This window comes from Streptomyces sp. NPDC029041 (assembly GCF_040637515.1).
Lineage (GTDB): Bacteria > Actinomycetota > Actinomycetes > Streptomycetales > Streptomycetaceae > Streptomyces.
The window spans coordinates 448,842-505,694 of the sequence record NZ_JBEZWO010000005.1 but is presented as its reverse complement, the minus strand read 5'-3'; the positions used below and the strand labels follow the sequence as shown (position 1 = coordinate 505,694).

Annotated in this window: 51 protein-coding genes and 1 tRNA gene (1 of these 52 cut by a window edge); 26 read left to right on the top strand and 26 right to left on the bottom strand. The window is 71.5% G+C overall.

Annotated elements, in window-relative coordinates; translation table 11 throughout:
* A protein-coding gene (locus AB0F04_RS15680) for an SUKH-4 family immunity protein (protein ID WP_362041725.1) crosses the window boundary here: on the bottom strand, nt 1-1,697 show its 5' portion. The gene continues 1,351 nt to the left of window position 1, outside the view; 1,697 of the gene's 3,048 nt are visible here — the first part of the coding sequence; its start codon is at nt 1,695-1,697; the stop codon falls past the left edge of the window.
* Between the two features lie 8 nt (nt 1,698-1,705).
* Nucleotides 1,706-2,710: an SMI1/KNR4 family protein gene (locus AB0F04_RS15675; RefSeq protein WP_362041722.1), complete on the bottom strand. Its 1,005-nt coding sequence runs from the start codon at nt 2,708-2,710 to the stop codon at nt 1,706-1,708.
* 377 nt (nt 2,711-3,087) lie between these two features.
* On the opposite strand from AB0F04_RS15675, the gene AB0F04_RS15670 reads away from it, so the two are divergent.
* Both AB0F04_RS15670 and AB0F04_RS15665 read left to right on the top strand, forming a co-directional pair.
* Nucleotides 3,088-3,699: a YwqJ-related putative deaminase gene (locus tag AB0F04_RS15670; protein WP_362041720.1), complete on the top strand. Its 612-nt coding sequence runs from the start codon at nt 3,088-3,090 to the stop codon at nt 3,697-3,699.
* Nucleotides 3,700-3,789: 90 nt separating this feature from the next.
* Nucleotides 3,790-4,284 (top strand): SUKH-3 domain-containing protein, encoded by a 495-nt coding sequence (locus AB0F04_RS15665; RefSeq protein WP_362041718.1) that lies wholly within the window; start codon nt 3,790-3,792, stop codon nt 4,282-4,284.
* Between the two features lie 27 nt (nt 4,285-4,311).
* Here AB0F04_RS15665 and AB0F04_RS15660 read toward each other — a convergent pair whose 3' ends face one another.
* Nucleotides 4,312-5,640: a histidine kinase gene (locus tag AB0F04_RS15660; RefSeq protein ID WP_362041716.1), complete on the bottom strand. Its 1,329-nt coding sequence runs from the start codon at nt 5,638-5,640 to the stop codon at nt 4,312-4,314.
* 168 nt (nt 5,641-5,808) lie between these two features.
* On the opposite strand from AB0F04_RS15660, the gene AB0F04_RS15655 reads away from it, so the two are divergent.
* The 8 genes from AB0F04_RS15655 to AB0F04_RS15620 all read left to right on the top strand — a co-directional run bounded on the left by AB0F04_RS15655 (nt 5,809) and on the right by AB0F04_RS15620 (nt 12,342).
* On the top strand, nt 5,809-6,669 hold the full coding sequence (locus AB0F04_RS15655) for a hypothetical protein (RefSeq protein ID WP_362041714.1): 861 nt from the start codon (nt 5,809-5,811) through the stop codon (nt 6,667-6,669).
* 22 nt (nt 6,670-6,691) lie between these two features.
* A tRNA-Gln gene (locus tag AB0F04_RS15650) sits at nt 6,692-6,762 on the top strand.
* 134 nt (nt 6,763-6,896) lie between these two features.
* Entirely contained in the window at nt 6,897-8,345 is a 1,449-nt protein-coding gene (gene glmU, locus AB0F04_RS15645; RefSeq protein WP_362041712.1) for a bifunctional UDP-N-acetylglucosamine diphosphorylase/glucosamine-1-phosphate N-acetyltransferase GlmU, read from the top strand.
* Nucleotides 8,346-8,480: 135 nt separating this feature from the next.
* Nucleotides 8,481-9,461, top strand: a complete 981-nt coding sequence (locus AB0F04_RS15640) for a ribose-phosphate diphosphokinase (RefSeq protein WP_033312075.1) — start codon at nt 8,481-8,483, stop codon at nt 9,459-9,461.
* A gap of 197 nt (nt 9,462-9,658) precedes the next feature.
* Nucleotides 9,659-10,255: a 50S ribosomal protein L25/general stress protein Ctc gene (locus AB0F04_RS15635; protein ID WP_362041709.1), complete on the top strand. Its 597-nt coding sequence runs from the start codon at nt 9,659-9,661 to the stop codon at nt 10,253-10,255.
* Between the two features lie 75 nt (nt 10,256-10,330).
* The gene (pth, locus tag AB0F04_RS15630) at nt 10,331-10,933 is read left to right on the top strand and encodes an aminoacyl-tRNA hydrolase (RefSeq protein WP_362041706.1); all 603 of its coding nucleotides are present in this window, start codon (nt 10,331-10,333) and stop codon (nt 10,931-10,933) included.
* 42 nt (nt 10,934-10,975) lie between these two features.
* A complete protein-coding gene (locus AB0F04_RS15625) occupies nt 10,976-11,479 on the top strand; it encodes a hypothetical protein (protein ID WP_362041703.1) in 504 nt (167 codons plus the stop codon).
* A gap of 152 nt (nt 11,480-11,631) precedes the next feature.
* Nucleotides 11,632-12,342, top strand: a complete 711-nt coding sequence (locus tag AB0F04_RS15620) for an LPXTG cell wall anchor domain-containing protein (protein ID WP_362041700.1) — start codon at nt 11,632-11,634, stop codon at nt 12,340-12,342.
* Nucleotides 12,343-12,406: 64 nt separating this feature from the next.
* Here AB0F04_RS15620 and ppc read toward each other — a convergent pair whose 3' ends face one another.
* A complete protein-coding gene (ppc, locus tag AB0F04_RS15615; RefSeq protein WP_362041697.1) occupies nt 12,407-15,139 on the bottom strand; it encodes a phosphoenolpyruvate carboxylase in 2,733 nt (910 codons plus the stop codon).
* A gap of 297 nt (nt 15,140-15,436) precedes the next feature.
* Here ppc and AB0F04_RS15610 point away from each other — a divergent pair, with 297 nt between their 5' ends.
* The gene (locus AB0F04_RS15610; RefSeq protein ID WP_362041694.1) at nt 15,437-16,450 is read left to right on the top strand and encodes an acyl-CoA desaturase; all 1,014 of its coding nucleotides are present in this window, start codon (nt 15,437-15,439) and stop codon (nt 16,448-16,450) included.
* Entirely contained in the window at nt 16,447-17,124 is a 678-nt protein-coding gene (locus AB0F04_RS15605; RefSeq protein ID WP_053675827.1) for a TetR/AcrR family transcriptional regulator, read from the top strand. Before AB0F04_RS15610 ends, AB0F04_RS15605 begins: the two co-directional genes overlap by 4 nt.
* Here AB0F04_RS15605 and AB0F04_RS15600 read toward each other — a convergent pair.
* The gene (locus AB0F04_RS15600) at nt 17,121-17,480 is read right to left on the bottom strand and encodes a VOC family protein (protein WP_362041692.1); all 360 of its coding nucleotides are present in this window, start codon (nt 17,478-17,480) and stop codon (nt 17,121-17,123) included. The two genes, AB0F04_RS15605 and AB0F04_RS15600, sit on opposite strands and share 4 nt — an antisense overlap.
* Nucleotides 17,477-18,298, bottom strand: coding sequence for a trans-aconitate 2-methyltransferase (locus tag AB0F04_RS15595; RefSeq protein ID WP_362041690.1), 822 nt, complete (start codon nt 18,296-18,298; stop codon nt 17,477-17,479). The genes AB0F04_RS15600 and AB0F04_RS15595 overlap by 4 nt, the downstream gene beginning before the upstream one ends.
* A 128-nt stretch (nt 18,299-18,426) precedes the next feature.
* Between AB0F04_RS15595 and tamR the strand changes: the two genes are divergently transcribed.
* Complete coding sequence (gene tamR / locus AB0F04_RS15590) at nt 18,427-18,924, top strand: MarR family transcriptional regulator TamR (RefSeq protein WP_362041687.1); 498 nt, start codon at nt 18,427-18,429, stop codon at nt 18,922-18,924.
* On the opposite strand, the gene AB0F04_RS15585 is transcribed toward tamR, so the two are convergent.
* Nucleotides 18,883-19,650 carry a response regulator transcription factor gene (locus AB0F04_RS15585; RefSeq protein WP_362041684.1) on the bottom strand — a complete coding sequence of 256 codons (768 nt, stop codon included), beginning with the start codon at nt 19,648-19,650 and terminating at the stop codon, nt 18,883-18,885. The genes tamR and AB0F04_RS15585 overlap by 42 nt on opposite strands.
* A 309-nt stretch (nt 19,651-19,959) precedes the next feature.
* On the opposite strand from AB0F04_RS15585, the gene AB0F04_RS15580 reads away from it, so the two are divergent.
* Nucleotides 19,960-20,415: a GNAT family N-acetyltransferase gene (locus AB0F04_RS15580; protein WP_362041682.1), complete on the top strand. Its 456-nt coding sequence runs from the start codon at nt 19,960-19,962 to the stop codon at nt 20,413-20,415.
* A 253-nt stretch (nt 20,416-20,668) separates the two neighbouring features.
* On the opposite strand, the gene galK is transcribed toward AB0F04_RS15580, so the two are convergent.
* The 3 genes from galK to galT are packed head-to-tail and all read right to left on the bottom strand — an operon-like array spanning nt 20,669 to nt 23,849.
* Nucleotides 20,669-21,823 (bottom strand): galactokinase, encoded by a 1,155-nt coding sequence (gene galK / locus AB0F04_RS15575; protein ID WP_362041679.1) that lies wholly within the window; start codon nt 21,821-21,823, stop codon nt 20,669-20,671.
* The gene (gene galE, locus AB0F04_RS15570; protein WP_362041677.1) at nt 21,823-22,791 is read right to left on the bottom strand and encodes a UDP-glucose 4-epimerase GalE; all 969 of its coding nucleotides are present in this window, start codon (nt 22,789-22,791) and stop codon (nt 21,823-21,825) included. The genes galK and galE overlap by 1 nt, the downstream gene beginning before the upstream one ends.
* On the bottom strand, nt 22,788-23,849 hold the full coding sequence (galT, locus tag AB0F04_RS15565) for a galactose-1-phosphate uridylyltransferase (protein WP_362041674.1): 1,062 nt from the start codon (nt 23,847-23,849) through the stop codon (nt 22,788-22,790). Before galT ends, galE begins: the two co-directional genes overlap by 4 nt.
* A gap of 164 nt (nt 23,850-24,013) precedes the next feature.
* Here galT and AB0F04_RS15560 point away from each other — a divergent pair, with 164 nt between their 5' ends.
* Nucleotides 24,014-25,693: a sodium:solute symporter family protein gene (locus AB0F04_RS15560; RefSeq protein WP_362041671.1), complete on the top strand. Its 1,680-nt coding sequence runs from the start codon at nt 24,014-24,016 to the stop codon at nt 25,691-25,693.
* A 30-nt stretch (nt 25,694-25,723) separates the two neighbouring features.
* Entirely contained in the window at nt 25,724-26,041 is a 318-nt protein-coding gene (locus tag AB0F04_RS15555) for a hypothetical protein (protein ID WP_362041669.1), read from the top strand.
* A 315-nt stretch (nt 26,042-26,356) separates the two neighbouring features.
* Here AB0F04_RS15555 and AB0F04_RS15550 read toward each other — a convergent pair whose 3' ends face one another.
* The 11 genes from AB0F04_RS15550 to rsmI all read right to left on the bottom strand — a co-directional run bounded on the left by AB0F04_RS15550 (nt 26,357) and on the right by rsmI (nt 40,560).
* Nucleotides 26,357-27,037 (bottom strand): response regulator transcription factor, encoded by a 681-nt coding sequence (locus AB0F04_RS15550; protein WP_362041667.1) that lies wholly within the window; start codon nt 27,035-27,037, stop codon nt 26,357-26,359.
* A 226-nt stretch (nt 27,038-27,263) separates the two neighbouring features.
* On the bottom strand, nt 27,264-29,210 hold the full coding sequence (locus tag AB0F04_RS15545) for a PQQ-binding-like beta-propeller repeat protein (protein WP_362041664.1): 1,947 nt from the start codon (nt 29,208-29,210) through the stop codon (nt 27,264-27,266).
* A 59-nt stretch (nt 29,211-29,269) separates the two neighbouring features.
* A complete protein-coding gene (locus tag AB0F04_RS15540; protein ID WP_362041661.1) occupies nt 29,270-31,120 on the bottom strand; it encodes a PQQ-binding-like beta-propeller repeat protein in 1,851 nt (616 codons plus the stop codon).
* Nucleotides 31,121-31,311: 191 nt separating this feature from the next.
* Nucleotides 31,312-33,120 carry an ABC-F family ATP-binding cassette domain-containing protein gene (locus AB0F04_RS15535; RefSeq protein WP_362041658.1) on the bottom strand — a complete coding sequence of 603 codons (1,809 nt, stop codon included), beginning with the start codon at nt 33,118-33,120 and terminating at the stop codon, nt 31,312-31,314.
* A gap of 70 nt (nt 33,121-33,190) precedes the next feature.
* On the bottom strand, nt 33,191-34,456 hold the full coding sequence (locus tag AB0F04_RS15530) for a HEAT repeat domain-containing protein (protein WP_362041655.1): 1,266 nt from the start codon (nt 34,454-34,456) through the stop codon (nt 33,191-33,193).
* A 156-nt stretch (nt 34,457-34,612) separates the two neighbouring features.
* The gene (locus AB0F04_RS15525) at nt 34,613-35,515 is read right to left on the bottom strand and encodes a 4-(cytidine 5'-diphospho)-2-C-methyl-D-erythritol kinase (protein ID WP_362041652.1); all 903 of its coding nucleotides are present in this window, start codon (nt 35,513-35,515) and stop codon (nt 34,613-34,615) included.
* Complete coding sequence (gene rsmA, locus AB0F04_RS15520) at nt 35,512-36,402, bottom strand: 16S rRNA (adenine(1518)-N(6)/adenine(1519)-N(6))-dimethyltransferase RsmA (RefSeq protein ID WP_362041649.1); 891 nt, start codon at nt 36,400-36,402, stop codon at nt 35,512-35,514. The genes AB0F04_RS15525 and rsmA overlap by 4 nt, the downstream gene beginning before the upstream one ends.
* 31 nt (nt 36,403-36,433) lie before the next feature.
* Nucleotides 36,434-37,882 (bottom strand): ubiquitin-like domain-containing protein, encoded by a 1,449-nt coding sequence (locus AB0F04_RS15515; protein WP_362041647.1) that lies wholly within the window; start codon nt 37,880-37,882, stop codon nt 36,434-36,436.
* A gap of 131 nt (nt 37,883-38,013) precedes the next feature.
* Nucleotides 38,014-38,904 (bottom strand): TatD family hydrolase, encoded by an 891-nt coding sequence (locus tag AB0F04_RS15510; RefSeq protein WP_362041644.1) that lies wholly within the window; start codon nt 38,902-38,904, stop codon nt 38,014-38,016.
* Between the two features lie 78 nt (nt 38,905-38,982).
* Nucleotides 38,983-39,411 (bottom strand): hypothetical protein, encoded by a 429-nt coding sequence (locus AB0F04_RS15505; RefSeq protein ID WP_362041641.1) that lies wholly within the window; start codon nt 39,409-39,411, stop codon nt 38,983-38,985.
* Between the two features lie 300 nt (nt 39,412-39,711).
* Complete coding sequence (gene rsmI / locus AB0F04_RS15500) at nt 39,712-40,560, bottom strand: 16S rRNA (cytidine(1402)-2'-O)-methyltransferase (protein ID WP_362041638.1); 849 nt, start codon at nt 40,558-40,560, stop codon at nt 39,712-39,714.
* Between the two features lie 125 nt (nt 40,561-40,685).
* Here rsmI and AB0F04_RS15495 point away from each other — a divergent pair, with 125 nt between their 5' ends.
* From AB0F04_RS15495 to AB0F04_RS15485, 3 genes are all read left to right on the top strand, one after another.
* A complete protein-coding gene (locus AB0F04_RS15495) occupies nt 40,686-42,434 on the top strand; it encodes a phospholipid carrier-dependent glycosyltransferase (RefSeq protein WP_362041635.1) in 1,749 nt (582 codons plus the stop codon).
* A gap of 129 nt (nt 42,435-42,563) precedes the next feature.
* Nucleotides 42,564-44,198 carry a penicillin-binding transpeptidase domain-containing protein gene (locus AB0F04_RS15490; protein ID WP_362041632.1) on the top strand — a complete coding sequence of 545 codons (1,635 nt, stop codon included), beginning with the start codon at nt 42,564-42,566 and terminating at the stop codon, nt 44,196-44,198.
* Between the two features lie 103 nt (nt 44,199-44,301).
* Nucleotides 44,302-45,969 (top strand): penicillin-binding transpeptidase domain-containing protein, encoded by a 1,668-nt coding sequence (locus AB0F04_RS15485; RefSeq protein ID WP_362041629.1) that lies wholly within the window; start codon nt 44,302-44,304, stop codon nt 45,967-45,969.
* Nucleotides 45,970-46,008: 39 nt separating this feature from the next.
* On the opposite strand, the gene AB0F04_RS15480 is transcribed toward AB0F04_RS15485, so the two are convergent.
* Nucleotides 46,009-46,374: an SsgA family sporulation/cell division regulator gene (locus AB0F04_RS15480; RefSeq protein ID WP_362041627.1), complete on the bottom strand. Its 366-nt coding sequence runs from the start codon at nt 46,372-46,374 to the stop codon at nt 46,009-46,011.
* Nucleotides 46,375-46,543: 169 nt separating this feature from the next.
* Between AB0F04_RS15480 and AB0F04_RS15475 the strand changes: the two genes are divergently transcribed.
* From AB0F04_RS15475 to AB0F04_RS15450, 6 genes are all read left to right on the top strand, one after another.
* A complete protein-coding gene (locus AB0F04_RS15475; RefSeq protein WP_362041624.1) occupies nt 46,544-47,602 on the top strand; it encodes an energy-coupling factor ABC transporter permease in 1,059 nt (352 codons plus the stop codon).
* Between the two features lies 1 nt (nt 47,603).
* Nucleotides 47,604-48,365 carry a cobalt ECF transporter T component CbiQ gene (gene cbiQ / locus AB0F04_RS15470; protein WP_362041621.1) on the top strand — a complete coding sequence of 254 codons (762 nt, stop codon included), beginning with the start codon at nt 47,604-47,606 and terminating at the stop codon, nt 48,363-48,365.
* Nucleotides 48,353-49,120: an ABC transporter ATP-binding protein gene (locus AB0F04_RS15465; protein WP_362041618.1), complete on the top strand. Its 768-nt coding sequence runs from the start codon at nt 48,353-48,355 to the stop codon at nt 49,118-49,120. Before cbiQ ends, AB0F04_RS15465 begins: the two co-directional genes overlap by 13 nt.
* 10 nt (nt 49,121-49,130) lie before the next feature.
* Nucleotides 49,131-49,592 (top strand): MarR family transcriptional regulator, encoded by a 462-nt coding sequence (locus AB0F04_RS15460; protein WP_362041615.1) that lies wholly within the window; start codon nt 49,131-49,133, stop codon nt 49,590-49,592.
* A gap of 102 nt (nt 49,593-49,694) precedes the next feature.
* Nucleotides 49,695-50,141: an organic hydroperoxide resistance protein gene (locus tag AB0F04_RS15455; RefSeq protein ID WP_362041612.1), complete on the top strand. Its 447-nt coding sequence runs from the start codon at nt 49,695-49,697 to the stop codon at nt 50,139-50,141.
* Nucleotides 50,142-50,184: 43 nt separating this feature from the next.
* A complete protein-coding gene (locus tag AB0F04_RS15450) occupies nt 50,185-51,348 on the top strand; it encodes a serine hydrolase domain-containing protein (protein ID WP_362041610.1) in 1,164 nt (387 codons plus the stop codon).
* Between the two features lie 6 nt (nt 51,349-51,354).
* Here AB0F04_RS15450 and AB0F04_RS15445 read toward each other — a convergent pair whose 3' ends face one another.
* From AB0F04_RS15445 to AB0F04_RS15430, 4 genes are all read right to left on the bottom strand, one after another.
* The gene (locus AB0F04_RS15445; protein WP_362041608.1) at nt 51,355-51,630 is read right to left on the bottom strand and encodes a DUF1876 domain-containing protein; all 276 of its coding nucleotides are present in this window, start codon (nt 51,628-51,630) and stop codon (nt 51,355-51,357) included.
* 72 nt (nt 51,631-51,702) lie between these two features.
* The gene (locus tag AB0F04_RS15440) at nt 51,703-52,548 is read right to left on the bottom strand and encodes an EamA family transporter (RefSeq protein WP_362041606.1); all 846 of its coding nucleotides are present in this window, start codon (nt 52,546-52,548) and stop codon (nt 51,703-51,705) included.
* Complete coding sequence (locus AB0F04_RS15435) at nt 52,545-53,060, bottom strand: YbaK/EbsC family protein (RefSeq protein WP_362041604.1); 516 nt, start codon at nt 53,058-53,060, stop codon at nt 52,545-52,547. The genes AB0F04_RS15440 and AB0F04_RS15435 overlap by 4 nt, the downstream gene beginning before the upstream one ends.
* 85 nt (nt 53,061-53,145) lie before the next feature.
* Nucleotides 53,146-53,748, bottom strand: a complete 603-nt coding sequence (locus AB0F04_RS15430) for a TetR/AcrR family transcriptional regulator (RefSeq protein ID WP_362041602.1) — start codon at nt 53,746-53,748, stop codon at nt 53,146-53,148.
* A gap of 167 nt (nt 53,749-53,915) precedes the next feature.
* Between AB0F04_RS15430 and AB0F04_RS15425 the strand changes: the two genes are divergently transcribed.
* A partial coding sequence (locus AB0F04_RS15425; RefSeq protein WP_362041600.1) for a PDZ domain-containing protein occupies nt 53,916-56,853 on the top strand: 2,938 nt, incomplete at its 3' end.

Below are 56,853 nucleotides of genomic sequence, written 5' to 3'. Positions count from 1 at the left end.
GCGGGAGCTCCCGGCGGCCCCGGCGGCTGCGGGGGCCGCGGCGCCCCCGGGCCCATCCGGCCGGGATCGGCGAGCATCGTGGCGGCGTGGTGGACACCACCGGGCGGCGTACCGCCCGGGGCGCCGGGAGGCTGCGGCGCGCCCGGAGGGCCGGGCTGGTGCGGCGTGCCGGGAGCGCCGGGAGAGCCCGGGCCCGCCTGCGGAACACCAGGGGCCCCGGGCGGCGGCATCGGCACGCCCGCACCCGAAGAGTCCCCGGGGCCGCCCGGACCGTCGGGCCCGAGCGCCGACACCATCTGCGTGGGGACGTACCCGCCCGCGGGAGTGCCCGACGCCCCGGGCCCCGACGGCGGCGGCGTACCGCCCCGCTGAGCACCGGGCGCACCCGGAGCGCCCGGAGGGGGCGGAGTGGACGGACCCGAAGTCCGGCGCCCGGGCGGCGGAGCCGCCTTGCTGGTCGCGGCGTCGGCGATGTCCCCGGCATGGGCAGCGGCCCCCGGCCCGGCCAGCGGCTGCGGCACACCGGCGGGAGCAGGACCGGCAGCACCGGCCCCACCCGTGGCGCCCGCGGCCCCCTGCGGATACCCGTACATGGCCCCGCCCGGCGCGGCGGCCGGCGGCGGCGTACTCGGGTGCGGCGGCACACTCCCGTGCGGCGGCGCGCTGACCGGCTGCTGCGGATACCCGTACGGCTGTCCGCCCTGCACGGGCGGAGGAGTGCTGCCCTGCGGCACGCCGCCGGGCTGCGTCCCCGGCATCCCCGGAGCATCCGCCGGCGCCGCCGGACGGCCGTACCCCGGGCCACCGGGCGCGGGCGCCGCTCCCTGCGCGTTCGGGTCGTCGACCGCCGGTGACAGCGCCGTCGGCGGAAGCTGACTGCCGCCCGCCATCAGCGTCGTCCTGGCCTCGGGTGTCGTCGAAGGCGGCGGAGTGTCGCTGTCCGCCTCGCTCAGCGGCGGCGCGAAAACCGTCGCCGGCAGCGGCACGGAACGGTCGTCCCCCGCGTCCGCGGTGGTGTCCGTACCGGCCCAGGGCGTCGCCCCCTCCGGCACACCCGGCGCCGCCGGAGCCCCGGGAGCACCCGCGTCCGCCCCGGAGTCCTCGCCCCCGGCCGCCGGCCACGACGCACCACTCCCCGGCGCGGCGGGCACGCCCTGCGGGGGAGTCCCCGAGCCCCCGGTCGCGCCCCCGCCGACCGCCGAACCAGACCCGGAACCGGCGTCGGCAGCGGACCCGGAACCCGACTCCCCGGCAGCAGAAGCCGCCCGAGCCCCGGCCCGCTCAGCCCCCTCACCCGCGCCCGCACCCCGCCGGTCCGGAATCCCCAGCTTGTCCGCCGCGTCCTGCAGCCACTCCGGCGGAGTCAGCAGGAACGACGTCTGGTTCAGATCCACCCGCGCCGCGGGCGCCGCCGAAGCCGGCTCGTCCACCGCGTCCGGACGGCCGTACTCCTCCTCGTACCGGCGGATCACCTCACCCACCGGCAGCCCGGGCCACAACGTCGCCTCACCGCTGTCCCGTGCGATCACCAGCCGCTGCGCACCGCCGTCCGACCGCGGCCCGTCCGCCCGGTCCTCGGCCCACACCACGAACCCGAGGTCGAACTCCCGCACCCGCACCTCACGATGCTGATACGACGGCACATCCCCGTTGATCCACTCTTCGGCGCGCTCCTGCGCCTGCGCGAAGGTCACCATCGCCGACCTCACTCCCCCACAGCCGAGGACGACACCGCGCCCACCGGCACCACACGCGCGAACCCGCCGTCCACCATCAGGTTCGCCACCGTCTCCAACTCCGGCGGATCGCCCGCCAGCCGCGACAGGAAGACGTCGAAGTCGTCCCCGCACGGCAGCAACAACCGCTCCACCCGCTCCGCCGGCGGCACCGAGGGATCCACGTCCCGCGCGTCGTCGTACGCGCAGAACCACACCGAACCGATCCGCGCGCCCTTCACCTTCACGGCCAGCAACCCGCCCTGGACGAACGCGATCCCCAGATAGTCCTTGGTCAGATGGTCACGCAGACACTTGTTGACGTACACCAGGTCATTGACCGCCGCCTCGTCGCGCACCGTGAAGAACGGCTGGTCCACCAGCAGCCCCAACTCCGCGTCCAGCGCGGCACCCACCGGCGCACAACCACCCGCAGCCTTCAGAAACGACCGGTACGCACCCGGCAGCCGATAGCCCAGGTCCTCCTCGACGCCCTGCACCTGCGACTCCGTCACCGCCACACCCGACTTCGGCAGCCCGAAGTGCGCCGGACGCGTCTCCTGCAACGGCCGCGTGCCCCGCTTGGCATGGTCGACGCCCGACGTCGCCACACCCCCGTGATGCCGCAGCAGCGCCTTCACCTCGACCGGAACCAGCTCCAGCCGCCGCGTGCCCACCACGTGATGCCACGTCCAGCCGTGCGGCGTCGCCACCGCCGGCACCGTGTCCCACAACTCGTGCCCGGACGCCGACAACGCCGTGTTCGCCGACACGTAGTCCGTCAGCCGCAACTCGTCGACACCGAAACCCTCCGGCGGCTCCGCGATCTCCGCGGCCGCCCGCGCGTAAGCCGAGAAGTCGGGGTAACCGCGCTCGTCGACCCGTACCCCTCTCGGGTGACGGGCCGCCCGGACCGGATCCGGGAAATGCACGACCTGCCCGGCGTAGGCCGCGTTCGGCGGCGCGGCTTGCTGCCCGAGCCGACCTGTCGTCATGGCGGTTGCCCCCTGCGGCACTCTGTACGACCCGTATTGACCACCCTCGGTGCACTACGACCCGTATCGACTGTCACGTCTGCTGTCTCGACTTCTCTGCACTTCACCGCACGCGCCGACCTGAAGGATCCCCCTCCGGTTCACGGCATCGATCTCCGAACGGATCACCGCATCGCCCGCGGTGCCGACAGCCTATGCGGTACGACGACACCGGTCACCGGCACCGGTCGGCACCCCCTCCGCTTCCGTGACCAGCCGTCACCCCACCGTGACGGCACAACCCGCTACGGGCGTGTCGCCGCGCCCCAGCTTCCGCACCGGTCACGGCATTTGGCAGTCTGTGACCCCCGGGGGGATGCACGGAGGGGAAGACGATCATGAACGCGACCCAGACGGGACCACACACCGGCAGGTCCACCGACCCACGAAACGGCGACCCCAGAGGCGGCAGCCGAGACACCGGCCCCCTGGCCGGCACCCCGCGACGCAGCGACCACGGCGACCCCAGAGGCGGCGACCCCCGCATCGGCTGGAGCACCACCGAAACCACCCACACCCCCGCCCTCCGCCACCGCCGCGACGGCATCCTCCCCACCATCGCCGCCGCCCTCTCCGTCCGCGGCACCACCCTCACCGGCACCGCCGCCCGCGCCGACACACCCCCCGCCCTGCACCCCCTCGTCCAGGACTTCCTCGACACCCTCCCCAGCGCCCAACGCGACCGCTACACCGGCCGCTGCGCCGAAACCATCCTCATCTCACGCCACATCGCCGCCGCCGACGCCGCCCGCAGCAAACGCGCCGCACGCAAACCCATGACCAACGGCGAAGCACGCAAAGCCCTCAAGCAGGCCAAACTCACCGCCCGACGCATCCGCGAGGACGGCGACCCCCTCCACGGCAGCTTCGCCACCCCCTGCCGCGCCTGCACCGCGCTCAGCGCCCACTTCGGCGTCCGCATAGTCGACCCCGCGTCCCCGAACAACTGACGCCGCCACCCCCACACCGCACAGCCACACCCCCGGGCGCGCACACGCACACCCGCCACCACCCCATGACCTCGACGAGACGAAGGGCAGATGCACACCGACCGCACCTCGACCACCCGCTTCGCCGTACCCGTCGACGCCGCCCTGCGCGCCGCCGGCTGGCAACCCGGACGCTGGGACATCAAACAAGCCGAGATCTGGGCCGACGCCCTGCGCGACCACACCTCCCCCGCAGGCCACCGCCACACCGTCTTCCCCGCCGCCGTCGAGGCCTGGGCCGAATTCGGCGGACTCCACATCACCCCCACCGGCCCCGGCCGCCAGGTCGCCCCCGCCACCCTCCACCTCGACCCGCTCCACGGCCTCCACATGGCCCGCACCCTCGGCGACCTCGGCCGCGCCCTCGGCACCGACGTCTGCCCCCTCGGCGCCGAAACCGACAGCCAAGCCCTCCTCGCCATCGACACCGAAGGCCGCGTCTACACCCTCGACCACACCGGCGACTGGTACCTCGGCGCCGACATCGACCACGCCCTCGCCACCCTCATCGCCGGCACCCAGCCCCCACGCCTCACCACCGGCTGACCACCGGCCGGCCCCGACCGGAACCGGCTACGACGCCGGAATCACCGCCGACACCCGAAAACCCCCCGCATCCGTCGGCCCCGACACGAACACCCCACCCAGCGCCGACACCCGCTCCCGCATCCCCACCAGCCCGTTCCCCCCGGACGGCAACCGCGCCGACGACGCCGCCTCCTCAGCGGGCTCGTTCTCCACCTGCATCGCGATCTCCGACACCCGATGCGCCAACCGCACATACGTCTTCGCCCCGGCCGCGTGCTTGTGGACGTTCGTCAACGCCTCCTGCACCACCCGATACGCCGTCTGCTCCACCAGCGGCGCATACGACCGCACAACCCCCTCCACCGACAACGCCACCACCATCCCCGCCGCAGCCGACTGCCCCACCAGCTCCTCGATCTCCGCCAGACTCGGACCCTCGTCGTCCGCCACCCGCGAAGCCGCCGCGGCCGCAGCCACCCCCACAGCAGCCAACGGCACCGACGCCGGCTTCGACGCCGAAGCCGACGCCGAAGCCGCAGGCTCACGCAGCCCGTCCCCACCACTGCGCAGCACCCCGAGCATCTCCCGCAGCTCCGTCAGCGCCTGCCGCCCCATGTCCCCCACCAACGCGGCGTTCTTGACGGCCTTCTCCGGATCCTTCCGCGCCACCGCCTGCAACGCCGCCGCATGCACCACCATCAGGCTCACCCGATGCGCGACCACGTCGTGCATCTCCCGCGCGATCCGCGTCCGCTCCTCGTTCCGGGCCCACTCGGCCCGCTCCTCCGCCCGCTCCGCCAGCAACTGAAGCTCCCGCTCCAGACTGTCCGCCCGCTCCCGCAGGCTCTCCATCAGCCGCCGCCGCGCCCCCACGTACAGACCCAGCAGCACGGGAGGCGCCGTGAAGCCCAGCGACATCGTGATCGCAGCGAAGGGAACGAACCAGTCCCCTATCTCCAGGTCCCCGCGCGACATGTCCTGCTGCGTCTTCACGAACGTCACGATCAGCGTCCCCACCAGCGACATCCCCGCCAGCGAGCCGATGATCCGCCGGGGCAGCTCGGCCGCGGCCAGCGTGTACAGGCCGACGACGCCCATCAGGAAGCCCATCTCGGCCGGCGTGATGGCGATCGACACCAGCACCACGGCGATCGGCCACCGCCGCCGCACGAGCAGCACGGAACCGGCCAGCACCCCGAAGACGACCCCCACCGCCACCGGGACCCCCGCGTCCCCGGCGAACGGGATCCCCTCCAGCGCGCACTCCAGCGCGGACGCCACGGCCAGGCTCACATCGAGCACGGCACTACGCCGCCTGGCCCACCACCACGGCCCTCCCCGGGCCGTCACATGGTCTTCCCCCGTCGCGGTCATGCCTCCCAGCCTACGGGCGGCCCCCGCCGCTTTTCCGTCCCATTTACCGCACTGACCCACACCACACTCCGTGACCGTTCGGCCGCGAAACCACCCGATACCCCTCGAACTGCTGAATCGCACACCGTTCGACCCCGGAGTCGATCATTCCGCCCGGACGGTATGCGTATGGCACATGCAGCAGGCAAATACGCCGACTTCGAGGGACTGCGGGAGAAGGCGGTGGCACTCCGCCGCCAAGGCCTCAGCCTCCGCCAGATCCGGGACGAGCTGAAGATCTACAACAACGACATCCTCAACCAACTGGTGAAGGGCGAACCGCCCCCGTCCTGGACGAGGCGCCCCCGGGCAAAGGACGACCTGAAGGCCAAGGCCAGGGAGCTCCGCCTCCAGGGCTGGACGTACGACCAGATCGAGGTGGAGCTGGGGTGCTCCAGGAGTTCGATCTCCCTGTGGGTACGCGACCTTCCGAAGCCGGAGCGCAAGCGGACCCCCGAGGAGGCGTCAGCGATCGCGAAGCGGGGCTGGGAAGCCACCCTGCGCATGAGGGACGAGGAAAGGCAGCGCACCAAGGAGGCAGCCAAACAGGCGGTCGGCGCGCTGTCGCCACGCGAGTTGTTCCTCGTGGGTGTCGGGCTCTACTGGGCGGAGGGAGGCAAGGACAAGCCCTACGCGCGCCGCGAGAACGTCTGCTTCGTCAACAGTGACCCCGGCATGATCAATGTCTTCCTGGCGTGGCTCGACCTCTTCGGAGTGGAACGCGAGCGCCTCAGGTTCACCGTGATGATCCATGAGTCGGCCGACGTGGCGGGCGCCGAGAAGTACTGGGCCGACCTCGTGGGCGCCGAGCGCTCCGCGTTCAACAAGACGACCCTGAAGAGGCACAACCCGAAGACGGTCCGCAAGAACGTCGGCGAGACCTACCGGGGTTGTCTGGTCATCAAAGTCCTGAGGGGTGCCGATCTGTACCGTCGCATCGAGGGCTCCTGGTACGGCATAGTGGAGTCCGCGCACAAACCGATCACCTGAATCGGACATAGGGCGCACTTCATCCCGGATCGTCTAAGGGCAGGACAAACGGTTTTGGTCCGTTGAATGAGGGTTCGAATCCTTCTCCGGGAGCCCACAGAAGACACAACCTCAGTTCGGGTCCTGACCGGCAAACCCCCGGTCGGGACCCGCACCCATGCCCCCCACAAAACCCCCCGGTATCCTGCGGATGTCACCCCACCCCATCCACAGCCGAAGGGCATCCCGTGAGCGCCAACCGCCCGGCAGCCGTCGTCGTTCTCGCAGCGGGTGAGGGCACCCGTATGAAGTCGGCCACACCCAAGGTCCTGCACGAGCTCTGCGGTCGCAGTCTCGTGGGTCATGTGCTCGCCTCAGCCGGCGAGCTGCAGCCCGAGCATCTGGTCGTCGTGGTCGGCCATGCCCGGGAGAAGGTCACCGCCCATCTCGGTCGTATCGCCCCCGACGTGCGCACCGCCGTGCAGGCGGAGCAGAACGGCACCGGGCACGCCGTGCGGATGGGTCTGGAGGAGCTGGGAGGGTCGGTCGACGGGACGGTCGTCGTCGTGTGCGGGGACACTCCCCTGCTGACCGGGGCCACCCTGCGGGCCCTCGCCGAGACGCACTCCGCGGACGGCAACGCGGTCACCGTGCTGACCGCCGAGGTGCCGGACGCGACGGGGTACGGGCGGATCGTCCGGGACGAGGCCACGGGTGCCGTCACGGCGATCGTGGAGCACAAGGACGCCTCCGACGCGCAGCGGTCGATCCGGGAGATCAACTCGGGTGTGTTCGCGTTCGACGGGCCGTTGCTGGCGGACGCGCTGAAGAAGGTGCGGACGGACAACAGTCAGGGCGAGGAGTACCTGACCGACGTGCTCGGGATCCTGCGTGAGGCCGGGCACCGGGTGGGGGCGTCGGTGGCGGGTGACCACCGGGAGATCGCCGGGATCAACAACCGTGTGCAGTTGTCGGAGGCGCGGCGGATCCTGAACGACCGGTTGCTGACGGAGGCGATGCTCGCCGGTGTGACGGTGATCGATCCGGCGACGACGTTCATCGACGTGACGGTCACGTTCGAGCAGGACGCCGTCGTGCACCCGGGGACGCAGTTGCAGGGCGCGACGCATCTGGCGGAGGGCGCGGAGGTCGGGCCGAACTGCCGGCTGACCGACACTCGTGTGGGTGCGGGTGCGCGGGTGGACAACACCGTGGCGTCGGGTGCCGAGGTCGGCGCGGACGCGACGGTGGGGCCGTTCGCGTATCTGCGTCCGGGGACGCGGCTCGGTGCCAAGGGCAAGATCGGGACGTACGTGGAGACGAAGAACGCGTCGATCGGGGACGGGACGAAGGTGCCGCACCTGTCGTACGTGGGGGACGCGACGATCGGTGAGCAGACGAACATCGGTGCCGCGAGCGTGTTCGTGAATTACGACGGGCAGGAGAAGCACCACACGACCATCGGTTCGCATTGCCGGACGGGCTCGGACAACATGTTTGTGGCGCCTGTCACGGTGGGGGACGGTGCGTACACCGCTGCGGGGTCCGTGATCACGAAGGATGTGCCGGCGGGTTCGCTGGCCGTGGCCCGTGGTCAGCAGCGGAATATCGAGGGTTGGGTGGCTCGGAAGCGTCCGGGGAGCGCGGCTGCGAAGGCGGCTGAGGCGGCTTCCCGGGAGTCGGCCGGCGAGGGCTGACCGGAAACCGATGCCTCAAACACGGCGTACGGTGATAAGTGCACACCCGCACCCCCACCAGCTGAGACGGCCTCCGGCAAGCCGGCTGCGAGGTTTCTCGACACCTAGCTGCGACACCTCTGAGGAGACAGTGCTGTGACCGGGATCAAGACGACCGGCGAGAAGAAGTTGATGTTCTTCTCCGGCCGCGCCCACCCCGAGCTTGCGGAGGAGGTCGCCCAACAGCTGGGTGTCGGGGTCGTCCCGACGAAGGCCTTCGACTTCGCCAACGGTGAGATCTATGTGCGTTATCAGGAGTCGGCGCGTGGTGCGGACTGTTTCCTGATCCAGAGCCACACGGCTCCGATCAACAAGTGGATCATGGAGCAGTTGATCATGATCGACGCGTTGAAGCGGGCGTCGGCCCGCTCCATCACGGTCATCGTGCCGTTCTACGGTTACGCGCGGCAGGACAAGAAGCACCGTGGGCGTGAACCGATTTCGGCGCGTCTGATCGCGGACATGATGAAGACGGCGGGTGCGGACCGGATCCTGACGGTGGATCTGCACACGGACCAGATCCAGGGCTTCTTCGACGGTCCGGTGGACCACCTGTTCGCGTTGCCGCTGCTGGCGGACTACGTGGGCCGGAAGGTGGACCGGGAGAAGCTGACGGTCGTGTCGCCGGACGCGGGCCGGGTGCGGGTGGCGGACCGCTGGTGTGACCGGCTGGGTGCGCCGCTGGCGATCGTGCACAAGCGGCGTGACAAGGACGTCGCGAACCAGGTCACCGTCCACGAGGTCGTGGGTGAGGTGAAGGGTCGCGTGTGTGTGCTGGTGGACGACATGATCGACACCGGTGGGACGATCTGTGCCGCGGCGGACGCGCTGTTCGCGCACGGTGCGGAGGACGTGATCGTGACGGCGACGCACGGGGTGCTGTCGGGTCCGGCTGCGGACCGGCTGAAGAACTCGCGGGTGAGTGAGTTCGTGTTCACGGACACGCTGCCGACGCCGGGTGAGCTGAGCCGGGATCTGGAGAAGATCTCGGTGCTGTCGATCGCGCCGACGATCGCGAGCGCGGTGCGTGAGGTGTTCGAGGACGGTTCGGTGACGAGCCTGTTCGACGAGCAGTAGGCGTCGAGCGGTAGGCGCCGGGTGGTGCCGGCGTAGATCCTTTTGGGTGCGGCCTCCCCTTCCGAGTAGACTGCTGCAGTTGCTCGGCGAGGGAGGCCGTTTCCGTTTCGGGAGCGGTGATCCGTTATCGACGCGCTCTTCGTAGCAGGCCGTTCGTGGCCGGGTGACCACGTCCGTTCTGATTTCGAGGAGTGACTATGTCCGAGGTGAAGATCTCCGCCGCGACGCGCACCGAGTTCGGCAAGGGTGCCGCGCGCCGTATCCGTCGTGAAGACAAGGTTCCGGGTGTCCTGTACGGGCACGGTTCGGACCCGATCCACCTGACGCTGCCGGGTCACGACCTGCTGATGGCGCTGCGTACGCCGAACGTGCTGATCGCGCTGGACATCGACGGTAAGTCGAACGAGCTGGCGATCCCGAAGTCGGTGCAGCGTGACCCGCTGAAGGGCTTCCTGGAGCACGTGGACCTGCTGCTGGTGAAGCGTGGCGAGCAGGTCACCGTCGAGATCCCGGTGCACACCGAGGGCGAGCTGGCCCCGGGTGGCTTCCTGCTGGAGCACGTGCTGAACGCGCTGCCGGTCGAGGCCGAGGCGACCCACATCCCGGAGTCGGTGACGGTCTCCGTCGAGGGTCTGGCCGCGGGTGACTCGATCCTGGCCAAGGACATCACGCTGCCGAAGGGCACGAAGCTGAACGTCGAGGAGGACGCTGTCGTCCTGCAGGTGCTGGCCGCGCAGGCCGAGGAGGCCCCGGAGGGCGAGGAGGCCGCTGAGGAAGAGGCCGCCGAGGCCTGATCCTCTGCGTCGTCGGTTTCGTCGGCCGCTGTTCCCGTGCGGGGCAGCGGCCGACGCGTATGTACGGAAGGAGACATGGACGTGACGACCGATGCGGCCGCTCCGTGGCTGATCGTGGGGCTGGGCAATCCGGGGCCGGAGTATGCGGGGAACCGGCACAACGTGGGTTTCATGGTGGCCGATCTGCTGGCGGACCGGGTCGGGGGGAGGTTCAAGCGGGCCGGGCGGGCGCAGGCTCAGGTCGTGGAGGGCCGGATCGGGCCGCCGGGGCCGTTGAACCGGCGGGTGGTTCTGGCGAAGCCGATGTCGTACATGAACCTGTCGGGTGGGCCGGTGAACGCGCTGCGGGACTTCTACAAGGTGCCGGTGGATCATGTGGTGGCGGTGCATGACGAGCTGGACATCGACTACGGGGTGCTGCGGCTGAAGCTGGGCGGCGGGGACAACGGGCACAACGGGCTGAAGTCGATGACGAAGGCGTTCGGTGCGGAGTATCACCGGGTGCGGTTCGGGATCGGGCGGCCGCCGGGGCGGATGCCGGTGGCGGACTTCGTGCTGAAGGATTTCTCGTCGGCGGAGCGCAAGAAGCTGGACTACTTCGTGGACCGGGCGGCGGATGCGGTGGAGTGTCTGGTGATCGAGGGGTTGGAGCGGGCGCAAAGCTCGTACAACTCCTGACTTGTCCCCCACCGAGGTTGACGGGCCGTTCAGGCATGGCCAATGATCCCGGCCATGTCTGCCTCTGCCCCCTCGTCGTCCCGGGCTTCGGCCGTCGTGCTGCGGTTCGGGCGGTTCGCGGCGATGGGCGCGGTCGCGGTGCTGATCCTGATCGCGGGGGTGTGGGCGTCGTGGGGTACGGCGCAGCACGTGATGCTGACGAAGGGCCGGGAGCAGGGCACGGTCGAGGTGGTGCGGTGCGGGCCGGACTCGTGCTGGGGCCGGTTCACGCCGTTGTCGGCGGGTGCGCAGCCGCGGGCGCGGGTGGTGCTGGAGAAGTCGGTCGCGGTGGAGCGGGGCCGGACATACACGGTGGTCGTGAAGCCCGGTGGTGATGACGCGGTGCGTTCGGGTCCGGCGGGGGTGCTGTACGCGTGGGTTCCGCTCGGGGGTGCGTTGTTGCTGGCGTCGGTCGTGGTGGCGGGTGGTCTGCTGCGGACGCGGTTGGCGTGGGTGATGGGGTTGTCGGGGGTGGCGTTGTTGACGGCGGTGTTCGTAGCCGTCTGAGGGGTTGGGTCGTTCTCCTCTGTGTGGAGGGGCTTTTCTTCCTGGTGGGGCGAGTGTTGTGCGTTCGTGATTGACGTGCTGCCGGGCGAGGCTGGAAGCTGAGCCGCCCCCTCCACATCTTCCCGGTCACTTCTCGAAGATGGACTACCCGTATGCGTACTCTCTCCCGCGTCGGCGCTGTCTGCGCTGCCGCTTCCGCGGCTCTTCTGCTCGCTCCGGCCGCCCATGCCACTGCGCCCGGCGACAACGGCACGGTGAAGATCCATGACGCCGCCACGGGTGAGGAGCTGACCCGTAACGAGCCTCATGTGTGCGCCTTCTATCTGGACGCCTTCGGTTTCGACGGTGGTCAGAAGGTGGACTGGCACATCGACGCGATCCCTCCGAGTGAGAACAAGGGGGAGACGGTGGAGTCCGGTGTGCTGTCGCTGGACGCCGAGGGTCACGGCCGGACGGAGGATCTGTCGCTGGCCGACGGGCATTACAAGTTGTTCTGGAAGTTCGAGGGTGAGAAGGGGTCCGCCAAGCACAAGGTGTTCTGGTCGGACTGCGAGGACGAGCAGGAGCCGGGTGGTTCGACGCCGTCGGGTTCGGCGTCGGCGTCGCCGTCGTCGGGGCCGTCCGGGACGCCGTCGGGTGATCCGGGTGCGTCGGCGTCGCCGAGCGCGTCGGCCGGTGGGGGTGTGCCGGCGTCTCCGTCGCCGTCGTCGTCGCCGTCGCCGTCGCCGCAGGGTGGTGGCGAGGGTGATCTCGCCGAGACGGGCAACGGGGCGCCGGTGGGTGTGCTGTCCGGTGTGGCGGCGGCGCTGGTGGCGGGTGGCGGGTTCCTGGTGCTGCGGCGCCGGAAGGCCGGCCGCGGCTGATCTGGAAGGCACTGTGCCCCCCGAGCCCGTACGGGCTCGGGGGCACAGTCGTGTCCGGGGGGGTTCAGCCGGTGTTGCGCAGGCCGGCCGCCACGCCGTTGACGGTGAGGAGGAGGGCGCGGGCGAGGAGCGGGTCGGGCTGCTCGGAGGCTTCGGCGGCCTCGCGCTGCCGCTTGAGCAGGGCGACCTGGAGGTAGGAGATGGGGTCGAGGTAGGCGTCGCGGATGGCGAAGGTCTGCTTCAGGACGGGTGCGGCGTCGAGCAGTTCGTCTTCGCCGGTGACGCGCAGGACTTCACGGACGGTGAGTTCGTGTTCGGCCTTGATGGTGTCGAAGACGTGCTTGAGCTCGTCGGGGACGAGGGTGTCGACGTAGTGCTGGGCGATCCGCAGGTCGGTCTTGGCGAGGGTCATCTCGACGTTGGAGATGAAGTTGCGGAAGAAGTGCCACTGCTGGTGCATCTCGTCGAGGACGGTGTCGAGGCCGGCTTCGCGCAGGGCCTTGAGGCCGGAGCCGACGCCGAACCAGCCGGGGACGATCTGCCGGGACTGGGTCCAGCCGAACACCCAGGGGATGGCGCGCAGGCCGTCGAGGGAGACGCCGGAGCCGGGGCGGCGGGAGGGCCGGGAGCCCAGGTGCAGGTCGGCGAGCTGGTCCACCGGCGTCGACGCGAGGAAGTACGTCGGCAGGTCGGGGTCCTCGACGAGGCGGCGGTAGGCGGCGTGGGCGGCGTCGGAGACGACGTCCATCGCGGCGTCCCAGCGGGCGAGGGCCTCGGTGGACTGGCGGGGCGCGGTGTGCAGGGCGGACGCCTGGAGGGTGGCCGCGACGGTGAGTTCGAGGTTCTCGCGGGCCAGGGACGGGATGAGGTACTTGTCGGAGATGACCTCGCCCTGTTCGGTGACCTTGATCTCGCCTTCGAGGGTGCCCCAGGGCTGGGCGAGGATGGCGTCGTGGGTGGGGCCGCCGCCGCGGCCGACGGTGCCGCCGCGGCCGTGGAAGAGGCGCAGGCGTACGCCGTAGCGGTGGGCGACGTCGCGCAGGCGGCGCTGGGCGCGGTGGATCTCCCACTGGCTGGTGGTGATGCCGCCGAACTTGGAGGAGTCGGAGTAGCCGAGCATGACCTCCTGGACGTCGCCCCGGAGCGCGACGAGGCGCCGGTAGGACGGGTCGGAGAGCATGTCCTCGAGGATGGTGTCGGCGGCCTTGAGCTCGTCGGTGGTCTCCAGGAGCGGGACGATGCCGATCTTGGCCCAGCCGGCGTGCAGGTCGATGAGTCCGGCTTCGCGGGCGAGGACGGCGGCGGCGAAGACGTCGTCGGCGCCCTGGCACATGGAGATGATGTAGGACTCGATGACCTCGGGTCCGAAGACTTCGAGGGCGCGCTTGACGGTGCCGAAGACGCCGAGGGTCTTCTCGCCGGGGGCGTCGACGGGTGCCGGGGTGGGGGCGAGCGGCCGCCGGGACCTGAGCTCCTTGGCGAGGAGCTTGGCGCGGTAGTCGCGGGGCATGTCGGCGTAGCGCCAGGATTCCTCGCCGAGCCGGTCGAAGAGCTGACCGAGGGCGTGGTGGTGGGCGTCGGCGTGTTCGCGGACGTCCATGGTGGCGAGCTGGAGGCCGAAGGCGGCCAGGGTGCGGATGGTGCGGGCGAGGCGGCCGTCGGCGAAGAGGCCGCCGCGGTGTTCGCGCAGGGAGGCCTGGATGATGCGCAGGTCGGCGAGGAGTTCGCCGGTGCCGAGGTAGTCGCGGCCGGCGACGTGGGAGGTGCCCTCGGCGAGGCGCTTCTTGGTGTTCTCCAGCTTCTGCCGGATGCAGGTGGCCTTGAGCCGGTAGGGCTCTTCGGCGTTGAGGCGCTTGTAGCGGGGGCTGATCTCGGGGAGGTTCTCCAGGTCGGTCTGGAGGGAGGTCAGGAGTTCCTCGGTGGCGCCGGCGTAGCGGATGGAGTTGGACAGGAAGCCGCGGAGTTCGTCGATGGTGTCGAGGGCGTCGTTGATGCCGTGTTCGTGCTGGAGGATCAGGACGTCCCAGGTCACCTGGGGGGTGACGTTGGGGTTGCCGTCGCGGTCGCCGCCGATCCAGGTGCCGAAGGTGAGGGGGCGGGTGTCGTCGGGGAGCTTGACGCCGGCGCGCTCGAGTTCGGCGGTGAGGTCTTCCAGGACGTCACCGACGGCGTTCGCGTGCAGCTCGTCCAGGTAGTAGATGGCGTTGCGGGCCTCGTCGGCGGGCTCGGGGCGCACGACGCGCAGTTCGTCGGTCTGCCAGACGAGGTCGATGTTCTCGGCCAGTCGGGTGTCCAGGCGGCGCCGGTCGGACTCGATGACCGGGGTTTCCAGGAGCGCGGCGATGCGGCGGAGCTTGTTCAGCACGGAGCGGCGTGCGGCCTCGGTGGGGTGGGCCGTGAAGACGGGCCGGACGTTGAGGTTGCGGACCGTCTCGCGCAGGTGCTCGGGGTCGGCGTCCTTGAGCCGGTCGGCCGTACGGGCGAGGAGTCCGCCTTCGGCGGCGCGGCGGGCGCGCAGCTCGCGGCCGCGGTGGACCTGCTCGGTGACGTTGGCCAGGTGGAAGTAGGTGGAGAAGGCGCGGACCAGCTTGGCCGCGGTGTCGAGTTCGGTGCCGCGCAGCAGCTCGGCGGCGGCCTCGCCGTCCTCGCGGGTGAGGCGGCGGACCTTTTCGACGAGTTCCAGCAGCTCGGGGCCCTCTTGGCGGACGAGCGTCTCGCCGAGGAGGTCGCCCAGCCGGCGGATGTCGGCTCGCAGCTCGCTGCTCGTCGTCGTGGTCTGGTCGTCGGCACTGCTCACAGGTGCGGCTCCTTGCAGTGTTGAAGCTCGTCTGGGAGGGGAACCCGGACGGCGTCTCGCGCGGCGGGGCAGCCGCTTACGGATCGGACATCCGGGAAGAAATCAGAGCGGACCGCGCTGTCCGACCGACTCCAGGATAGGTGTCGGCCGGGACGCGCAGGCTCGCGGGCTCTTGCCGCCCGGCAACGCACTGCCATACTTACGATGCCGTAGGTTACGGAACCGTAGGGAAGCACGTCACGGTTCACGTGCCCCGGCCACTCCTTCCTTCCTCCACATACCCCCCAGGGGACGCGTATGACCAGTAGTTCCGACGTGATCGAGGACGCTCCCAAGGCGCCCGGTCAGGACTCCGACGCCGCCTTGGCCACGCTGGGCGGCGAGCAGAAGCGGTCCATCGAGCAGATCGCCCTCCTCCTCTTCATCACCGTCCCGTTCCTCGCGCTGCTGGCGGCCGTGCCGCTGGCGTGGGGCTGGGGGGTGAGCTGGCTGGACCTCGGTCTGCTGGTCTTCTTCTACTACCTCGGGTGCCACGGCATCACGATCGGCTTCCACCGTCACTTCACCCATGGTTCCTTCAAGGCCAGGCGGCCGCTCAAGATCGCGCTGGCGATCGCGGGTTCCATGGCGGTCGAGGGCCCGCTGGTGCGCTGGGTGGCCGACCACCGCAAGCATCACAAGTTCTCCGACGCGGAGGGCGACCCGCACTCGCCGTGGCGGTTCGGCGAGACGCTCCCGGCCCTGATGAAGGGCCTGTGGTGGGCGCACATCGGCTGGATGTTCGACGAGGAGCAGACGCCGCAGGACAAGTACGCGCCGGACCTGATCAAGGACAAGACGCTGCGCACCATCTCCCGCCAGTTCGTCCTGTGGACGGTGGTGTCGCTGGCGCTGCCGCCGGTGATCGGCGGTCTGGTGACGATGTCCTGGTGGGGCGCGTTCACGGCGTTCTTCTGGGGTTCACTGGTCCGGGTGGCGCTGCTGCACCATGTGACCTGGTCGATCAACTCGATCTGCCACGCGGTCGGCAAGCGCCCGTTCAAGTCGCGTGACCGCTCGGGCAACGTGTGGTGGCTGGCGATCCTGTCCTGCGGTGAGTCCTGGCACAACCTGCACCACGCCGACCCGACGTCCGCCCGGCACGGCGTGATGCGCGGCCAGCTCGATTCGAGCGCCCGCCTGATCCGCTGGTTCGAGAGGGCGGGCTGGGCGTACGACGTGCGGTGGCCGTCACGCTCGCGTATCGATTCGCGCCGTAACACCGGGGAAGGCGGCTCCCCGCGCGGGAAGGAGCCCGTCGAGGCGGCATGATGGTCGCTGTGGCGACCGACTCGAGCAGCACCCCCAGCAACGACAAGCCGCGGCGAGCGCGTCGCACCCGGATGACCGGTGCCGAGCGCCGTCAGCAGCTGCTGGAGATCGGTCGCACGCTCTTCGCGGCGAAGGGTTTCGAGGGCACGTCGGTGGAGGAGATCGCGGCGAAGGCCGGGGTGTCCAAGCCGGTGGTGTACGAGCACTTCGGCGGCAAGGAAGGGCTGTACGCGGTCGTGGTGGACCGTGAGATGCGGCGCCTGCTGGACATGGTGACCAGCTCGCTCACCGCCGGTCACCCCCGCGAACTGTGCGAACAGGCGGCGTTCGCGCTGCTGGACTACATCGAGGAGTACACGGACGGGTTCCGCATCCTGGTCCGCGACTCCCCCATCCCCCAGTCGACGGGTTCCTTCGCCTCGCTGATCTCGGACATCGCCACGCAGGTGGAGGACATCCTGGGCCGCGAGTTCAAGAGCCGCGGCTTCGACCCGAAGCTGGCCCCGCTGTACGCCCAGGCCCTGGTCGGCATGGTCGCCCTGACCGGCCAGTGGTGGCTGGACGTGCGCCGGCCGAAGAAGGCCGAGGTGGCCGCGCACCTGGTGAACCTGGCGTGGCACGGCCTGGACGGGATAGAGGCCAAGCCGCACCTGATAGGACGCCGCAAGGCCTAGCGGGGTTCGAGGAACTCCAGGCGGTTGCCGACCGGGTCCTGTGGGTAGAACCGTTTGTGCCCGGGCAGGGCGCGGTCCCAGTGGACGGGCGCCCCGCCGGATTCCAGCCGGGCGGCGTAGGCGTCGATGTCCGTCACCCGCAGCCCCGGGTGCGCCTTGCGTGCCGCCCGGAAGTCCTCCTCGACCCCCAGGTGCAGTCGCACGGTACCGGCCTGGAACCAGCACCCGCCCCGCCGGGCGAGCGTCGGCGGCTTCGGCACCTCGGTCATGCCGAGGACGCCGGCGTAGTACGCCCGCAGCCGCTCCTCGCTCCCAGGCGGGGCGGCGAGCTGGACGTGATCGAGGGCGGTGATCACCGGCTCTCCTTCCGGGCGACGGCGAACACCCGGCGGAAGGGGAACGGCGTGCCGTGCGGGCCGGCCGGATACGCCTCGCGCAGGGCCGCCCGGTACTCGGCGACGAAGTCCTCCCGCGCCTCGGGCTCGTCGGCCAGCGCGGTCAGCACGGGCCGCAGCCCGGTCCCCGTCACCCAGTCGAGCACCGGGTCCTCACCCTGGAGCAGGTGGATGTACGTCGTCTCCCACACGTCGGCCGCGCAGCCGAGGGACGTCAGCCGCTCGAGGTAGGCCTCGGGGGTGAGGACGGCGTCGGCGTGGCGCAGGGTGTCGGCGAGCCGGCCGCGCCAGCGCGGAGACGCGGCGAGTTCGCGCATGAGCCGGTGGCTGGGGGCGTCGAAGTTGCCCGGTACCTGGAAGGCGAGGGTGCCGCCGGGTTTCAGCCCGGCCACCCAGTCCGCGAACCGTTCGACGTGTCCGGGCACCCACTGGAGCGTGGCGTTGCTGATGATCAGGTCGTGCGGCTCGCCGGGCGTCCACGTCCGTACGTCGGCGTGCCCGAAGTCGAGACGGCCGCCTCCGGACGTGGGTCCCTCGTGATCGGCGTGGGCCGTGTCGAGCATCTCGGTGGAGTTGTCGTAGCCGGTGATCCGGGCGGTGGGCCAGCGGGCGGCGAGCAGCGTGGTGACGTTGCCGGGACCGCAGCCGAGGTCGGCGATGCGGGCCGGCTCGCCGGGCGGGTCGGGGACGCGGGCGAGGAGGTCGGCGAAGGGGCGGGCGCGGTGGCCGGCGTGACGGAGGTACTGGGCCGGGTCCCAGGTGGGTGAGGCTGCGGGCATGGGTCCTCCTGGTGTCGCGATGGCGGCCGTACGGGAGCGCGCACTCAGCGTGACCCCCATATTATCTCGATGTCAAGAAACTAGACGTCAAGAGACTCTACGTCGACAGAACCACTACACTGATCGTCATGGAGGACGAGGTCGATCGGCTGGTCTCAGCATGGCGCCGGGAGCGCCCGGACCTCGACGTGGAACCGCTCGAGGTGCTCAGCCGTGTGAGCAGGCTGGCCCGGCATCTGGACCGGGCCCGGCGGCTGGCGTTCTCCGAGCACAGCCTGGAGCCGTGGGAGTTCGACGTCCTGACGGCCCTGCGCCGGGCGGGCACCCCGTACCAGCTCTCGCCGGGACAGCTCCTCACGCAGACCCTGGTCACCTCGGGCACGATGACGAACCGCATCGACCGCCTGGCGAAGAAGGGCCTGGTGGAGCGGCTCCCCGATCCCAGTGACCGCCGCGGCGTCCTGGTCCGGCTGACGGACGAGGGCCGGGACCGCGCGGACCAGGCCCTGGCGGGTTTGCTGGACCAGGAGCGCGCGATCCTCGCGGAACTCTCCCGGGCCCAGCGCGGCGAGCTGGCGGCGCTGCTACGCCAGCTGACCGCCCCGTTCGACAACATCCCCGGTTAGGTCCGCGGGCCCGACCCCGGCCCGTCGCGCCAGGGCGACGGCGGCGAGGGTGGAGTGCACGCCGAGCTTGCCGAGGACGTTCTGCATGTGGGTCCGCACGGTGTGCGGTGACAGGAACAGGCGCTCGGCGACGGCCTTGCGCCCCAGCCCCGCGACCATGCACCGCAGCACTTCCCGCTCACGCGGTGTGAGGGACTCGACGAGGCGCTCGCTCTCGGTGCGGTGCTTGCGGGCGGCGGTGAGCTCCCGCAGCACACCGGTCAGCAGGGCGGGCGGCAGATGGGTCTCCTCCCGCAGCACGCCCCGGATGACCGTGAGCAGCCGGGACAGCGAGCAGTCCTTGGCGACCCAGCCCGACGCGCCGGCCTGCAGGGCGAGCGCCGCCCGCTGCGGATCGTCCTTCTCCGCAAGCACGACGATCCGTACGTTGGGCTGCGCGGAGCGCACTCCCGTGACGAGGGAGATCCCGTCGACGAGGCCGTCCTCGTTGCCCTCCTGCACGGGTACGGCCGGGCGGGCGCCCGGTACCTTGCCGCCCAGGTCGGCGTCCACCAGCAGCACGTCGAACCGCCGCCCCTCGGCGACCGCACGCTCCAGGCTGCGCAGCGCGGCCGGGCCGCTGCCGGCCGCGGAGACGTCGACATCCGGCTCGGCGGCCAGGGCCGCCGCGAGTGACTCGGCGAAGATGCGATGGTCGTCGACGACCAGGACTCGGATGCGAACCACGTAACCCCCTTCCCCAGTGCTCCCGAAGAGCAGGGGATACCCCATCGTCGGGGGTTGACACCGCGCGGGTACGACGCCGGGGTGGCCGGGTCCGCCGCGTCCGACGGTCCGTCGGTGCCGCAGCAGCCTGTCCGGGTCGCCGCAGCCGCACGGCCGCCGCCGTGCAGTAACCGCCACCCCCACCCCGGGCGTCGTACCCGGCTGTCTCGCCCCCTGATCGGCACCGGCCCCCACCGGTGCTGTTCATCAGGGTACGGACGGGGGCCCGGAGCGGAAGGTTATTTGCAGAACTGACCGACCGACGCGTTTATGGTGTGCCGCATGTTCCGTCTTGAGACAGAAGTCGACAAGGCCCGACGTGATCTGCTCCGCACACGCCTGCGGGACACGAACACAGCCGCCTCTCCGGTCCTGCGCGCCCTGCGCGGGACACCCGGCGAGCGGGACGTCCCGTTGCACGTGTGGGCTGTGAACGACACCGACGATCTCGCCGGCGGACTGGTCGGCTACACCTGGGCGACGTGGCTGCACGTGACCTACCTGTGGGTCGACGAACGCCACCGCGGCAGAGGCCTGGGCGCACAACTCCTGGCGCAGGCGGAACACATCGCGAAGACGTCCCGCGACTGCAGCGCGGCCCGCCTGGAGACGTGGGACTTCCAGGCACCGCGGTTCTATGTGAAGCAGGGGTACGAGGTGGTGTGCGCGGTGCCGGACTATCCGCCGGGGGTCACGGAGTACATGCTGACGAAGCGGCTGGGCTGAGGCGGCGGGGGCGAGTTGCGGGAGCGAAACCCTCGCCGCCGTCCCGTCCTCCCTCGCCGATAGCGTTGTTCGCTTGAGTCATCCCCCCACGTGCTCAACGGGAGACTCAGTGCACCGCCCCGCCCGGCTCGTGACAGCCGCGCTCACCGCATCCGCGGCCTTGCTGCTGACCGCCTGCGGCCCGGGAGAGGTGACGGTTCGAAGAAGGCGGCGCCCCCGTTTGGGAACGAGGGCGCCGCTTTCGTTCGGTCGGTCAGGGGAGGCGGTGGGCGCCCGGGGACGGGACCGCTTCGAAGACGCGGGGGGCCGTGAAGCCGGCCGACGCGAAGGCTTCCGTCACCGACTTGGTGATGGCGTCCACGTCCTGCTCCTCCGCGAGGACGATCGCCGAGCCGCCGAAGCCGCCGCCCGTCATGCGGGCGCCCAGGGCGCCGGCGGCCAGGGCCGTGTCGACGACCAGGTCCAACTCCGGGCAGGAGATGCGGAAGTCGTCGCGGAGGGAGGCGTGGCCCTCGATCAGGACCGGGCCGATCGCGCGGGTCTCGCCCGATTCGAGGAGGGAGACGACCCGTTCGACGCGTGCGTTCTCCGTGACGATGTGGCGGACCAGGCGGCGGACCTCCTCCTCGTCGCCCAGGCGGGCCAGGGCCGCGTCCAGGCCGGCGTAGGGGATGTCCCGGAGCGCGTCGACGCCCAGCAGGGCCGCGCCCTTCTCACAGCCGGCGCGGCGCTTGCCGTACTCGCCCTCGCTGTGGGAATGCTTGACCTGCGTGTCCACGACCAGCAGACGCATGCCCTCGGCCGCCAGGTCGAAGGGGATCTGCTTCTGGGAGAGGTCACGCGTGTCGAGGAACAGGGCGTGGCCGGCCTCGCAGCAGGCCGACGCCGTCTGGTCCATGATGCCGACGGGCGCACCGACGTAGACGTTCTCCGCGCGCTGGCACAGGCGGGCCAGTTGCCAGCCGCGCAGACCGAGGGAGAACAGGTCGTTCAGGGCCAGGGCGACGGCGACTTCCAGCGCCGCCGACGACGACAGGCCCGCGCCGGAGGGGACCGTCGAGGTGAGGTGGACGTCGGCGCCGGTGACCGGGTGACCGGCCTCGCGCAGCGCCCACACCACACCCGACGGGTACGCCGTCCAGTTCCGGTCCGCCTCCGGCACCAGCTCGTCGACGCGCAGCTCGACGACCCCGCCCTCGACGTCGGCCGAGTGCAGGCGCAGCACGCCGTCCGTGCGCCGTGAGACGGCCGCCACGGCGGTGTGCGGCAGCGCGAAGGGCATCACGAAGCCGTCGTTGTAGTCGGTGTGCTCACCGATGAGGTTGACGCGGCCCGGGGCCGCCCAGACACCCTCGGGGGCGGCTCCGTAAAGCTCCTCGAAACCGTCCCGCACCTGCTGTGCGCCCACTACTGCTCCCTTGCGATGTTCTGCGCGAAGTCCCACGCGTCCGCGACGATTCCCGCGAGGTCCGCGCGGGACGGGTTCCAGCCCAGCTTCTCGCGGGCGGTGGCGGCCGAGGCCACCAGGACCGCCGGGTCGCCGCCCCGTCGGGGTGCCACGACCTCGGGGATCGGGTGGCCCGTGACCCGGCGGACGGTCTCGATGACCTCGCGGACCGAGAAGCCGTTGCCGTTGCCGAGGTTGCAGATCAGGTGTTCGCCGGGGGTGGCGGCCTTCAGTGCGAGCAGGTGGGCCTCGGCCAGGTCCGCGACGTGGATGTAGTCGCGCACGCACGTGCCGTCCGGTGTCGCGTAGTCCTCGCCGAACACCGAGATCGCCTCGCGCCTGCCCTGCGCCACCTGGAGGATCAGCGGGATCAGGTGCGACTCGGGGTCGTGGCGCTCGCCGTACGCGCCGTAGGCGCCCGCCACGTTGAAGTAGCGCAGGGAGACCGCGCCCAGGCCGTGCGCCGCCGCCTCGCCGGTGATCATGTGGTCGACCGCGAGCTTCGAGGCGCCGTAGGGGTTCGTGGGGGACGTGGGCGCCGACTCGGTGATCGGGACCTGCTCCGGCTCGCCGTACGTGGCCGCCGTGGAGGAGAAGACCAGCGTGCGGACGTCCGCCTCGCGCATCGCGGCCAGCAGCGCCATGGTGCCGCCGACGTTGTTGTCCCAGTACTTCTCCGGCTTCGCGACCGACTCGCCGACCTGCGAGAAGGCGGCGAAGTGCAACACACCGTCGAAGGAGGAGTCCAGCCATTTGGCGGCATCGCGGATGTCGCCCTCGACGAACGACGCGCCCGCGGGGACGCCCTCGCGGAAGCCCGTGGAGAGGTTGTCGAGGACGACGACCTCGTGACCGGCCTCCAGCAGGTGCTGCGCGACCACGGTGCCGACGTATCCCGCGCCGCCCGTCACCAGGTACTTTCCGCTCATGAACTCGCTACCTCTCGCAGTCGCTCGGCCGCGCGCTCCGGCGGCACGTCGTTGATGAACACGTTCATGCCGGACTCGGAACCCGCGAGGAACTTCAGCTTGCCGGAAGTGCGGCGGATGGTGAAAAGCTCGAGGTGCAGCGCGAAGTCCTCACGCGCGACCCCGTCGAACTCCTCCAGCGCGCCGAACGGGGCCTGGTGCCAGGCCGCGATGTACGGCGTCGGGGGCTCGCTCTCACCGAAGATCCGGTCGAAGCGCCTCAAGAGTTCCAGGTAGACCTTGGGGAACTCTGTGCGCGCGTCCTCGTCCAGGCCGAGCAGGTCGGGCACGCGGCGCTTGGGGTACAGGTGGACCTCGTACGGCCAGTGCGCCGCGTACGGCACGAAGGCCAGCCAGTGTTCACCCTCCAGGACGACCCGCTCGCCGGCGCGTTCACGCTCCAGGACGGCGTCGAAGAGGTTCTCCCCGCCGGTCATCTCCTTGTGGGTGGCGACCGAGCGGAGCGTCAGCGCCGTGCGGGGGGTGGTGAAGGGGTAGGCGTAGATCTGGCCGTGCGGATGGCCGAGGGTCACGCCGATCTCGGCGCCCCGGTTCTCGAAGCAGAACACCTGCTCGACGGACGGGAGATGGGACAGCTCCGAGGTGCGGTCCGTCCAGGCCTCCAGGACCAGGCCCGCCTGCTCCTCGGTGAGGTCGGCGAAGGACGCGTTGTGGTCGGAGGTGAAGCAGACGACCTCGCAGCGGCCCGAGTCGCCAGCGAGCGAGGGGAACCGGTTCTCGAAGACGACGACGTCGTAGGACGAGTCGGGGATCTCGCTGAGGCGGTCGCCCGCCGAGGGGCACAGGGGGCACTCGTCGGCCGGGGGGTGGTAGGTGCGGCCCTGACGGTGCGAGGCGATGGCGACGGAGTCGCCGAGGAGGGGGTCGCGGCGGATCTCGGACGTGGTGACGGTGCGGTCCAGCGGCCGGCGATCGGTCGCGTCCCGCACGCTGTCGTCACGCAGGTCGTAGTAGATGAGCTCGCGACCGTCGGCCAGCCGGGTCGAGGTCTTCTTCACGCCGGACTCCTTGTCCTTCAAACAGAACCCAACATATAAAAACACCGCCCTCCCCAATCGTCAACATCACAATCCAACAAAGTGCATCAGAAGACGGGTTCAATTGCTGAAGGCGGAGAAGACGATCCCGCGAGGTATCGGTTCGCGCAACGAAGCGAGGGCTCATGCACACCCCCACCTATCTGTCGGCCGAGCTGCGGCTCCCCACGAACTGGCTCGACTACACCATCCTCGGCATCTACTTCCTCGTCGTCCTCGGCATCGGCTTCGCCGCCCGGCGCTCGGTGAAGACCAGTCTCGACTTCTTCCTCTCCGGCCGCTCCCTGCCCGCCTGGGTCACCGGTCTGGCGTTCATCGCGGCCAACCTGGGCGCCACCGAGATCCTGGGCATGGCCGCCAACAGTGCCCAGTACGGCGTCTACACCACGCACTGGTACTGGATCGGCGCCATCCCGGCCATGGTCTTCCTCGGCCTGGTGATGATGCCCTTCTACTACGGCTCCAGGGTCCGCTCGGTCCCGGAGTTTCTGCTGATGCGCTTCGACCGGGCGGCGCACCTGCTCAGTTCGGTCCTCTTCGCCTTCGCCGCCATCCTCATCGCCGGCGTCAACCTCTACGCCCTGGCCATCGTCGTCGAGGCGCTGCTGGGCTGGCCGGAGTGGGTGGCGATCGTCGTCGCCGGGTTCTTCGTCCTCGCCTACATCACGCTCGGCGGCCTGTCGTCGGCGATCTACAACGAGGTGCTGCAGTTCTTCGTCATCCTCGCCGCACTCATCCCGATCACACTGCTGGGCCTGAAGAAGGTCGGCGGCTGGGACGGCCTGTCCGACTCCCTCACCAAGAGCCGCGGCGCCGACTTCATGACGTCCTGGGGCGGAACGGGCATCGGCAGCGACAACCCGCTCGGCGCGAACTGGCTGACGATCGTCCTGGGTCTCGGCTTCGTCCTCTCCTTCGGCTACTGGACGACGAACTTCGCCGAGGTGCAGCGCGCGCTGTCCGCGAAGAACCTCTCGGCGGCCCAGCGCACCCCCCTGATCGCCGCGTTCCCGAAGATCTTCATCGTGTTCCTGGTGATGATCCCGGGCCTGGTGGCCGCGGTGCTGGTGCCGAAGATCGGCACGTCCGGATCCGACCTCCAGTACAACGACGCGATCCCCTACCTGATGTCGGAGCTGCTGCCCAACGGCGTCCTGGGCATCGCCGTGACGGGTCTCCTGGCGGCCTTCATGGCGGGCATGGCGGCGAACGTGTCGTCCTTCAACACCGTGTTCACCACGGACATCTGGGCGAAGTACGTGGTGAAGGGCCGCGAGGACGCGTACTACGTGCGCTTCGGCCGCCTCATCACCGCGATCGGCGTCCTGGCCTCCATCGGCACGGCGTTCCTCGCCCGCTCCTTCTCCAACATCATGGCCTACCTCCAGACGCTGTTCTCCTTCTTCAACGTGCCGATGTTCGTCGTCTTCATCATCGGCATGTTCTGGAAGCGGGCGTCCATGAAGTCGGGCTTCTGGGGGCTGATCGCGGGCACCACCGCCGCGATGGTCAACTACTTCGTCCTCTACAAGCAGGACATCGTCGACATCCCCTCCGACCAGGGGGCCAACTTCGTCTCGGCGATCGCGGGCTTCGTCGCGGGCGCGGTCGTCATGGTGGCGGTGTCGCTGTTCACCGCGCCGAAGCCCACGGAGGAACTGCAGGGACTCGTCTACGGCACACGCTCACCCGGCATGGCGGAGCCGCCGGCCCCCGGCGACGAGGCCTGGTACCGCAAGCCCGCCCTGCTGGGCTGGGGCGCGGTCATCCTGGCCGCGGCCTGCTACATCCCGTTCTCGTTCTGACCGACACTTGACCGAGGAGTGTGATCGCACATGTCCGAGTCCTACTCCGAGAAGGACCTGCAGCGGGAAGTCACCGAACTGCAGGGCAAGTCGGCGACCGCCGCGCGGCTGTTCGACATCCGGCGGATCATCGGCGGGCTGTTCGTGGTCTACGGCGTCATCGTCACGGTCGCGGGGTTCACGGCGTCCGACGCGGACATCGACAAGGCCGCCGGTGTGAACATCAACCTGTGGACCGGGCTGGGGATGCTGCTGCTGGGCCTGTTCTTCCTGGCATGGCTGAAGCTGCGGCCTGCGGCGCCGGCCCCTCCGGGGGTTGAGCCGGAGGACGACGAGCGGGTGGAGTGACCCGGCCGCGTCGATGCTGGGGCCGGGTGGGTCCGCAGCCCGGCGTAGCGGGGTGCTGCCCGCGCCCACCCGTGCCGCCCCCAGCGGCACGCATGCCCGCAGCTGGGGCGGAGGCCCCACGCGCCCGCACCCGCCGTCGGACGCAAGGGGCCGTGTCGGGGGGTGTCCGCCCGCAGCGGTTGTCGCGTCGACGCACAGTCAGTCGGCACGCAAGCCCATCGCGACGTTCCGAGGACGGACACCCCCCGGCGCGGCCCCGACCCACCACCCAGCGACAGGCGCAGCCACCCGCACCCCCACCGCCGGTCAGACGGTTCACGGCTCCCGCCGCACCGGCCCCGCCCGGTCCAGCAACCCCGTCCGCGCCGCCAGCGCCGCCGCCTCCAGGCGCGACCCCACCCCCAGTTTCATCAGCACCCGCTGGACATGCGTACGCGCCGTCGACGGTGCGATGCCCATGCCCGCCGCGATCAGGCGGGTGTCCTCCCCGTCGGCGACGCGGACCAGCACCTCCACCTCACGCGGCGTGAGCATCTGGAGCAACCGCTGCCCCTCGTCGTCCGGCTGGGCCGCCGGATTGAGCAACTCACTGAACGCCCCCTGCAACAGCTGCGGCGCCACCGCCGCCTCCCCCGCCCGCGCCTTCATGATCGCCCGCTCGACACCCTCTATGCGCTCGTCGTGCCGGACGTACCCCGACGCCCCCGCCGCGAACGCCGCCGCGATGCCCCGGGGACTCGGCACCGGCCCCAGCACCAGCACCGCCACCTGCGGCCGCTCCCGCTTGATCCTCACCACCGGGTCGAAGATCCCCGGCTCGGCCGGCGCCGCCGTGCCCAGCAGGCACACCTCCGGTGACCGCGTGATCACCAGCTCCGCCGCGCCCGCGGCCGGCGCCGCCGCGGCCAGCACCCGGTGCCCCCGCAGCTTCAGCGCCGAAGCCAGCGCCTCGGCCAGCAATCGGTGGTCGTCGACCACCATGAGCCGCACTCCCATCGAGCAACCCCCCAGTCACCCCAGCCCCCCACGGAAGCCCCCCGGCTCCCCCGCCTTCATGCCCCCGGAAGCTACACGCTTGTTCGACGTTGCGCTCCCCCTACCGGCGAGAATCGCCCCGGATCACCGAAAGTCCTCTCGCCCCAGGTTGACCGCGCCGCACAGGAACGGCCCCGCCCCTGATCAGGGACGGGGCCGAAGGGAACCCGAGTCGGTCACCAGATGATCAGCCCGTACCGAAGCCGACCGCCAGATACTCCTTCTCCCGCACGGTCGACCGCTTGCTCGCGTACACCTTGGACATGTAGAGGTGCCCCTCGGAGTACAGGACCTCGGAGTACTCCGGCGACATGCTGGTCTCCACGTCGCGGACCGACTCCGTCGCGGGGTTCCGCAGCAGCAGCGTCTCCTTGAAGCTGCCTCCGGCGATGCTCACGACCTGTCCACCCTTGTCGTACGGGGGACGCTTGTACGCGATCAGGTTGCCGCCGTCCATGCGCAGCGGCGAGATCGTGTAGCCGTCGCCCGCGTCGGCCCGCTGCCCGGTCTGCTTGCCGGTGGCGAGGTCGAAGGCGACGATCTCGTTGGTCTGGCTGTACTTGCCGGTGCCGTCGTGCTCCTCGGTCGGCAGGTACAGCCGGTCGTTGCCGACGGCCAGCAGGTTGCAGGCCTCGACGCGGGTGATGCCCTCACAGCGGGCGGCGTACTGCTCGCCCGGCGCGGAGATGCGGGTGCGCAGCTTGCCGGTCTTGGCGTCGATGGAGAAGAAGTCGGAGATGCCGCTGCCGTCGCCCGCGGAGTCGCCGACGTCGGCGGCCACCACCAGCGGCTCGGTCGACACGATGCTCGCGTACTCGATGCCCTCGGCCATCTTGTACTCCGAGATCACCTTCCCGGACTTCGGGTCGATGGTCTGGATGTGCAGCTGCCGCTGGCCGTAGGAGCCGCACTTGCGCACGGCGACCAGCTTCTCGCCGCCGCCGTACCCTGCGTCGTAGCAGGAGTCGGCCGGCTTCGGGCTCCACAGGAGCTTGCCGGAGACGTCGAAGGCGGCGCCGCCGCTGGTGCTTCCGACGGCGACGGTCTTCCCGCTGAGGGTGATGTTGTCGAAGTTGATCAGCTGGTCACCGGTCTTGACCGTCTTGGTCCACAGCCGCTTGCCGGCGTCGAGGTCGATGAGGGCGATCTGGCTGCACCCGTGCGAGGGGTCGGCCTTGGTGGGCATCGCCGGCTGGTAGAGGACCGCCGTGAGGTTGTCGTCCGTGACGTGGCGGCTGGCCTGGCAGACCGGGCCGGCCAGCGGGATCTTCCACAGCTCGCCGCCCTTGTCGCGGTCGTAGCCGACGATCCGGGCGATGCCGCTCTTGACGTACGCCTTGTCGGTGAGCCACGAGCCGGAGACGACGACCGTGCTGTCGTTCTTCACCTCGGGCGCCGGGACCTGGAAGAGGACCTTGGCGCTGGGATCGGACGGTGCCTTCTCCTTGCCGGAGGCGGTGCCGCCGTTGCCGTCGTCCGTGCCGCCGGTGCCGCCGCTCTGACCGGCGGTGTCGTTCTCCCTGCCCTCGTCCTTGCCGGACGAGGAGTACCAGACACCGCCGCCGATGATCAGCGCGATGGCCACGACCGCGGCGACGATGATCAGCATCTGCGTGGTGAACTTCTTGCCGCCGCCCGGCTGTCCGGCCTGCGGCTGGTGCGGCATGGCCTGCTGCGGATAGCCGTACCCGGGCTGCTGCCCGTAACCGGGCTGCCCATAAGGCGCCTGCGGCTGCTGCCCGTAACCGGGCTGCCCATAAGGCGCCTGCGGCTGCTGCCCGTAGCCGGGCTGCCCATAAGGCGCTTGCGGCTGCTGCCCGTACGGGCCCGGCTGCTGGCCGGGGTAGCCGTAGCCGGGCGGGGCCTGCGGCGGCTGGGGCGCCGGGGCACCCTGCGGATAGCCGTAACCCTGCGGCGGCTGGGGCGGCGTCTGCGGGGCGGCCGGCGGAGGCGTCTGCGGGGTCTGCGGCGCCTGGGGGTAGCCGTACCCGGGCTCCGGGGCCTTGCCGAGGTTCGGCCCGGCCGCGGGCGGCGGGGTCTGCGGCGGCTGGTCCTGGGGCGGCTGCTCCGGGGGCGGACCGAAGCCGCCTCCCTGCGGGGGCTGCTGGGGCGGCGGGGGCGGCGGCTGGGTCATGGCGTGGGTACCTCGGGGGGAGGGGGACGGGCGACGAAGGGAGTGCGAAGGAGGAGGAGTCACTTGCCGTAGGCGAGCATCAACTTCTCCTTCGTGTCGTCGTTCCCGCTCAGCCGGGACGTCGAGATGTAGAAGCGCCCGTCGACCCAGTCGATCTCCTTGGAGAAGAAACTGTTCTCGATGTCCGCGGCGCCCTCGGGGTTCTGCAGCAGCTTGGACGGCTTGTGGCTGCTGCCGCCGGTCGGAATGGCCACGATCTGCCCGCCCGCGTCGTAGGACGGCTCCACATAGGCGATGAGCTTGCCGCCCTCGGTCTTCACCGGCAGCATCGACTCGTCGGCGGGTGACTTCACGCGCCACTTCTCCTTGCCGTTCGCGAGGTTGACCGCGACGATCTCGTTGGCGCCGGTGGTGGCCTCGGTCGGCAGGTACAGCGTGCTGTCGTCGACGGCCACGCCCTGGCAGCCCGTGAGGTCGCGCTCGAGGATGGCCCAGCCGCACTCGGGGGCGAAGTCCTCGTCGAAGCCGACCTGGGAGCGGAACTTGCCGCCGGAGGTGAAGGTGGAGATGTTCCAGGCCTTCTTGTCCTTGTTGGTGCTGTAGACGACCAGCGGGCTGACCGAGTAGGTGCGCGCGACCCGCCAGCCCTTGTCGAACGGCTGGGTCCACTTGGCCTTGCCGGTCTTCGGGTCGAGCTCCTGGATCTCGTCGTGCTCCTTGTCGGTGCCGGCACCGCAGGAGGCGACGGCGATCAGCTTCTCGCCGCCGGCGAACGCGGCGGGGAAGCAGGCGTTGCCGTACTTCTTCTTGTCGTAGAGCTTGTCGCCGTTGGTGACGTCGTAGGCCGTGCCGGACTGGGAGCGGCCCACCATCAGCGTCTTGCCGGTGACGGACAGTTCGACGGAGAGCGTGGAGTCGAACAGGGCGCCGTCGGCGACCTGTTCCTTCCAGCCCTTCTCGCCGGTGACGAGGTCGATCTCCTGCAGCTGGTTGCACTTGGCGCGGTCGCTGCTGCCGCTCATGTACGCGACGACGATCTTGTTGTCGGACGTCTTCTGCGGGGTCGTCGCGCAGATCTTCTGCGGGAAGGTGATCGCGTCCCAGGACGGTTTGCCGTCACCGACGTTGTAGGCGAAGAGCTGCTTGTAGGCGGCCTTCACCGCGGTCTTGCCGGTGATCCACATGCCGTCGGCGTCGGCGCCGGAACCGGGCGCGTCGGGCGCCTCCTTGTACCAGAGGACCTTCGCCTCGCCGGCCTGGCGGCCCGCGTTGAGGTCCTCCGGGTCCTCGCCGCCGTCGCCGCTGCCGTCACCGGGGTTGACCGGGGCGGAGGAACCGGCCTTGGGGTCGTCGGTCTTCTGGGCGACGGGCTTCTTCTTGCCCTTGCCGTCGTCGCCGCCGGTGACGGCCCACACGGTTGTGCCGACCACGAGCAGCGCGGCGACGGCGGCACCGATGATCAGGGCGGGCTTGCCCTTGAAGGGGTTGTTCGAACCGCCCCCGGGCGGGGTGCCGGGCGCGCCGGGGTACTGCGGCTGCTGCGGGTAGCCGTAACCGGGCTGGCCGTACGGTCCGGGCTGCTGCGGCTGGCCGTACGGTCCGGGCTGCTGCGTCTGGCCGTACGGTCCGGGCTGCTGCGTCTGGCCGTACGGTCCGGGCTGCTGCGGCTGGCCGTAGGGGCCGGGGTTGTACGGGCCCGGCTGTCCCGGCTGCCCGTACGGACCGGGCTGCTGCGGCTGCTGCGGGTAGCCGTACCCGGGCTGCGGCGGGCCCTGCGGAGGCGGCGGCGCCTGGGGCGGTCCCTGGGGCGGCGGCGGGGTCTGCGGTGCCCCGTAACCACCGCCCTGCGGCGGCTGGTTCTGCGGTGCTCCGAAGCCACCGTGCGGCGGCTGACTGGGCGGCTGAGTCATCAGCGGCTCCCCCGTTCGATCACTGATTTTTAGCCACACCCTGAGATGCCCAACGGGCTCAGAGATGCTTCATAAAGTTCTAAGACGCCTCTTTCTATCACCAGGTTCCGACAGCACACCGGGCCGATCACCCCCTGTTCCCAAGGGAGGACCGGCCCGTGATGCCGCCGTTATGCGTCTTCACGCACCCTTCACGCGTCCTCGGCGAGTTCCAGCCAGCGCATTTCCAGTTCCTCGCGCTGACCGGCCAACTCCCGCAACTCGGCGTCCAGTTCAGCCACCTTCGCGAAGTCCGTGGCGTTTTCGGCGATACGGGCGTGGAGCTTGGTCTCCTTCTCGGAGACCTTGTCGAGCTGCCGCTCGATCTTCTGGAGTTCCTTCTTGGCGGCGCGCTGGTCGGCGGCGCTCTTCTCCGGGGCGGCGGACTGCTGCGCTGCGGCGGGGGCCGAGACGGCCGCGGCCTCCTCCATGCGCTGCCGTCGTTCCAGGTACTCGTCGATGCCGCGCGGCAGCATGCGCAGGGCGCCGTCGCCGAGCAGCGCGAAGACACGGTCGGTGGTGCGCTCGATGAAGAACCGGTCGTGGGAGATGACGATCATCGAGCCGGGCCAGCCGTCGAGGACGTCCTCCAGCTGCGTCAGCGTCTCGATGTCGAGGTCGTTGGTGGGCTCGTCGAGGAAGAGGACATTGGGCTCGTCCATGAGCAGGCGCAGCAGCTGGAGCCGGCGGCGCTCACCACCGGACAGGTCGCCGACGGGCGTCCACTGCTTCTCCTTGCCGAAGCCGAACGTCTCGCACAGCTGCCCTGCGGTCATCTCCCGTCCCTTGCCGAGGTCGACGCGCTCGCGCACCTGCTGCACCGCCTCCAGCACACGGGTGGCCGGGTCGAGTTCGGCGACCTCCTGGGAGAGGTAGGCGAGCTTGACGGTCTTGCCGACGCGGACGCGTCCGCCCGCGGGCTGGGCCTCCCCGTCGGTCCGGGCCGCCTGCGCCATGGCCCGCAGCAGCGACGTCTTGCCGGCGCCGTTGACGCCGACGAGGCCGATGCGGTCGCCGGGACCGAGCTGCCAGGTGACGTGCTTCAGAAGGACCTTGGGGCCGGCCTGGACGGTGATGTCCTCCAGGTCGAACACCGTCTTGCCCAGCCGGGTGGAGGCGAACTTCATCAGCTCGCTGCTGTCCCGGGGCGGCGGCACGTCCGCAATGAGCTCGTTGGCGGCCTCGACCCGGAAGCGCGGCTTGGACGTCCGGGCGGGTGCCCCGCGGCGCAGCCAGGCCAGCTCCTTGCGGACGAGGTTCTGCCGCTTGGCTTCCTCGGTGGCGGCGATGCGCTCACGCTCGGCCCGGGCGAAGACGTAGTCGGAGTAGCCTCCCTCGTACTCGTGGACCACGCCGCGCTGGACGTCCCACATGCGCGTGCACACCTGGTCGAGGAACCACCGGTCGTGGGTGACGCAGACGAGGGCCGACCGGCGCTTCTGCAGATGGCGGGCCAGCCAGGCGATGCCCTCGACGTCGAGGTGGTTGGTGGGCTCGTCCAGGACGAGCAGGTCCTGCTCCTCGATGAGCAGCTTGGCCAGGGCGATCCGGCGCCGCTCACCGCCCGACAGCGGGCCGATGACGGTGTCCAGGCCCTTGGGGAACCCGGGCAGGTCGAGCCCGCCGAACAGGCCGGTGAGCACGTCCCTGACCTTGGCGTCACCCGCCCACTCGTGGTCGGCCATGTCGCCGATGACCTCGTGGCGGACGGTGGCCTCGGGGTCGAGGGAGTCGTGCTGGGTGAGCACGCCGAGACGCAGCCCGCCCGAGTGCGTGACGCGCCCGGTGTCGGCGTCCTCCTGCTTGGCGAGCATGCGGATGAGCGTGGTCTTGCCGTCGCCGTTGCGGCCCACGACACCGATGCGGTCCCCTTCGGAGACGCCGAGGGAGACGCCGTCGAGCAGGGCACGGGTGCCGTACACCTTGCTGACGTTCTCGACATTGACCAGGTTGACGGCCATTACTCTCCTGCCAAGGGGGATGGATCGACCCTCCAGGGTAGTCGCGCCCGGGGGTGCTCCGGCCGGGCGGTCAGCCGCCGTCGGCGGCCTCCCGGCGCCGCTGGTAGCGCCACACGTCCATCAGCCGCTCGTCGAACGGCAGCTCCGGGTCGAGGGGGCCGATCCGGTGCTCGGCCTCCACGCAGCGCGGATCGTCGCGGTAGGCCAGGCCGGAGACGGCCTCGATGCGGACCGGCTGGGTCTCGTCGTGGGTGAGCGCGACCAGCGCGTCCCCGACCTCCGGCTCGCGACCCCGGTAGTGCGCGAGCCAGCGGCACGCCGCCTCGCGCACGTCGGGGTCCTCGTCGCCGGCCAGGGTGAGCACCGCGGCGAGGCCCTCGGGGCGGACCTGGGAGCGGCCGTCCTCGGAGCGCTCCAGGGCGTCCGGGACCAGGGAGCGCACCCTCGGGTCCGGGTGGGCGAGGTGCGCCAGCCCTGCGGCCTCGACCTCCGGGGCGCTGTCGTGGGTCATCGCGTTCAGGAGGGCGGCCAGCACCTCCGGGTCCTCCTCCTGTCCGGCCCAGGGGACCAGCTCCCTGCCGCGCTCCCAGAACGGATCGCCTCCCTCGAGGGGGTCGCCGAGGATCAGGAACAGCAGCGTCTCCGCCGCGAGCAGGCGGTGCAGCCGGTCGGGGTGGTTGAGGAGGTCCCTGGTCCACTGCCAGGTCTCCTCGTCCAGCCGGCGGCCGAGGGTGAACACCACGTCCGACCAGACGACGTGGTCCCGGTCGGGGTGGGCGAGGGCCCGGGCGACCAGTTCGTCGAAGGGCGTACGGATCCCGTAGCGGGCCTCCATGGACGTGAGGATGGCCCGGTGCTCGTCGCGCAGGGTCGTCCGGCCGAGCGTGAGCTGCTCGCACCACCCGCCGATCTCTTCGTGCCGGACCCGGCTCCGCTCGATGGGCCCGGTGTGTCCGGTGACGCGGCGCAGTTCGGCCTCGGCTCCCGCCTCGACCCAGCGCCGGGCCCGGGCCAGAAGCTCGGCGCGCGCGGGTGCCGGGAGGGGGGTCCGGCTGGTGGCGAGCGCGTAGACCAGGAGGTGGGACCCGCCGTCCACCGCCCGCAGCAGCGGGGTGCTCCCGTCGGGCAACCGGCGCAGGGGGTCGGCTCCGGCCTGGAGCAGCGCCTCGGCGACGGGTTCGTCGTACGCCGCCACGGCCAGGCAGAGGACCGGCAGGCCCTCGGCGAGGGTGTCGGGGTCGGCGCCGGACTCCAGCAGCGCCGTGACCTCGTCGGCGTCCCCGCGCCGTACGGCCGCGACCAGTTCCTCCACGCTTTCGCCCCCTGTCGAGATCAACTGGGGAGCCTAGGCGCCCGGCAGCGCGCAAGGCTCGTGATTAACGCCCCCGGGGGGCGCCGTCGGGGCGTGGTCGAGGCCCGGCGATCGCCGCCGGGGCACACCCGCCGACGGCACCGTCACCACCCGGCGAGCGAGCGCTGCCAGGGCACGCGGTCAGCCGGCGGCTACCACCGTCGCCCCGGGGGCGGGGCCCGACGCCGTACGCACCGCCCTGCACGTGCCGGACGCGAGCAGGGCCTGTGCCACCGCGGCGGCCGACTCCGGGGCGCGGACCAGGAACGCGGTGGTCGGCCCGGAGCCCGAGACGAGTGCGGTGAGGGCACCGGCGGCCCGGCCCGCGGCCAGGGTGCCGGCCAGTTCCGGGAAAAGGGAGAGGGCCGCGGGCTGGAGGTCGTTGGAGACGGCGGCGGCGAGCGCGTCCGGGTCGCCCTTGGCGAGGGCGGCGAGGAGTTCGCCGGAGGCGACGGGCTCGGGGATGTCCGTGCCCTCGCCGAGCCGGTCGAACTCGCGGAACACCGCCGGGGTGGACAGGCCGCGCCCGGCCATCGCGAACACCCAGTGGAAGGTGCCGCCGGTCTCCAGGGGCGTCAGCTGCTCGCCCCGTCCGATGCCGAGGGCGGCCCCGCCGACCAGGCTGAACGGCACGTCGCTGCCCAGCTCCGCGCAGATGTCGAGCAGTTCGTCCCGGGAGGCGCCGGTCCCCCACAGCGCGTCGCAGGCCACCAGGGCGCCTGCGCCGTCCGCGCTGCCCCCGGCCATCCCGCCGGCGACGGGGATGTCCTTGGCGATGTGGATGTGGACGGCGGGACTGCGGCCGTACCGCCCCGCGAGCGCCTCGGCGGCCCGCGCGGCGAGGTTCGTGCGGTCCAGGGGGACCTGGTCGGCGTCCGGGCCCTCGCAGGTGACGCGGAGCTCGTCGGCCGGGGTGACGGTGATCTCGTCGTAGAGGCCGACCGCGAGGAAGACGTTGGCGAGGTCGTGGAAGCCGTCGGGGCGGGCGGCGCCGACCGCCAGCTGGACGTTGACCTTGGCCGGGACGCGGACCGTGACGCTCACGCGGGCTCCTTCTCCTGGTGCCGGTTCGCCTTGTGCTCGGCGATACGCGCGAACTCTTCCACGGTCAGCGACTCGCCCCGGGCCTGCGGCGAGACCCCGGCGGCGACCAGGGCCTCCTCGGCGGCGGCGGCCGATCCGGCCCAGCCGGAGAGCGCGGCCCGCAGCGTCTTGCGGCGTTGCGCGAAGGCCGCGTCGACGACGGCGAACACCTCGCGCTTGGCGGCCGTCGTCTTCAGCGGCTCGCTGCGGCGGACCAGGGAGACCAGGCCGCTGTCGACGTTGGGCGCGGGCCAGAACACGTTCCGCCCGATGGCGCCGGCGCGCTTGACCTCGGCGTACCAGTTGGCCTTGACGGAGGGGACGCCGTAGACCTTCGAGCCGGGCGGGGCGGCGAGCCGGTCGGCGACCTCCGCCTGGACCATGACGAGGGTGCGTTCGATGGTCGGGAAGGTGTCGAGCATGTGCAGCAGGACCGGGACGGCCACGTTGTAGGGGAGGTTGGCCACCAGCGCGGTCGGGGCGGGCCCGGGCAGCTCGGTGACGTGCATGGCGTCCGAGTGGACCAGCGCGAACCGGTCGGCGCGTTCGGGCATGCGGGCCGTGACGGTCGCGGGCAGCGCGCCGGCGAGCACGTCGTCGATCTCCACCGCCGTGACCCGGTCGGCGGCCTCCAGCAGCGCGAGGGTGAGCGACCCGAGGCCCGGGCCGACCTCGACGACCACGTCGTCGGGGCGGACCTGTGCGGTGCGCACGATCCGGCGGACGGTGTTCGCGTCGATCACGAAGTTCTGTCCGCGTTGCTTGGTCGGGCGTACGCCGAGGGCGGCCGCGAGCTCGCGGATGTCGGCGGGGCCCAGGAGGGCGTCGGGGGTGGGGCTGCTGGTCACGGGACAAGGGTACGGGGGTTCGGTTCCCCCACTATCCGCCCAGCCGTCCCCCGCAGTGCGGCCAGGGGCTTGCTCCCCGCCGCACGTAGAGCTTCTTCGCCCGGTACGTCTGTTCCGCGGCCGGGGCGTCCTGGGGGCGTCCCTGGCCGCCGAGGGAGTGCCAGGTCCGGGTGTCGAACTGGTAGAGGCCGCCGTAGGTGCCCGAGGAGTCGACCGCGTCGGGCCGGCCGCCGGACTCGCAGGCCGCGAGGCCCTGCCAGTCGAGGTGGTCGGCGCCCCGCACGGACGCCGGGCGCTGCATGGTGCCGACCCTGACCAGCTGCGGGTTCGGCTCGCGCACCACCTCGGACCTGATCCGGCGCGGCTTCTGCGGGACTCCGTTGACCGTGCGCAGGGCGAAGGTGACCCGGCGCAGTCCCGGCTCGCCCGCCCGCTCCACGACCTCCGTGCCCTGGAACAGGGTCGGGTCCTCCGTCCGCCGCACCTGGAAGGGGATGGGTTCCTCGCGGACCTCCCTGCCGCCGGTGATCCGCAGCACCGTCACGGTCTGTCCGTCGCGCGGGAAGCCGCCCTGCGGGACGGAGGTGGTGTCCTGGCCGTGCAGGGTGATCCCGGCCTCCTCCACGACCTCGCGGACGGTCGCCGCGTTGGTGCGCACCGTGCGGGCGCGGCCGTCGGCCATGATCGTGACGGTCCGCTCGGTCCGCACGTCCAGGGCGAGTCCGCCGCGTCCGATGCGCCGGGAGCGCGACGTGGAGACGTACGCGCCTTCGTGCCGCACACCGAGCTGCCGCAGCGCCTCCTCCACCGTGTGAGCGGTCGTCCACACCTCACGCCGGTGTCCGTCGAGGGTGAGCCGCACGGGTCGGGCGAAGTGCACGGCGACCGCGTCGCCGTTGCTGATGCGCGCGCCGGGCCCGGGCGCCACCACGTCGTGGGCGCCGACCTCGACTCCTTCCTCCGCCAGCAGCTCGGTGACGTCGTCGGCGAAGGTGTGCAGCGTGCGGGCCTTGCCGTCGACGTTCAGCTCGATCGCCTTGTCCTTGGCGACGAACGCCGTGGTGCCGCCCGCCAGGAAGGCGACGACGAGGGCCTGCGGGAGCAGCCGCCGCATGGGGCCGTCCGGGCGCTGGGCGTAGCGCGTCCTGCGCCGGCGCGCGGCCCTGCGGTGCGAGCCGGTGCGCGCCGCGGCACGCGAACCGGCGCGCACGCCCGGGTCCGGCGCGGGGTGCCCGACGGGCCCGGGTGCGCGCTCGCCATCCTGCCCGCCCTGCCGGGGCAGCGCGGGCAGGGTCGGCGCCTCGTAGGCCGGCCGGTAGGTGTCCGCGTAGGCGCCGGGGGACGCCTGTGTCCCGTGGACGAGGGTCTCGGCGCTGTGCGGATCGACCGGCGACACGTCGAACCCGCCGTACACCGGATCGGCGTAGCCGGGGCCATACGTCTCGTACGTCTCGTAGGTCTCGTACCGCGCGTTGCTCACGCCGACACGCTCCAGGGGCCGGAGGGGGGTCCAGAGGGGTCCGGATAGGGCCCCCAGAACCTAGCGGAGCGGCCGTCACTCTCCAAAGCGACGCGGCTACGCACAGTCGTGCGGTGAGGTGGGCGGCGGGGTCAGTACCCGAACGCGCGTGCGGTGTTCGCGCCGAGGGCCCGGGCCAGCGTGTCCTCGTCGATGCCGCGCACCTCGGCCATGGCCCGCACGGTGATCGGCACGAGGTAGGGGGCGTTGGGCCGTCCGCGGTAGGGCGCGGGGGTGAGGAAGGGCGCGTCGGTCTCCACGAGGAGGAGCTCCAGCGGGGCCACCGCCACCGCGTCCCGCAGGTTCTGGGCGTTCTTGAAGGTGACGTTGCCGGCGAACGACATGAAGTAGCCCGCGCTCGCGCAGATCCCGGCCATCTCGGCGTCGCCGGAGTAGCAGTGGAAGACGGTCCGCTCGGGAGCGCCCTCCTCCTTCAGCACCCGCAGGACGTCGGCGTGGGCCTCGCGGTCGTGGATGACCAGGGCCTTGCCGTGCCGCTTGGCGATCTCGATGTGGGCACGGAAGGAACGCTCCTGCGCCTCCTTGCCCCCGGGCCCGGTGCGGAAGTAGTCGAGGCCGGTCTCGCCGACGCCCTTGACCTGCTCCAGCGCGGCCAGCCGGTCGATCTCGGCGAGGGCGTCGTCCAGGGCGCCCTGACCGCCGGGTTCGCGGGCGCCCTGCCTGGACCACCCGTCGGGGTCTCCGTGCACGATGCGGGGCGCCTCGTTCGGGTGCAGGGCGACCGTCGCGTGGACGGCGTCGTGGGCCGCCGCCGTCTCGGCCGCCCAGCGGGAGCCCTTGAGGTCGCAGCCGACCTGCACGACCGTCGTCACGCCGACCGACGCCGCCTTCGCCAGCGCTTCCTCGACCGTGCCGGACCGCATGTCCAGGTGGGTGTGGGAGTCGGCGACCGGCACCCGGAGGGGCTCCGGGAGGGGCGGGGCCGCGTTCTTGTCCGGGCGGCCGGCATCGTTCGAAGGCATGCACCGATCCTACGAAAGGGGCACGCCCTCCCCGGTAGGGGAGGACCGGGGAGGGCGTCGGCAAGGGAACCGGACGGGTCAGCTCGCCTTGCGCTGGAAGGGGTGCAGCAGGTCGGACAGGTGCCAGTGGTGGTGCTCGCGCTGCTCCTGGCCGGCCGTGGCCCCGGCCTCGACGTCCGCGGTGGGCCCCTCCACGGGCCCGGCGGGTGGCGGCACGCGGTGGGGCCGGTGAGCCGCGTCATGCGCCGACGCGACCCGCCCGGGCCGCATGATCCGCACGACGTGGCTGTCGCAGTTGTGGCACTCGGGCCTGCTCAACGGGGAGGGCACCACCTTGCCGTCGGCCACGTAGAGGACGAACTCGTGACCCGCGGCGTCCGTGTGGTGCTCTATCTCGTACGACTGCTCCCAGCCGTGCCCGCACCGCATGCAGGCGAAGGAGTAGGACTCGTTGACGACTGCGGTCGCACCGGCGCGGAGCCCGGTCTGCCCTGCGATCTCACTCATGCCAGCTCCTGTTGGTCCGCTGTGGCGTGAGGACGATTCCGTCCCCGCAACCCAGTGGACTCCTCAGCCGGACCGATGGCAGCAGACCTGTCGTCTGTTGGCCCCGATTTGGGCGTCCCTTGCCCCTGCGCCCCTTGCGCTTTGCCCACCCATGGGGCGCACGCTCAAACGACATGCGCCCTGCTCAGAGGGTGTTCAGCGCCCCCTTGGAAGCGCCCCGTCAGGGGGGCGGGGAACTGCGCGATCAACCACACGCAGCCCGCGCCCCGCAAACCACCCGGAGCCCCACCCCGAACCCGGTCACCCCGCCGCATTCTTCGCGGCGACCACCGCATCGAACACAACCCTCTTCGGCACCCCCGCCTCCACCGCCACCGCGGCGATCGCCTCCTTGCGCCGCTCCCCCGCTTCCTCCCGCACCCGGACCCGCCGCACCAGCTCCTCCGGCCCGACCTCCTCGGGCCCCTTCTCCGGCGCGCCCTCCACCACGACGGTGATCTCCCCGCGCACGCCCTCCGCGGCCCACGCGGCCAGCTCCCCCAGCCCGCCGCGCCGGACCTCCTCGTACGTCTTGGTCAGCTCCCGGCACACCGCCGCCCGGCGCTCGGCCCCGAACACCTCGGCCATGGCCGACAGCGTGTCGTCGAGCCGGTGGGGAGCCTCGAAGTAGACGAGCGTGCGCCGCTCCTCGGCGACCTCCCGCAGCCGCCCCAGCCGCTCCCCCGCCTTGCGGGGCAGGAACCCCTCGAAGCAGAACCGGTCGACGGGCAGCCCGGACAGCGCGAGCGCGGTCAGCACCGCGGACGGCCCGGGCACGGCCGTGACCCGCACGTCCCTCTCGACCGCGGCGGCCACCAGCCGGTATCCCGGGTCGGACACCGACGGCATGCCCGCGTCCGTGACGAGCAGCACCCGCGCCCCGCCCACCAGCTCCTCGACCAGTTCCGGCGTCCGGGCGGACTCGTTGCCCTCGAAGTACGACACCACCCGTCCCTTGGGAGTGACGTTGAGCGCCTGGGTCAGCCGGCGCAGCCGCCGCGTGTCCTCGGCGGCGACGACGTCGGCTCCGGCCAGTTCCTCGGCGAGCCGGGGCGGGGCGTCCGCGATGTCGCCGATGGGGGTGCCTGCGAGTACGAGGGTTCCGATCACGCCCCCATCCTCCCAGGGGCGGCGGGCGGCGACTCCTCCCAGGGGCACTCCTCCCAGGGGCGGACGATGCGGACGCATACGGCCATGCACGGGACTCACACAGAACGGTTCCCTACGATGGCGCGGTGACCAGTACCGCGTCCTCCACGGACACCCGTCAGGGCCAGGCGCCGCTCGACCAGCGGCCGTCCTGGCAGCAGCGGCTGCGCCGCTTCGGCTACCAGGGGCAGCCCGGCAGCGACGCCCGCGACGTCCGTGACCGCCTGGTGCCGCCGTACACCGAGCCCTCGCCGCGGCCGTGGGCGGCGCTCGGCATCCGGCACCCGCTCGCCGAACGGCTGGTGCGCTGGTCGGGCTGGATCGGCCCGCTGCTCGTCACGCTGCTGGCGGGGGTGCTGCGGTTCTGGAACCTGGGCAGCCCCAGGGCGGTGATATTCGACGAGACGTACTACGCCAAGGACGCCTGGGCGCTGGTCCACCGCGGGTTCGAGCTCAACTGGGACAAGAACGCCAACGACCTCGTCCTGTCCTCGGGCGGCCACGTCACGCTCCCGGCGGACGCGGCGTACGTCGTGCACCCGCCGGTCGGCAAGTACGTCATCGGGCTCGGCGAGCTGATGTTCGGCTTCGACCCCTTCGGCTGGCGGTTCATGACCGCGCTGCTCGGCACGCTGTCCGTGCTGCTGCTGTGCCGGATCGGCCGTCGCCTGTTCCGCTCCACCTTCCTGGGGTGTCTCGCGGGCGCGCTGATGGCGGTGGACGGCCTGCACTTCGTGATGAGCCGCACGGCACTGCTCGACGGCGTGCTGATGTTCTTCGTGCTGGCGGCGTTCGGCTGTCTGCTCGTCGACCGGGACCGGGCCCGTGCGAGACTCGCCGCCGCGCTGCCGCTGGACGAGGACGGCCGGGCCCGGCCCGACCGCCACACGGCCGAGACGGCCCGCCTGGGATGGCGCCCCTGGCGCTGGGCCGCGGGCCTGATGCTGGGCCTGGCCATCGGCACGAAGTGGAACGGCCTGTACATCCTGGCCGCGTTCTGCCTGATGGCGGTGTTGTGGGACGTCGGCTCGCGACGGGTCGCCGGAGCCCGTCACCCGTACTCGACGGTCCTCAAGCGCGACACGGGCCTCGCGTTCCTCGCCACCGTCCCGGTCGCCCTGGTCACCTACCTGCTGTCCTGGACCGGCTGGATCCTCTCCGCCACGAACGGCTCCGGCGGCTACTACCGCAACTGGGCCGCGACCAGCGGCAAGGGCGGCAACTGGACGTTCCTGCCCGACTGGCTGCGCAGCCTGTGGCACTACGAGCACCAGGTCTACGAGTTCCACGTCGGCCTGTCGTCGCCGCACACGTACCAGTCCAACCCGTGGAGCTGGCTCGTCCTGGGCCGGCCGGTGTCGTACTTCTACGAGTCCCCGGCCCCGGGCAAGGACGGCTGCCCCGCCGACGCGGGCGAGAAGTGCGCCCGCGAGGTCCTCGCGCTCGGCACGCCACTGCTGTGGTGGGTCGCCTGTTTCGCCGTGCTGTACGTCCTGTGGCGCTGGTTCTTCCGCCGGGACTGGCGCGCGGGTGCCATCGCCTGCGGCATCGCGGCCGGATACCTGCCCTGGTTCATGTACCAGGAGCGCACGATCTTCTTCTTCTACGCCGTCGTTTTCCTGCCGTTCCTGTGCCTGGCGGTGGCGATGCTGCTCGGCGCGATCATCGGCCCGCCCCGCTCCTCCGACACCCGCCGCGTCGCGGGCGCCACGGCTGCGGGCGTCCTGGTCCTCCTGATCACCTGGAACTTCATCTATTTCTGGCCGCTGTACACCGGCCAGGCCATCCCGATCGACGACTGGCGGTCGCGGATGTGGCTGGATACCTGGGTTTGATCTGTGTTCGGTCAAAAATCGAAACGCCTGTCCCGTTAGCAACCGCTTACGCATAGAGTGCTCCCGGGATCGAGCTTTCTGAACGCGTTCAAAGGAGCGCGGAAGGCTCAACGGGGAGGGGACGTCCCGATGAGCAAGGGCGTCAAAGCCGCCGTCATAGGCGGCGTGTTCGCGGTGATGGTGGGTGGGGCCGGCTACGGCGCCTACAACATCATGAGCGCGTTGAGCGGTGACGGGGGCGGCGCGGGCGGGGTCGCCGCGGAGAAGCGGTCGGGGCCGCCCGGCGAGGACGAGGTCAAGGAGACCACGGCCGCGTTCTTCAAGGCCTGGCAGACCGGAGCGTCCGCGAAGGCGGCCTCGTACACCAACAACGACGCGGCCGCCGAGCAACTGCTCAGCGCCTTCGCCGACGATGCCCACATCACCGATGTGAAGATCACGCCGGGCGCGCCCCGGGGCACCACCGTGCCGTACGCGGTGAAGGCGAAGGTGGCCTACGACGGCACGTCCCAGCCGCTGAGCTACCGCAGCGAGCTCAAGGTCGTGCGCGGGCTCACCACGGGGCGTGCGCTCGTCGACTGGCAGCCGTCCGTCGTGCACCCCGAGCTGAAGAAGGGCGACACCCTCGTCACCGGGACATCGGCCACCCCGCCCATCGAGGCCGTCGGCCGCGACGGCTCGGAGCTGACCAAGGAGAAGTACCCCTCGCTCGGCCCGATCCTGGACGCCCTGCGCGACAAGTACGGCGAGGAGGCCGGCGGCACCCCCGGCATCGAGCTGGTCGTCCGGCACGACGGCGACGGCGCTCCCGACACCCCGCTGCTCACCCTCGCCAAGGGCAAGCCGGGCAAGCTCACCACCACGATCAGCCCGAGCGCGCAGGCGGCCGCCGAGAAGGCGGTCAAGCGGTTCGCCCAGTCCTCGGTGGTCGCCGTCAAGCCCAGCACCGGCGAGGTCCTGGCCGTGGCCAACAACCGCACGGACGGCTTCAACGCGGCGTTCGAGGGCCAGTCGGCACCCGGCTCCACCATGAAGATCATCACCGCCGCGATGCTCATCGACAACGGCGTGACCTCGATGAACGGCCCGGCACCCTGCCCCGACACCGCCGTGTGGCAGAGCCAGACGTTCAAGAACCTGACCGGTATGAAGCCCGACGAGAGCGCCACGCTGGCCAACAGCTTCATGCGGTCCTGCAACACCGCCTTCATCAAGCTCATCGACGAGAAGCCGCTCACGGACGCCTCGCTGACCCAGGAGGCGGAGAACCGCTTCGGGCTGGGACAGGACAACTGGAAGACCGGCATCGTCTCCTTCGACGGCAGCGTGCCCGCGGTCGACGGGCCGGACCGGGCGGCGGGCGCCATCGGGCAGGGGCAGGTCCAGATGAGCCCGCTGAACATGGCCTCGGTCACCGCGACCGCCATCACCGGAGCCTTCCGCCAGCCCTACCTGGTCTCGCCGGAGCTGGACGGCCGGGAACTGGCACAGGCCGAGGGCCTGCGGTCGAGCACCGCGAGCCAGCTCAGGCAGATGATGCGACTCACCGCCACGCAGGGCACCGCCACGCAGGCCATGCGCGGACTCGGCGGTGACATCGGCGCCAAGACGGGATCCGCCGAGGTCGACGGCAACGCCAAGTCCAACAGCTGGTTCACCGGATTCCGCAACGACGTCGCGGCGGCGGCCATGACCGAGGAGGGCGGCCACGGTGGCGACGCGGCCGGGCCGATTGTCGCAGCCGTGCTACGAACCGGTGGCTGATCTCACCTTCGGAGAACGGGACTCTAGGGTGGTGGCCGTCGTTGGGACATGGGACAGCTGAGGGCGACGGGGACCCTGGGGAACCGCGGAGGAAAGAACAGCAGTGGGCAACAGAAGGCGCGTCGCCGAGCGACGGAAGACGAGACCCGCCGTGATCGGCGGGATGATCGCCGTGGTCGTCGCGGGCGGCGGAGCCGGTGCCTACGCGCTGTTCGGCGGCGGTGCCGCCGCCGACGACGGGTCGCGGGCGGCGGACCGGAAGGCCGAGGTCAGGACCGGCCCGCTGTCGCCGGCCGAGGTCACCACCACCGCCACCGCCTTCCTCACCGCCTGGCAGTCCGGAAAGGTCACGCAGGCCGCCGCGGCCACCGACGACCCCTCCGCGGCCCGTCCGCTGCTCACCGGCTACAGCAAGGACGCCCACATCAAGGACGTCACCCTCACCCCGGGCAGGCCCGCCGGTGACAAGGTGCCGTTCTCCGTCAAGGGCACGGTGTCCTACAAGGGCACCGACAAGCCGCTGACGTACGACAGCGCCCTGACCGTGACGCGCCGCACCTCCGACGGAAAGCCCCTCGTCGACTGGCACTCCGCGGTCGTCCACCCGGACCTGAGGGACGGCGACACCCTGGTGACCGGTGAGGCCGGCACGCCCCCGGTCAAGGCCCTCGACCGGGACGGCGGGGAGCTGACCACGAAGAAGTACGCCTCCCTCGGTCCGGTCCTGGACGGACTGCGTGAGAAGTACGGCAAGGAGGCCGGCGGCAAGGCCGGTATCGAGCTGCGGGTCGTGCGCGGCAAGGCCGCCAAGGCCAACGACCTCTCCGACAAGACGCTGCTGGAGCTGAGCGAGGGCACGCCCGGCACGGTGAAGACCACGCTGGACCCGGCCCTGCAGGCGGCGGCGGAACAGAAGGTCGCGAAGAAGGCCAGGTCGTCGGTGGTCCTGCTGCGGGTGTCGACCGGCGAGATCCTGGCCGCGGCCAACGCCTCCCCCGGCTTCAACACCGCCTTCCAGGGCTCCCTGGCCCCCGGCTCCACGATGAAGGTCATCACCTCGTCGCTGCTGCTGGAGAAGGGCCTGGCCTCGGCGGACAAGAAGCACCCGTGCCCGAAGTACTTCACGTACGGCCACTGGAAGTTCCAGAACGACGACAAGTTCGAGATCAAGAACGGCACCTTCAAGGCGAGCTTCGCGCGGTCCTGCAACACGGCCTTCATCAGCCAGGCCCCGAAGCTGAAGGACGACGACCTGACCAAGGAGGCCCAGCAGGTCTTCGGCCTGGGGCTGAACAACTGGGCGATCGGTGTGCCGTCCTTCGACGGCGCGGTTCCGGTGCAGTCGGCGGCCCAGATGGGCGCCTCGCTGATCGGGCAGGGCGGGGTCCGCATGAACCCGCTGAACATGGCGTCGGTGTCGGCGACGGTCAAGTCCGGCACCTTCCACCAGCCCTACCTGGTCTCCCCGGACGTGGACGGACGCAAGCTGGCCAAGGCCTCCCGCACCCTGCCGGCGAGCACCCTCTCCCAGCTGCGGGAGCTGATGTCGTACACGGCCGCGTACGGCACGGCGGCGGAGGCGATGGCCGGGGTCGGCGGCGACGTCGGCGCGAAGACCGGGTCCGCCGAGGTCGACGGGCAGAAGAAGCCGAACGGCTGGTTCACGGCCTACCGGGGCGACCTGGCCGCCGCGGGCGTGGTCCAGCAGGGCGGGCACGGCGGCTCGACGGCGGGTCCGATCGTGGCGGCGCTGCTGAAGCTGGGCGGCTGAGCGCGGCGCTCGACGGGGGACGGGTTCCGAGCGCGGGGCTCAGTGGGTGACGGGTTCCGCGGCGGCCATGTAGGTCCGCCGCAGGAACCGCAGCAGTGCCTGCCGCTCGAACTGCACCACGGACACGCCCTCCGCGGTGTGGAACTCGACGACGACCTGCACCCTGCCGCAGGGCCACACCCGCACCTCGCCGCTTCCGGCGGGGGCCCGCAGCCCCTCCTCCAGCAGCTCGCGGCCGAAGGTCCACTCGCCGCCACCGGCCCCGGGCAGCGCCATCCGCACCTTGCGGGGGTCGTGGTCGGGGTCGTACCGCAGCCTGACCGGTACCGCCTCCAGCTCGTCGACGAGTGGGACGGCCGCGTCCGAGACGATGTGGGCTCGCGCGTACTGCTCGACTACGGACATCGGACGGCCCCTTCACCGTGCGCAATCCGAGTGGAAACCGTGCGTCCACTCCTTCTCCAATGTCGCATATTTTCCGGATTGCGCCCGTGGAGCCGTATATACCCCGGCGTGAGGTAAGACGAGCCTCACGCTCTTGCAAATCGTTCGCATCAAGCCACATCATCGAACGGTGCATGTACCTGACGGATTCATCAACGCGCCCACCTCCGCCGCCACCGGTGTGATCGCCGCGGGCGCCGTCGCCGTGAGCCTGCGCGGCGCGCGCCGGGAGCTCGACGAGCGCACAGCGCCGCTGGCCGGACTCGTCGCGGCGTTCATCTTCGCCGTGCAGATGCTGAACTTCCCCGTCGCGGCGGGCACCAGCGGCCATTTGCTCGGCGGTGCGCTGGCGGCGATACTCGTCGGCCCCTGCACCGGGGTCCTGTGCGTCTCCGTCGTCCTGCTGATGCAGGGCATCCTCTTCGCCGACGGCGGTCTGACCGCGCTCGGCGTGAACATCACCAACATGGCGATCGTCACGACGGTCGTGGCCTACGCCCTCTTCCGCGGCCTGGTGAAGGTGCTGCCCCGCACCCGCAGGTCGGTCACCGCGGCCTCCTTCGTCGCCGCCCTGGTGTCCGTCCCGGCCGCCGCGCTGGCCTTCACGCTGATGTACGCGGTCGGCGGCACCACCGACGTCTCGATCGGCAAGGTCGCCACCGCCATGGTCGGCGTGCACGTCCTGATCGGCATCGGCGAGGCGGTGATCACCGCGCTCACCGTCGGCGCGGTCATCGCCGTCCGCCCGGACCTGGTGTACGGGGCACGCGGTCTGACGCAGAAGCTCAAGCTGCGGGTGAACGGCGAACTCGTCGACGCGCCCGAGGCCGAGCCCGTCCCCGTGGCCGCCCGGACCTCGCACCGCAAGGTGTGGGCGGCGGGCCTGGTCACCTCCCTCGTGCTGGCGGGCTTCGTCAGCTTCTACGCCTCGGCGAACCCCGACGGCCTGGAGAAGGTCGCCGCGGACCACGGCATCGACAAGAAGACCGAGGAGCACTCCACGGCCGGCTCCCCGCTCGCCGACTACGGCGTCGAGGACGTCGACGACGCCCGTCTGTCCGGGGGGCTGGCTGGCGTGATCGGCGTGGGCGTCACGGTGGTCGCCGGTACCGGGGTGTTCTGGGTGGTGCGCCGCCGCCGCACGCAGGACACGTCCCCGTCGGACACGACGAGCCTGACGGGCGTCTGACATGGGAGCGGGTCACGCGCACAAGCTGTACCGGCACGGGCACTCGCCCGTGCACGGCCTGCCGCCGCACACCAAGCTCGCGGCCGTGTTCGCCTTCGTGGTGGTCGTGGTGTCGACGCCGCGCGAGGCGATGTGGGCGTTCGGGCTGTACGCCGTGCTGCTCGGCGCCGTCGCGTACGTAGCGCGCGTGCCCGCCGGTTTCCTGCTCCGGCGGCTGCTGATCGAGGTGCCGTTCGTCGCGTTCGCGGTGCTCATGCCGTTCGTGGCGGAAGGCGAACGGGTCGACGTCCTCGGACTGTCCCTGAGCGTGAACGGCCTGTGGGGCGCCTGGAACGTGCTGGCCAAGGGCACGCTCGGCGTCGCGGCCTCGGTGCTGCTGGCCGCCACGACCGAGCTGCGCGAACTGCTGCTGGGCCTGCAGCGCCTCAAGCTCCCGCCGCTGCTCGTGCAGATCGCGTCGTTCATGATCCGCTACGGCGACGTCATCACCGACGAGATGCGGCGCATGCGGATCGCCCGGGAGTCACGCGGCTTCGAGGCGAGCGGCGTCAGGCACTGGGGCGTCCTCGCCAAGTCGGCGGGTGCGCTGTTCATCCGCTCCTACGAGCGCGGCGAGCGCGTGCACCTGGCCATGGTCAGCCGCGGCTACGCCGGCTCCATGCCCGTCATCGACGAGGTGACCGCGTCCCGGGCGCAGTGGTCGTACGCCCTCGCCCTGCCCTGCGCCGCTCTGCTCGTCTGTCTGCTGGGATGGTCCCTGTGACTGCTTCTCTGGAGGTCTCCGGCCTCGCTTTCGCCTACCCCGACGGACACCAGGCCCTCTTCGGCGTCGACTTCTCGGTCGCGCGCGGTGAGCGGGTCGCGCTGCTCGGTCCGAACGGCGCAGGCAAGACGACCCTCGTCCTGCACCTCAACGGCATCCTGACCGGCGGCGCCGGCACGGTGACGGTCGCCGGGCTGCCCGTGGACCGGCGGAACATGGCCGAGGTCAGGCGCCGGGTCGGCATCGTCTTCCAGGACCCGGACGACCAGCTCTTCATGCCGACGGTCCGCGAGGACGTGGCGTTCGGGCCCGCGGCGGCCGGGCTGAAGGGCCCCGAGCTGGAGGCCCGTGTCGAGCGGGCGCTGGAGCGGGTCGGCATGGCGGAGTTCAAGGACCGCCCGCCGCACCACCTGTCGTTCGGGCAGCGCCGCAGGGTGGCCGTCGCGACCGTGCTGGCGATGGAGCCGGAGATCCTCGTCCTGGACGAGCCGTCCTCCAACCTCGACCCGGCCTCCCGCCGCGAACTGGCGGACATCCTGCGCTCCCTGGACGTGACCGTGCTGATGGTCACGCACGACCTGCCCTACGCGCTGGAGCTGTGCCCGCGCTCCCTCGTCCTCAGCGACGGGGTGATCGCGGCCGACGGGCCGACCGGCGAGCTGCTCTCGGACGAGGAGCTGATGCGGGCCCACCGCCTTGAGCTGCCGTTCGGCTTCGACCCGCGTTCCGTCCCGGCGGCTCCGGCCCGTCCGTGACAATGGGCGCGTGACGAACGAGGAGAGCGACGGATCGCTGCTGCTGGACGAGCAGCTGTGCTTCGCGCTGTACGCCGCACAGCGCGCGGTGACGGCGGCGTACCGCCCGCTCCTCGACGAGCTGGGCCTCACCTACCCCCAGTACCTGGTGCTGCTGGTCCTCTGGGAGCGCGGCGAGACAGCGGTCAAGGATCTGGCCGCGGCCCTGCGCCTGGACTACGGCACGGTCTCGCCGCTGCTGAAGCGGCTGGAGGCGGCCGGTCTGGTACGGCGTGAGCGGTCGGCCCGGGACGAGCGCTCGGTGCTGGTGGCCCTGACGGGGCGCGGGGAGGAACTCCGGGAGCGGGCCGGCCGGGTGCCCGGTGCGCTGCTCACGGCGACCGGGCTCGATACGGAGGAGGCCGGGCGGCTGCGCGAGGAGCTGTGGCGGCTGGCCGGGCGGGCGGAGACGGCGGCGGACCGGGCCCGCTGAGGGTTACCGCCGGTTGCCCACCCCTGACAACACCCCCCTTGTTACCGGCCAGTACCTTGTGCACGATGTATTTGTGCACACTTGGTTCCGGGGGAGGACAGCATGACTGACGGCCCCGCCGTCGACACCCGCCCGACGAAGATCATGTACGTGGCGGAGGCCACCGCCCACGGCGGCCGCGAGGGCTATGTGACCAGCCAGGACGGTCAGCTCGACCTCAGGGTGGCCATGCCCCCGCAGCTCGGCGGCGACGGCAACGGCACCAACCCGGAACAGCTCTTCGCGGCCGGCTACAGCGCCTGCTTCCACAACGCCCTGATCCTCGTCGGCAACCGCGAGGGCTACGACCTGTCCGGCTCCACGGTCGCCGCGAAGGTCGGCATCGGCCCCAACCAGCAGCGCGGCTACGGTCTCGCGGTCGCCCTCAGCGTCTCGCTGCCGGTCGTCGACGCGGACCTCGCGACCCGGCTGGTGGACGCCGCCCACGAGATCTGCCCGTACTCGAACGCGACCCGCGGGAACATCGACGTGACCATCCTGCTTGGCTAGGGGGGAGCACGACGAGCACAGCGGCGAGACGAGGAGTACGGGCGTGGACGTGCACGGCACTGTGGCCGAGGGCTTCGAGCCGGTGAGGGACGCGTTCGTACGGAACTTCGAAACGCTCGGGGACCGGGGAGCGGCGGTCGCCGTCTACCGGGACGGCCACAAGGTCGTCGACCTGTGGGGCGGCACGAAGGACGTCGACGGCACGGCCCCCTGGGAGCGCGGCACGGCCCAGGTCGTGCGCTCGGCGACCAAGGGGGTTGCCGCCGCCGTACTCCTGCTGCTGCACCAGCGCGGGCAGCTGGACCTGGACGCGCCGGTGGGGCACTACTGGCCGGAGTTCAAGGCGCGGGGCAAGGAGCGGGTGCTGGTCCGGCACGTGCTGAACCACCGCGCCGGGCTGCCGGTCCTCGACCGGCCGCTCACCCCGCGGGAAGCCCTCGACCCGCTGAAGGGCCCGGAGGCCGTCGCCGCGCAGGCCCCCGTCTGGGAGCCCGGCACCGACCACGGCTACCACGCGCTCACCTACGGCTGGCTGGTCGACGAACTGGTGCGGCGCGTGACCGGTCAGGGCACCGGGCAGTGGCTGGCGTCGCAGATCACCGGCCCGCTGGGGCTGGACCTCTGGCTCGGCCTGCCGGAGTCGGAGGCCGGCCGGGTGGGGCGGGTGGGCCGCGTCGAGGGAGCCGAGCCCGCCGGCGGCCTGCGGGCCCGCCCCAAACGCTCGGTCACCGAGGCCTACGAGGACCCCGCCTCCCTCTCGCGCCGGGCGTTCGCCGCGATCTCCCCGTTCCCGGACCAGAACGACCCCGCCTACCGGGCGACCGCCCTCCCCGCGACGAACGCCATGGCGACGGCGGACGGACTGGCCCGTTTCTACGCGACCCTGATCGGCGACACGGCCGGTGCCGGGCGCCTCTTCTCCCCGGAGACGGTGGATCTGGCCCGGGCCGAGGAGTCGGCGGGCCCCGACCGGGTCCTGGTGGTCGGCACCCGCTTCGGCCTCGGCTACATGCTGCACGGCAGCGCGTCGCCGTTCCTCACCCCGGGCTCGTTCGGCCACCCGGGCCGCGGCGGCGCCCTCGGATTCGCCGACCCGGAGACCGGGATCGCCTTCGGCTACGTCACCAACGGCTTCCGCAAGACGGTGACGGCGGACCCGCGGGCGCAGGGACTGGTGCGGGCGGTGCGGGGCGTGCTGGACCTCTAGAAGCGTCTATACGTGGATGGGGTGCGATGTCCGCCCGGACGCCTGGTCGATCTCCTCGTGGGCTTTGGTCAGCAACCGCATGGCGAGTTCGTTCAGCGCCCTCGCCCCGGCGATCTCCTCCCCGACCCGGGGTTGATTGGCATCGGTCCGGTGCCGGCTCGCGTGCCCGTGCGCCCGTACCTCGGTGCCGTCGGGCAGGCGGACCATCGCGGCCGCGCGCGTGTGCTGGTCGTCCTCCGTGAACTCCATCTCGACGTGCCACCCCACAGCGGTGTGCATCATGACGATCACCTCCGGAACGCTTAATTCCAGGGTGCTCCTCGCACCGGCCGGACGCACCCGCCTGACGGGCCCCTATCCGGCGTGCAGCATCAGCCCGATCCCCACGACGAGCAGCCCGGCCGCCGCGATCCTCGGCGCCCCGAACCGCTCCTTGAAGAACACGGCCCCGATCGCCGCGCCCACGATGATCGACGACTCGCGCAGGGCCGCGATGGGAGCGAGTTCGGCCCGGGTCTGGGCCCACAGGACGAGCGCGTAGGCGGCCACGGACAGCGCGGCGCCGGTCAGCCCGACCCCGGTGAAGGGCCGCAGCACGGCGACGGTCCCCCCGCGCCGGCGCCACACCGCGTACGCCGGGATGACCACCCCCTGGACCGCCATCAGCCAGGCGATGTACCCGAGGGAGGACCCGGAGGCCCGCACGCCGAGACCGTCGACGACGGTGTAGACCGCGATGGTCAGTCCGGTCGCCAGGGCCGCTCCGATCGCCGCCCAGTCGGGCCGCCGCCCGCGCAGCCCCCACAGGGCGACCCCGGTCAGCCCCGCGCAGGACAGGGCGATGCCGGCGGCGGCCCACCCGTCGGGCACCTCGTGCGCGAAGAGGGCGGCGAGCAGGGTCACGACGAGGGGCGCGGTGCCCCGGGCGATGGGATAGGCCTGCCCGAAGTCCCCCAGCCGGAAGGACTTCATCAGCAGGGCGTAGTAGGCGATGTGGACGGCGGCGGAACCGAGCAGGTACGGCCAGGCCCCGGCTGCCGGGAACGCCACGAACGGCGCCAGGGCCAGCCCGATGACCATCCCGCCGCCGGAGATCAGCGCGAAGCCGACGAGCTTGTCGGTGATCTTGTGAGCGATGGCGTTCCAGCCGGCGTGGGTGACCGCGGCGAGCAGGACGGCCGCGGTGACCAGAGGGGTCACGAGATGTGCTCGCGCACGTCCACCAGGGTGCCGTCGGCGTACTTCACCAGGTCCGCGGGGGCCATGGGGAACACGGTGTACGGCGTCCCGGCCGCGGCCCAGACGACGTCGTGCTCCAGCAGGGACCGGTCGGCGAGCACCCGGGTCCTGGTCCGGTGCCCGAAGGGCGGCACACCGCCGATGGCGTACCCGGTGGTCTCCCGCACGACGTCGACCTTGGCCCGGGTGACCTTGCCGGCGCCGAGTTCCCTGCGGACGAGTTCGAGGTCGACCCGGGAGGCGCCGTCCATGAGCACGAGCACCGGGACGGTGTCCGCGGCGAAGATCAGCGACTTGCAGATCTGGCTCAGCTCACACCCGACCGCGGCGGCTGCCTCGGCGGCGGTACGGGTGGCGTCCGGGAAGCGGCGGACCTGACTCACGAGGTCCCCGAGCCCGAGCTCCCGCAGGGCTTCGGCGAAACGGGGATGAGCTCCGGAGCTCCCGGCGTCCGTGGCGGCTGTCGTCGTCATGGGGAGCACGGTAGTGGTCCGTGTAGGGCGCACGCGAGTGGGTTCGGAGCGCGCGGGCGCGGCTCGTCGCCGGCCGGCGGAGACGCTACCGGGCGGGTACGCCGAGGGCGGGGAGGACCACGGCGTCGATGTACGAGGTGACGAAGGCCGCCGTCGGAGGCCGGTCGTCGATGATCGCGCGGGTGACGATGGCGCCGAGCATCATGTGCATCACGAACTCCAGTGCCGGGCAGTCCGCGCGGACCTCGCCCCGGTCGACGGCCCGCTGGAGCACGCGTCGCGAGTCCGCGATCTCCGGCTCGATGATCTGGCTCCGGAACTCGCTGCGGAGATCGGGGTTGGCGTGCATCGCCGTGGCCAGGCCGCGCATCAGCGCGCCGTTCTGCTCCATCTCGGCGTCGTCCGCACGCGCCAGGAGGGCGTGGAAGTCGCCGCGCAGCGAACCGGTGTCGACCTCGTCGAGGTTCTTCACCGGCTTGTTGTGGCGGAGCGCCTTGACGACGAGCTGGGCCTTGCCGCCCCACTGGCGGTAGAGGGTGGCCTTGCTGGAGCGGGTGCGCGCGGCCACGGCGTCCATGGTGAGGGTGTCGTAGCCGACTTCGCGGAGCAGGTCGAGCACGGCGGTGTAGAGCTCGGCCTCACGCTCGGGGGTGATCCGGCTGCGACGTGCGGCGGCGACTTCGGTCATCCCTCTCGCCCTCCTGCTCCGAACGACACGGTTTCGTACGTCACGAATGTAGCGCACCCCCTCAAGAAACGAAACGGTTTCGTACGGGTAACGGTGGCCCACCCCAGGCCACCAGCGAGCTCCTGCCCTGAGTTGCCCGGGTTTGCCCCCGGGCCAAGCATGAGGACGTGACCTATCTGCGTCTGCCGCACCTCCATGACGACCTGCTGTGCTTCGTGGCCGAGGACGACCTCTGGCTCGCCCCGCTCGACGCCCCCGGCCGGGCCTGGCGGCTCACCGTCGACCGCACCAAGGCGGGTCACCCGCGCTTCTCACCCGACGGCCGGCACCTGGCGTACACGAGCTGGCGCAGCCTGGTGCCCGAGGTCCACGTCGTCCCCGTGGACGGCGGGCCGGGCCGCCAGGTGAGCCACTGGGGCAGCGCCGACACCCGGGTCTGCGGCTGGACCCCGGAGGGCGAGATCCTGGCCGTGGCCTCGCACGGCGAGCCCTTCTCCTACTTCACCTGGGCCTACAAGGTCGGCCCGGAGGGCGACCCGGGCCGCAAGCTGCCCTGGGGGCCGGTCTCCGACATCCAGGTCGCCGACGTGGCCGGGGAGCGCAAGTCCCTCCTGCTCACCGGCACCCCACCGCACGAACCGGCCTCCTGGAAGCGTTACCGGGGCGGCGCGACGGGCCGGCTCTGGCTGCACGGCGAACGGCTCCTGGAGGGCATCGGAGGCCACCTGCACTCCCCCATGTTCGTCGGCGGCCGCATCGCGTTCCTCTCCGACCACGAGGGCGTCGCCAACCTCTACTCCTGCGCCTACGACGGCTCCGGGCTGCGCCGGCACACCGACCACGACGCCTTCTACGCCCGGCACGCCGCCAGCGACGGCACCCGGGTGGTGTACCAGTGCGGGGGCGACCTCTGGCTGGTCGACGACCTGTCCCCGGACTCCGAGCCGCGCCGGCTGGACGTGCGGCTGAGCGGGCCGCGGGCCGGGCGGCGGCCCTACCAGGTGGCGGCGGCCCGGCACCTCGACGGGCTCTCCGTCGACGAGACCGGGCGGGCCAGCGCCGTCGTCGTGCGCGGCAGCCTGTACTGGCTGACCCACCGGGACGGCCCGGCCCGCACCCTCACCGACACCCCCGGCGTCCGGGTGCGGCTGCCGGAGATGCTCGGCGGCAGCGGACGGGTGGCGTACGTGACGGACGCCGAGGGCGAGGACGCGATCGAGATCGCCTTTCTGCCCCGGGCGAGCGGCGACCGGGCACCCCGGCGACTGGCCCCGGGCGGGCTGGGCCGCGTGCACGAGCTGGTGTCGGACCCGGAGGGCGAGCGGCTGGCGGTCGCCTCGCACGACGGCCGGCTCCTCCTCGTGGACGTCACGGAGGGCAGCGGCGGCGAGGTCACCGAGCTGATCCGGTCGGTCAACGGCCCCGTGCGCGACCTCGCGTTCTCCCCGGACGGAGGGTGGCTCACCTGGTCGCACCCGGGCATCGGGCGGACCCTGCGGCAGATCAAGATGGCCCGGCTGGCCGACCGGCTGATCGTCGACGTCACGGGCGGCCGCTTCGAGGACGAGAACCCGGTCTTCACCAGCGACGGCCGCTATCTCGCCTTCCTGTCCTGGCGCGGCTTCGACCCCGTCTACGACGTGCACACCGGCGACCTGTCCTTCCCGCTGGGCTGCCGCCCGTACCTGGTGCCGCTGTCCTCCGCGACGCCCTCCCCGTTCGCCCTGAACCCCGAGGGCCGCCCGGCCGCCGGTGGCCTGGACCCCGTCGAGGACGACGTCGACGGCGACCAGGGGGCCGCCGTGACCGTCGAGGTGGAGGGGCTGGAGAGCCGCGTCACGCCGTTCCCGGTGACCGCCTCCAAGTACTCGGCGCTGCGCCCGGTCGCGGGCGGCGGGCTGGTGTGGCTGCGCTGGCCGATCTCCGGCGCCCTCGGGGAGACGTTCGCCAACCCCGACGACACCAGCGGCCGCCCCACCCTGGAGCACTTCGGCATCACGAAGGCCAGGAAGTCCGAACTCGCCCAGCACCTCGACTGGTTCGCCGTCAGCGGGGACGGCAGCCGGCTGGTGATCGTCGACGAGGGCGAGCTGCGCGCGGTCCCGGCCAACGAGCAGGGCGACAGCGACTCCACCGTGTGGATCGACGCGCGCCGCATCCTGCACACGGCCGACCCGGCGGCGGAGTGGCGGCAGGCCTACGAGGAGGCCGGCCGGCTGATCCGGGCCTACTTCTGGGATCCGGGCATGTGCGGCATCGACTGGGACGGGGTGCTGGAGCAGTACCGTCCGCTGGTCGAACGGGTCGCCTCCCCCGACGAGTTCGCCGACCTGCTGCGCGAGGCCCTCGGTGAACTGGGCACGTCCCACGCCTACGTGACCGCCTCCCGGCGCAACGAGGGCCCGCCCCACTACCAGCGCCGGCAGGGCCTGCTGGGCGCCAACTTCGTCCGCAGGGAGCGCGGCTGGACGGTCAAGCGGATCCTGCTCGGCGACTCCTCCGACTCCAAGGCCCGTTCCCCGCTGGCCGGCACGGGCATCCGGGAGGGCGCGGTCCTCACCCACGTGGACGGCCGCCCGGTGGACCCGGACACGGGCCCGTACCCCCTGCTGGCCGGCGCGGGCGGTACGACGGTGGAGCTGACCTTCGAACCGGCGGAGGACCTGGCGGGGGTCGCGGCACCGGACACGGCGGGGGCCGCGGCGGGAGCTTCGGCACCGGACACGGCGGAGGTCACGGCGGGGGCTTCGGCACCGGACACGGCGGAGGTCACGGCGGGGGCTTCGGCACCGGACACGGCGGAGGTCACGGCGGAGGCTTCCGCACCGGACACGGCGGAGGTCACGGCGGAGGCTTCCGCACCGGACACGGCGGAGGTCACGACGGGGGCTTCGGCACCGGACACGGCGGAGGTCACGGCGGAGGTCACGGCGGAGGCTTCGGCACCGGACACGGCGGGGGTCGCGGCGGGTGCTTCGGCACCAGACTCGGCGGAGGTCACGGCGGGGGCTTCCGCACCGGACACGGCGGAGGTCACGGCGGAGGCTTCCGCACCGGACACGGCGGAGGTCACGGCGGAGGCTTCCGCACCGGACACGGCGGAGG

Bases quoted from the DNA above. Each gene is read 5' to 3' on its own strand.
- AB0F04_RS15445 (WP_362041608.1), bottom strand. From the start codon at position 51,630: ATGATGCACACCGCTGTGGGGTGGCACGTCGAGATGGAGTTCACGGAG.
- AB0F04_RS15660 (WP_362041716.1), bottom strand. From the start codon at position 5,640: ATGACCGCGACGGGGGAAGACCATGTGACGGCCCGGGGAGGGCCGTGG.
- AB0F04_RS15435 (WP_362041604.1), bottom strand. From the start codon at position 53,060: ATGACGACGACAGCCGCCACGGACGCCGGGAGCTCCGGAGCTCATCCC.
- AB0F04_RS15560 (WP_362041671.1), top strand. From the start codon at position 24,014: ATGCACACCCCCACCTATCTGTCGGCCGAGCTGCGGCTCCCCACGAAC.
- AB0F04_RS15505 (WP_362041641.1), bottom strand. From the start codon at position 39,411: ATGAGTGAGATCGCAGGGCAGACCGGGCTCCGCGCCGGTGCGACCGCA.
- AB0F04_RS15580 (WP_362041682.1), top strand. From the start codon at position 19,960: ATGGTGTGCCGCATGTTCCGTCTTGAGACAGAAGTCGACAAGGCCCGA.
- AB0F04_RS15545 (WP_362041664.1), bottom strand. From the start codon at position 29,210: ATGACCCAGCCGCCGCCCCCGCCGCCCCAGCAGCCCCCGCAGGGAGGC.
- AB0F04_RS15430 (WP_362041602.1), bottom strand. From the start codon at position 53,748: ATGACCGAAGTCGCCGCCGCACGTCGCAGCCGGATCACCCCCGAGCGT.
- AB0F04_RS15670 (WP_362041720.1), top strand. From the start codon at position 3,088: ATGAACGCGACCCAGACGGGACCACACACCGGCAGGTCCACCGACCCA.
- AB0F04_RS15635 (WP_362041709.1), top strand. From the start codon at position 9,659: ATGTCCGAGGTGAAGATCTCCGCCGCGACGCGCACCGAGTTCGGCAAG.
- AB0F04_RS15655 (WP_362041714.1), top strand. From the start codon at position 5,809: ATGGCACATGCAGCAGGCAAATACGCCGACTTCGAGGGACTGCGGGAG.
- AB0F04_RS15490 (WP_362041632.1), top strand. From the start codon at position 42,564: ATGAGCAAGGGCGTCAAAGCCGCCGTCATAGGCGGCGTGTTCGCGGTG.
- AB0F04_RS15620 (WP_362041700.1), top strand. From the start codon at position 11,632: ATGCGTACTCTCTCCCGCGTCGGCGCTGTCTGCGCTGCCGCTTCCGCG.
- pth (WP_362041706.1), top strand. From the start codon at position 10,331: ATGGACGTGACGACCGATGCGGCCGCTCCGTGGCTGATCGTGGGGCTG.
- AB0F04_RS15550 (WP_362041667.1), bottom strand. From the start codon at position 27,037: ATGGGAGTGCGGCTCATGGTGGTCGACGACCACCGATTGCTGGCCGAG.
- AB0F04_RS15595 (WP_362041690.1), bottom strand. From the start codon at position 18,298: ATGCCCGCAGCCTCACCCACCTGGGACCCGGCCCAGTACCTCCGTCAC.
- AB0F04_RS15625 (WP_362041703.1), top strand. From the start codon at position 10,976: ATGATCCCGGCCATGTCTGCCTCTGCCCCCTCGTCGTCCCGGGCTTCG.
- AB0F04_RS15455 (WP_362041612.1), top strand. From the start codon at position 49,695: ATGACTGACGGCCCCGCCGTCGACACCCGCCCGACGAAGATCATGTAC.
- AB0F04_RS15510 (WP_362041644.1), bottom strand. From the start codon at position 38,904: ATGCCTTCGAACGATGCCGGCCGCCCGGACAAGAACGCGGCCCCGCCC.
- AB0F04_RS15555 (WP_362041669.1), top strand. From the start codon at position 25,724: ATGTCCGAGTCCTACTCCGAGAAGGACCTGCAGCGGGAAGTCACCGAA.
- AB0F04_RS15535 (WP_362041658.1), bottom strand. From the start codon at position 33,120: ATGGCCGTCAACCTGGTCAATGTCGAGAACGTCAGCAAGGTGTACGGC.
- AB0F04_RS15540 (WP_362041661.1), bottom strand. From the start codon at position 31,120: ATGACTCAGCCGCCCAGTCAGCCGCCGCACGGTGGCTTCGGAGCACCG.
- AB0F04_RS15610 (WP_362041694.1), top strand. From the start codon at position 15,437: ATGACCAGTAGTTCCGACGTGATCGAGGACGCTCCCAAGGCGCCCGGT.
- AB0F04_RS15665 (WP_362041718.1), top strand. From the start codon at position 3,790: ATGCACACCGACCGCACCTCGACCACCCGCTTCGCCGTACCCGTCGAC.
- galE (WP_362041677.1), bottom strand. From the start codon at position 22,791: ATGAGCGGAAAGTACCTGGTGACGGGCGGCGCGGGATACGTCGGCACC.
- AB0F04_RS15605 (WP_053675827.1), top strand. From the start codon at position 16,447: ATGATGGTCGCTGTGGCGACCGACTCGAGCAGCACCCCCAGCAACGAC.
- AB0F04_RS15480 (WP_362041627.1), bottom strand. From the start codon at position 46,374: ATGTCCGTAGTCGAGCAGTACGCGCGAGCCCACATCGTCTCGGACGCG.
- cbiQ (WP_362041621.1), top strand. From the start codon at position 47,604: ATGGGAGCGGGTCACGCGCACAAGCTGTACCGGCACGGGCACTCGCCC.
- AB0F04_RS15465 (WP_362041618.1), top strand. From the start codon at position 48,353: ATGGTCCCTGTGACTGCTTCTCTGGAGGTCTCCGGCCTCGCTTTCGCC.
- tamR (WP_362041687.1), top strand. From the start codon at position 18,427: ATGGAGGACGAGGTCGATCGGCTGGTCTCAGCATGGCGCCGGGAGCGC.
- AB0F04_RS15675 (WP_362041722.1), bottom strand. From the start codon at position 2,710: ATGACGACAGGTCGGCTCGGGCAGCAAGCCGCGCCGCCGAACGCGGCC.